This is a genomic window from Paenibacillus sp. FSL A5-0031, assembly GCF_001956295.1.
Lineage (GTDB): Bacteria > Bacillota > Bacilli > Paenibacillales > Paenibacillaceae > Pristimantibacillus.
Genome location: NZ_MRTD01000018.1, coordinates 57,672 through 115,342, shown reverse-complemented (window position 1 = coordinate 115,342; position 57,671 = coordinate 57,672). Strand labels below are relative to the sequence as shown.

Sequence of the window (57,671 nt, the reverse complement as noted above, 5' to 3'; positions counted from 1 at the left end):
ATGTAATCATTCGACACTTCACTTCGGATAGGAGACTCGCATGCGGAAACCGCCCAATTTTTCACCTAATCACACTTCATCCGACAAGCCATCTTACCCGAACATTTCTCCCCTTCTGGAAGAAAACTTGAACTCGCTCGAAGGTTTTTTTGCCAACTGCAAAGACTTGAAAATATATCGTTGGAGTTATGGACATGGCTTGGAGCAATCAGCCTTTACCGTCTATTTCGATACGCTAACTAAAACGACCGTTACGAATTTTGCAAAGGATACGCTGCAAAATCTGGTCCCGCATGAGCTCGGGCCTGCCGAGACGGTAACGATTAAAGACGTTATCCATTATTTTGAGAATCATGGCATAGCTTCCCCAAACGTTGAGCTTATGAGCGATATGGAGCAAGCCGTTAGAGGCATACTGGACGGCAAAGTCGTCATTTTTTTTGACGGATGGCCTAAGGCTATCGCCTATTTTGCCCTTGATGTCGAGCAGCGTCAAACTTCCGAGCCCATTACGGAGCCTACCGTTCAAGGCCCGCATGTCAGCTTCATTGAAAGCTTGGACCGCAATATCGGTGTCATTCGAAGCTTGCTGAAATCGCCCGAACTTAAATTTGAGTATTTTATATCCGGGGAGAAGGTTCACAGAAAAGTGTCCTACGGCTATTTGGAAGGCGTCGTAAAGCCGGAGACATTAGAAGCGTTTAAGCAAAAGATTGAGGGTATAGATCAAGAAGAAATGATAGATATTTCCTTTCTGGAAGAGTGGGTTAATGATTCCAACTACTCCCCATTTCCGCAAGTTCGGTATACGGAGCGCCCGGATACGACGGTTACTTCTTTGCTGGATGGCAAAATCATTGCATTAGTCGATGGAAGCCCTTCGGTTCTTATCTGTCCAGGGAAGTTCATTGAGTTTTTTACAAACAGCGAGGATTATTACTATCGGACGATTTTTTCTTCGTTAATTCGATTGATTCGACTGGCTGCGTTCCTCATAGCGCTCATGCTGCCCAGCACTTATATCGCGTTATCAACATTCCACTCCGAACTCATACCGACGGTTCTTCTGCTAGCCATTTTAGATACACGTGAAGGCATCCCCTTCCCGGCTATGATTGAGGCGTTGATTATGGAGTTTTTCTTTGAGCTGCTGCGGGAGGCCGGCATTCGTCTGCCTCGGCCTATCGGTTCGGCCGTCAGCATAGTTGGGGCGCTGGTTATCGGACAAGCAGCTATTCAATCACAGATTGCATCTCCGGTCATGGTCATTGTCGTGGCCTTGACGGGCATCGCTTCCTTTGCGCTCCCTCAATACAACATGGCCATCGCACTGCGGATTCTGCGCTTTCCGTTAATGTTTCTCGCAGCAACGTTTGGAGGGTTAGGCATCATGGTAGGCTTAATTCTCATTTACATTCATCTAGCAACTTTGCGATCCCTAGGTGAGCCCTATCTAGATTCGTTTGCTCCACTGGATTTGAAAAGGCTGCGAGATGCGATTTTCGTGCTGCCTAGACGATTGCTGGTTCATTCGCCTCGGAGTCGACATTTACATAAAAAATCTGCAGGAAGGAAGAAATCATAGTGAAGCCACTCCTCTCCTTTCTCGCTTCATTTCTTGTGCTTTGCTTGATTACTGGATGCTGGGATAATAATGAACTGGACGAGTATGGCTATGTGCAAGCGATATCGATTGATCGAGGCGAAGGTGATTTTGTTGATATTACAACCCATTTTTATAACCCTTCCAGCAAAATGCAATCCGATCCAGCAACGAGTATAGCAGCCAAAGGAATTAATATTCGTACAACGGGAGAAACCTTCTTTGAAGCGATGCGAGAGATCCCTGTAAAATTCGGACGTAAAGCCAAATGGGATCATATGCGTGTCATTATCATCGAAGAGAATTTAGCCAGGACGTTGAACATACGTGAAGTGCTTGATTTTTTCTCAAGAGACCATGAGCCACGGGGCACGATTCTTCCCATCATTGCTGAGAAATCGGCGGCAGCATTTCTCGATATTAAACCGTTTATCGAGCAGACCATTGGTCAACAGTATAGAAAGATGGAGACGACCGGAGCTCTCTATTCCGCGAAAACGTCTAACCTTCCGCTATATGATCTCGCTATTCAGCTAAGCAGTCCCTCCAAAACCTCTGCTATGCCTTACCTGCATAAAAAGAGCTTGGATAATAAAGCGTCAATATCCGGGGTCGCATTGATTCAAGACGGGAAAATGGTAGGGGTTCTTACGGAGAAAGATACCGAAACGCTGATGATGCTGACAGATAAATATAAGTATGGAGTATTTGAGTTTCCATGCATGAATCATGAAAAAAAGAAGCAGATCTACAACAAAGAATCGCTTGAAATAATCAACTTAAACAGTCAATTGGTTTCGAAAGTGACAGATGAGAACATAACCGTCGACATCCATATGACGATTGAAGGTACAACCGGAGAACTGCGATGCTCAGACCTTAAAACCAAGCAAGATATGGAGCGTTTTGAACAAACGATTAAGGAGCAAATCGAACATCAGATTCAACATGCAATCCGTACCTTTAAGGCAAAAAAAGTTGATGTGCTCGGAATCGGTAATCAAATTTATCGGAACAACCCGAAACTATGGAAACAATTAGAACCCATTTGGGATGATAAGCTTGCTCAAATGCAATTTCAAACCCACGTTCAAGTTCATGTGTTAAGTACGGGCATGAACGCAGGTACGATTTTTGGGAAAAAGGAGCACTAGCTGTGTTAGGAAAATTCATCTGCGTCCTGCTGTTAGCATCCGCTATGCTGATCCATGACATCCCGAAAGTGAAAACCGCAAGCAAACGAGATCGGCTTGTGTACATAGCGATGTTGGCGCCGCTCCTCTATCTTGCTGTTATCTTTTTAATAGCTAAGCCATGGCCTAACCTCGATATGATTTTTAATTTATTTACCGAACCGGCTAAACTTTTCATTCGTTGGCTCAATCCCTTGCATACGTGAGTTTTATAAAATTTGGAGGAGACCCCATGAAACAAAAAGAACGTATCAGTTCGATTCAAATGTCCATGCTGTTCCTTTTTTTCATGACAGGCTCCTCCATCGTCATTGTCCCTGCGCCCTTAACAAACATTGCAGGCAATGGAGCATGGATCTCTCTTCTCATCGCCTCGGCGATAGGCATGCTTTTGCTGGCTGCTATTCTTTATTTAAACCGGTTAGCCCCAGAGCTTTCGTTGGTTGAGCAAGGCCGCTCCGTACTGGGAAAGGGACTCACCTTCTTGGTATTGATCCCTTTCACCTTCGTATTACTTTGGAATATTTCGGGTGTTGTCATTGAAATCGGAATCTTCTTCAAGAATACGATGATGAAAGAAACCCCTACCTATGCTGTGAGCACATTGTTTTTCATTATGATCGGAGTAACAGCGATGGCAGGAATCGAGGTCATTGCTCGGATGGCAGCTGTATTAATGTTTCTGATGTTCGGCTGTATTGTTCTTATCTGGATTCTGGTCTCAAACCTGTATAACCCGCAATATCTGCTCCCTGTGATGCCAGATGGAATTGGACCAATCCTGAACGCCTCTTATGTAGTTTATGGTTTTCCCTACTCCGAGATGGTCGTGTTTTCGGTCATCTTATCGTTTGTACGCAAGGATGAGAACGCTCAGCTGCGCAAACATATGTACTTTGCGCTTGTAATCAATTCCTTGACGCTGATTGCCTCGGTCATAAGCAGCATTATGGTACTGGGACCACTGTCCGGTGACTTGAAATACTCTTTGTACCAACTAGCCCGGCTAATATCGTTTCAGGAGGTAATCGAGCGAATTGAATCCATCATCGGATTCTCGCTCATCATCGGCTTTTATTTCAAAGCTTCTATTCTCCTGCTCATCCTGATCAAAATGTTGAAAGAACTTCTAGGCTTGAAAAATGAACGCTTGGTCATATTTCCCGTAGCATTCATTTGCCTCATGCTGTCGTTAACCACCTATACGAAGGAATCTCAATTGGAGGAGTTCGTCAATGTGACATGGCCGCTGCTCAATAATCTTGCCTATACCTTACCCGTTCTTCTGATTTTAGTGCTCACAGTGATTAAGCATCATAGAAAACGGAGTAAGGAGCAATAGTTGTCATTAACTTGTTATTCGAGCTAGCAATTAATAAAAAAGAGGCCGTCCCATCGGTCACTTAAGACCTTCTGGGACAACCTCTAGAATTGATTTACCGCTTAATTATGACTGAATTTCGTTTACGATTTGACGGAGAGCCTCTTCGAGCGGCGTGACTGGACGACCAAGCAGCTTCTGAAAATCATTGCTTTCCACTTCCAATGCTCCATCGCGAATCGCACTTTGTATCTGAACCAGAATAGGAACAACCGGTTCAGGTACACCTGCACTGCTCATGATGCCGGCATAAGTAGCATCATCCACTTGTTGAACAGGAATTTCCCGTCCCAAGACAGCGGCAAGAATGGAAACCAGTTCTTCTTGCGTCGCAAGCTTGCCGGACAACTCATACACGGTATTCTCGTGGCCTTCGCCAGCGAGGACCGCCGCAGCTGCCACTGCATAATCGCGACGCGTTGCCCAGCCTACTTTGCCTGAACCCGCTGATGTCAGCCAAGGCGCACCTCCAAGGACCGCTTGAATGCTGCTGATCTCGTTCTCCAAATACCAGTTATTGCGCAGGAAAGAATAAGGTATTCCTGTGTTCTTAATAGCTTCTTCCGTAGCGCGATGTACTGGTGCAAGAAAAAGCGAGCTCTCGCTTGCATTTCCTACACTGGTATATGCAATAAAACCAACATTAGCGCGCTGAGCGGCTGCTATGGCATCCGCATGCTGACGAATTCTCGTTTCGTTATCGCCGTCAGTGGACACGATCAATAGACGGTCGATACCCGCGAACGCTTTGTCTAACGTTTGTGGCTGGTCAAAATCCCCATGACGTACATCCACGCCCCGCGCACGAAGGTGTTCGGCTTTCTCCGGATTGCGGACGCTGACAGCCAGATTCTCTGCCGGTATAGTCTCCAATAAAGTCTCTACAACAATTGCTCCAAATTTCCCTGTTACACCTGTCACCAAAATTTTCATCGTAATTCCTCCATTTAGTTTAATGTATTATTATTGCCCTTTAGTTATAACCACTTTGGTTACAACTTAGGTATAAAAAAAGCTCTATGAGCTTTTTTGTTACACAAAATGAGCTGCGAGCTGGCTTAAGTTTACTTGAGCTAGCCTTTGTTCCATCGCAGATTGAGCTTCCTTCATTTCCAAACGAAGAGCTGCTTCAATGTTTCGGCCAACCGGACACTTTGGATTCGGATTATCATGAAAATTAAACAGTTGACCATCCTCAATGACTTCCACAGCACGGTAAACGTCCAAAAGTGTGATCTGTTCCCGATCTCTCAGCAAGGAAGCGCCCCCGACTCCTGGTCGAATATCCACCAAGCCAGCCTTCTTGAGCATTCCCATAATTCTGCGGATAATGACAGGATTCGTATTCACGCTGCCTGCAATATAATCACCTGTACAATCATTGGAGCTGACGGCGATTAGAGAAAGGATGTGGACAGCAATGGAAAATCTGCTACTAATTTGTTTCACTTAGCATCACCACCGTTGTAACCATTGTAGTTACTACGAAGCGGATTGTCAATCCTTTAGAAGAAGTTAAGCTTATTATATTCAAAATAAGCTTTTTTAGCCTGCCAAAGCAATTTTCATTTGCATAAGAAAAAAATTTTTGATAATATAACTGACGAACGTTCGTTAATGTGAGGTGATCTTATTGAAAAGCCAAGAAATTAAAGACATTGCTTTAAAATTTTTCACAATTCATGGGTATGAGGGTGCATCTTTGTCTCAAATTGCCGACAATGTCGGAATGAAAAAACAGTCTCTCTATGCTCATTTCAAAGGAAAAGATGATCTGTTCCTACAAGTATTACAAGATGCTAAAGAAGCAGAGGTCTCATCGAAGCTAAACTATTTGAGTAAAGTGGGAACCCAAAATCCTAAAGAGGATTTATTTGGATACCTGCAATTAGTCATTGATTTGTTTCAACAGAGCGAGCAGTTGAAGTTTTGGCTGCGTATGTCTTTTTTTCCGCCTCTCCATTTGGCGCCAGCCATTAATGAGGAAGTATTCGATTCGGAAAATAAGATTCAAACCGTACTCGAAGGCAAATTTCATGATTGGATCGCGGCGAAAGCCATTAGGGAAGATATAGCCTCCATCCCTACGCTTGCTTTCTTAGGTGTAGTTGATTCCATGATGTTAGAGCTTGCTTATGGGAATAATGAAAAACGTCTACAGGATAAATTAAATGCCTCATGGACTGTATTTTGGAGAGGTATTTCACAGCTATGATTTTACAGAGAGAGGTATTACTTCATGAAGAAACCATTGAAAGAACAAAAAACCGTCTTATTTATTCTACTAAGTAATATATTCATTGTTTTTCTAGGCGTGGGACTAATTGTCCCGGTTATGCCATCCTTTATGAATATTATGCATTTATCAGGCCAATCGATGGGTTATCTAATGGCGGCCTTTGCGTTTGCGCAATTACTTATGTCTCCCCTTGCAGGACGGTGGATTGACACTTTCGGCAGGAAAAAAATGATCGTTATCGGCTTATTCCTCTTTAGCATATCAGAGGTAATCTTTGGACTTGGCACACATGTATCCGTTCTTTACTTTTCCAGAATTTTAGGAGGTATTAGCGGTGCATTTATTATGCCCGCCGTAACCGCTTTTGTTGCTGATATTACCTCTGTGGAGGAAAGGCCCAAAGCGATGGGTTATATTTCTGCCGCAATTAGTATCGGTTTTATTATTGGTCCTGGCATCGGAGGTTTTATTGCTGAGCTGGGCGTGCGTGCCCCATTTTACTTTGCAGCTGGCTTCGCATTAATTACCTGTATTTCATCCCTGTTTATTTTAAAAGAACCGCTATCCAAACAGGAGCTTCTGGAAATTAGTCAGCTCAAAAAAGGGACCAACTTTGTATCTGATTTGAAACGATCGCTTCAACCACAATACATTATCGCCTTTATCATTGTGTTTGTACTGGCCTTTGGCTTATCCGCGTATGAAACAGTATTCAGTCTTTTTTCTGATCATAAATTTGGTTTCACTCCTCAAGATATTGCAGCCGTTATTACAATTAGTGCAATCTTCGGCGTTGTCGTTCAGGTCTTTATGTTTGGTAAAATGGTAGATAAACTCGGTGAGAAAAAACTTATCCAAATATGCTTGATTACTGGCGTATTTTTTGCAGTAGTATCCACCATGATCTCCGGCTTTTTAGCTGTTTTGCTAGTCACGTCCTTTATCTTTCTCGCATTTGACCTGCTGCGGCCAGCATTAACGACCTATTTATCCAAAACAGCCGAGAAAGAACAAGGCTTTATCGCTGGAATGAACTCCACCTATACTAGCCTAGGCAATATCGTCGGACCTGCGCTTGGCGGAATATTATTTGATGTAAACATCAACTATCCGTATCTCTTTGCTGCTGTCATCATGTTGATTGGCCTTGTCATTACAATGATGTGGAAAGAAAAACAATCAGCTGGCAGCTTGGCAAAATAATGTATGGAACGCTAATTAAAAACGAACGCATCTTCCTTCTTCACAATACGCATTATAAAAAAAATCCGACGTCTTTTTGAAAGACATCGGATTTTTTTGCAAAATAATAGTTATCATTAATTAGCAATATTTATTCGGGTTGCGTCTTTTTTAAATAAGCCCGCCACGTAATGCACCATTGCTTCGGATCATCAAGGGATGATTCATCATTTCGGTGTACGGTGCTGTTATGCGGAGCAGATTTCACAATATCCGGCTGCGTATAAGCTTCGTTCGAGATATGCTCCAGCGCGTCAATATATTCGTCCAAATCTTCTTTGGAATAGGACTCTGTCGGCTCTAAGGTGAATGGCTGCTTCACGATATACGGATGATGGGAAGTCCAATAATGGAGTCCAAAATCGCACATGCGACGAGTAATATCCTCGGTTGTGACACCCGTTTCCTCGGTAAGCTGCTTCCAGCTGTAACGAACCTGCTCTAGGCGGCGACCTTTGATGTAGGGTGCACTTGCACCGCGAATTTGAAGTATTTTGTGATACAGATAGTTATTGTTAAGCACTGCAGTCTGTGCAACATCCTTTAGACCATCTGGACCTAAACTCATGATCCAAGCATAAGAACGAAGCACCGTTTGAGCAACACCATGGAAGCTGCGCACTTTGCCAATACTGCTTTCTGACTGATTCGCTAATACATACTGGCCATCAACATAATCAACGAGCGGCCCCGGCAAGAAAGGTTTAAGCGCTTCGCTCACGCCTAACGCACCTGTAGCTGGGCCGCCGCACATATGAGGAGCAGCAAAGGTTTTATGCAAGTTGAAGAAACACATATCAAAGCCAGCTTCCTTCGCTCGAGTAATGCCGAGCAAGCCATTAGCATTAGCTTGATCATAGAAGCAGATGCCGCCCGCTGCATGAACCAAATCAGTAAACTCGCGAATACGGTGATTGAAAATACCGGTATCTTCCGGATTTGCTACGACAAATCCAGCGGTCCTCTCCGATATCGCATTTCTCAGCTTCTCCAAATCAGGGAATCCGTCTTCGTCCGGATGAAGCGTAATGATTTTGTATCCTTTAACTGCAGCTGTCGCAGCTTGAGATGGGTGGGAGAAAATTGTTGTAATGATTTCATCCCGTTGATCTCCCTCCCCACGCGAATCATGGTAAGCACGAACGATGGAAGCCATCGCGAGCAAAGCTTGCGTCCCGCTGCTTGGCTGAAACGAGAAGGCATCCATTCCGCTAATTTCACGCATGGCCAGGTCCATTTTATAGAAAATTTCTAATATGCCTTGAACAGAACCTGCATCCTGCAACGGATGGAGCTCCGTCATATGCGGCGTGCGGATCAGCATTTCGTTAATACGCGGAATATATTTCATCGTACAAGTACCTTGACCGATCTCAACGTTCAAATCGGAGCCCAGTGTCTCTTGCGAGAGGCGCAAATAATGGCGAAGTACTTTTGCTTGACCAATCTCGGGAAGCCCTGGCGCACTGCTGCGACGCATGGATGCAGGTATGCGCTGGGTACCATCTCCTACCTCAGCTACAATCCCAGCCTCAGTTCCAGGCGGAATGACACCTCGCTCGCCCTGACGATGGAGTTCAAATATGATCGGCTCATCCCATTTGGCTTGATGGAAATTTCGGACTTTATGGTCCCTGCGAATTCGTTTCATGGCGCTTTCGTCCTTCCTCTGTATAAGTCAAACCTCATTTGCGAACGATCGTTTGAATCGTGTCTGCCAGGCGATCTAGATCAAGCTGCGAATGTATTTCCGTCACGCAGTACAGTGCAGTTTGTCCCCACTGCGGGAAGGCAGCCGACAAATCCTTGCCTCCAAAAATTCCTGCTTCCAAGAGCTGAGCGTTTATCTGAGCGACCGTTAAGCCAGTATGATTAAAATCAACAACAAACTCTTTAAAGAAGGCTGCTTCTCCGAATCGAAGAGTAACGCCTGGAATAGCTGAGAGCTTCTTCGCTGCATATTGCGACTTCTGCATGATCGTCTCTCCGACCTCTTGCATGCCGGTCGGTCCAAGCAAGGACAAGTAGACGCCAGCTGTTATTCCCCACAATGCAGTTTGGGTGCCAACTGATTCCTTCCCTTTCTCACGCAGCGCAAAGGAAGTTCGCTCATATGCCACATCGCCAAAGCCATACTCGCCTTCTACCTCCGTAGGCACAATGCCGAACAATCTTGATGGATACTCCATGACATACTTCTCTTCATCACGGGTTGCAATAAAACCGGCTTGCCCCCCGCCATAATTCATGTGCATTCCGAGAGGCTGCAAATCTCCGCATACGATATCAGCGCCGTACTGGCTCGGCGGCTGAAGAACACCAAGCGAGATCGGATCAACACCAACGATCGAAATCGCATCTACTGAATGCGCAAGCTCTGATATTTCATGCCCTTGATCTTCGATAATACCTAGATAACCAGGATTCTCGAAGTAAACCGCAGCGATATCGCTCGATAGCTTGCTGCGCAAATCATCTAAGCTCATTTTGCCCGTTGCCTCGTCGATTTCAACGAATCGAAGCTCCATCACAGGCGTGCAATAATTGTTGATGATCATCACTTTGTCAGGATCAACCGACCTTGGAAGCAAGGCAACTTTGCGCCCTGTCATGCGCCCTGCCATCCGAATCGAAGTAGATGCAGCTTGCGCCCAGTCAAAAGTAGGGACGTTTACGACATCCATATCAACTAGCTCAGCCATCAAACTTTGATACTCAAACAACGTTTGGAAGCGCCCATGATCTTCATAGGGTTCACCTGCATAAGCCGTTACAAATTCGGAACGCTGATTGATCTCATCACAGACAGCTGGAACAAAATGCTGCCAGCAGCCCGCACCTAAAAAATTCAGATATGCTGCACCATGCTTATTTTTTGCAAGCAGGCCATCGATATGACGGCGCAGCTCATATTCCGTCATCGCTGGAGGAAGGTTCATCTCATGATTCAGCTTTAAGCTCTCTGGTATGCCGTCGTGAAGCTGGTCCATCGAGGTGAGTCCAATTTCCTTCAGCATCGCTTCGCGAACTTCAGGTACAGTATTCGGTATATAAGGATGGGCATACGTTCTGTTCTTAGGCAAAATAAACGCCTCCATTCATCGTTGTCAGAATTAGTTGTATCCTTTAGCCGTTCTTAAGCAATACCGCCGCCATCCACAACGAGCACGCTTCCTGTTACCCAAGAAGACATATCGCTTGCTAAGAACAGAACTGCATTCGCAATATCACGCGGCGTTCCAAGCCTTTCAAGCGGACGACCGCTGGCAGAGGCGACAAGGAATGCTGCCTCGTCCTGCTGCAGCTGCTTTGCTTCATCGCGCAGGAGCGGAGTATCTGTATCCCCTGGTGAAACGCAGTTTACACGTATATTGGCGATTCCGTGATCGATAGCCATCGCCCTCGTCAAATTCACGACGCCAGCCTTGGCTGCGCAATAAGCTGCAGCCCGATCTCCGCCTTTTAGACCCCAGCCCGAACCCGAATTAATGATACTTCCTCCACCGCTGCGTTCCATGATAGGAATGATATATTTCGAGAGCAGATAGACACCCTTCAAGGAAACATCCAAAACGAGATCCCAGTCGCGTTCTTCCAGCTCTACGACAGTCTTGCGTCGAATAACGCCAGCATTGTTGAACAAGATATCTACTCGGCCATGAGCAGAATCAATTTCTGCTGCTGCACGCTGGCAATCTGCTGAAGAGGTCACATCACAGCGCTGAAAGCTCGCTTGGCCTCCCTTTTCCCTTATACCTTTAACCGCCTGCTCACCCATCGCCTCATTAATGTCAATAAGGATAGCAGCTGCACCGAAGCTGGCAAGAAGTTCAGCTGTCGCAAGTCCAATTCCAGAGGCGCCTCCGGTGATTACGGCTACTTTTCCCGATAGATTAAGCATGTCTTGTGTATGAAGCATCATTATTTCTCCTCCTGTTGTAGTAGATTCGCTTCCTGTCTCATGTGATGGCTGAGCCTCTCGGGAGCCGTATCTTCTGAAAGATAAGGCTTCAGCAGCAGTCTGAAACGGAATTCCTCTGCCGCAACTTTGTTTTCCATTGATTGAGAAGGTCCACAGCTATTGCTGCCAAGACCATTCTGGCGATAATCCAAATTAAGTGTAATAAAATCCCGCGGAACAAGATCACTCGCATGCTGCGCTGCTTCTAAGTCGCCATCCGTATAACGTCGAGCACTGAACTCAAGCGCCTTTACACCTGCCGCCAGCAGCCCAATTCCACTGCCGTCTGTAATAGATACAAAGCGAACATCCATACGATTCCCGTTCTCTTGTGGATAGATATATGGGGTAAATAGTTCATCAACTGACTTGGTATACACACCAAATCTTCCTGCTTCCTTGCTGTCGGAATAATTTTCTCCCGGACCACGGCCATACCATTTGACTGTATCCATTTCTGATGGCATTTCCAATTGAAATCCAATCTTAGGAAGCATAGCAGGCGGCTTGCCTTCAGGTACGCCATGCACATCAATAATGATTAAGCCTGTGCCTGTTACAGTGTAAGTCGTTTCACAGCGGAAGCCCCAATCATAGACAGGCGGAGCAATTCGGGAGGACCATCTGATCCGAATCGTCCCTTCATTTAATCGCTCCCAATGGCAATCATCGATTCGTTCCGTCAATTTATCGAGATGCGCCTTGCGCCAATCGGGCAGGACATACATATCGTTGTCAATCGGGGCTCGCCAGAAGTTGAGACGCGGCCCTTTATTTATTAACTCTTGTCCGTTTATTCGGAGTGAGCTGATCCCTGATTGCCGTGAATCGATTACCAAATTGAAATAATCGTTCCCAATGCTAATCTGTCGTCCGTCCTCCATGCACGATAAGCTAGGAATAGGTAGACTTACGGCTGCTGCCAAAGTCAATCCTTCATTAGCGTAATCCCCGTCAGCTCGGGTTGTTGAGCAGCTCCGCGCAGGTTCAATAGCAAGCTGAGCCCATGCGATCTCATGCCCTCGCTCTCCCCAAATACAAGATGCTGCAAGCGAGAAGCCGATATTCAGCCAGCGCTCCGCTCCTTCCACTGAGAGGGTCAACTGCGAATCATTTCGCATAGGAATACGAAGTTCTGCACTTTCACCGGGTGCTATCCTAGGCAGCGAAAGTACACCACTTTGGACAATCCGTCCTTCTACTGTCACATTCCAATCTGCATATAGATGATCCAGCGTTAGGAAGTCATACCGATTCGTAATTCGTATACGATCATTATTTATATACAAGACTCTGACAGGCTCGATAATCTTCTTATATTCAATGAGTCCGGGTGAAGGCGTTCGATCTGGTCGAACAAGTCCATCAATAACAAAATTGCTGTTGTTAGGAACATCGCCATAGTCTCCACCATAAGCATAATCAACTTTGCCATCGGCTGTTTTCCTGCGAATGCCGTGATCGACCCATTCCCACACGAAGCCGCCCTGCAATCTTCGATAAGCATCAAAGGTATCAAAATAGGGTTTGAGACCGCCTGGACCATTCCCCATCGCATGAGCGAATTCACATAGGATATGCGGCTTCGGATGATCAACCAGCTGTCCAAAACCTTCCATCTTCTCTACGGAGGAGTACATCGTGCTCACGATGTCGCACACTTCCGCTTCACGATCCTCTTCATAGTGAATAAGGCGGGTCGGATCGTTTTGTTTGCACCATTCCGACATTGCCCGGAAGTTGCAGCCAAAGCCAGATTCGTTGCCGAGCGACCAGAACAGAATGGAAGGATGATTCTTATCCCTCTCCACCATACGTCTCATCCGCTCCACATACGCTTCCTGCCATGCTGGGTCATCGCTTAGCTTAGCAATATTGCCCAAAAGCTCGAAGCCATGTGTCTCTAAGTCCGTTTCTTCCATAACATACAAACCGTATTCATCACAAATATCATAAAATCTCGGATCATTCGGATAATGTGCCGTTCTAACCGCATTAATGTTATGCTGTTTCATCATTTTCACATCTTGAACCATCGTCGATAGGGTGACTGTTCGTCCCGTATCAGGGTGATGGTCATGACGATTTACGCCTTTGAGCAAAATGGCTTTGCCATTCACCAGAAATTGGCCGTCCTTTACTTCTATCTTCCTGAAGCCCACCCGCTGAGCAACGGTCTCGATCATTTGTTCATTCTGATCCACAATACTAATTGTCAGATGATACAAAGCAGGAGCTTCCGCGCTCCAAAGGGCTGGCTTCACAATTGGCATGGCAAAACTTGCTACGAAAGTCTGACCATCAGCAGAAGCGATTGGATTCATCGCTGAACAAACAAATGCGCCTTCAGGGCCAAGCAGCTCCAGCCGAACTTCACCTTGCAGATCCTCTCCACTCAGTTCCACCTGTACCGATAACATCCCATCGCAATATTCACTATCCAAATCGGTAACTACTCGGTAGTCCACAATACGAACCGCTGATGGCTCCGAAATCAAATATACATCTCGAAAAATACCGCTCATATACCACATATCCTGATCTTCCAAGTAACTGCCGTCCGACCACTGGTATACACGAACAGCTAGACGGTTGATACCCGGCTTCGCATAAGGCGTCAAATCAAACTCCGATGTCAATCGGCTTCCTTGGCTGTATCCCACGAATATCCCGTTAACCCACAAATGAAAGGCACTATCTACGCCATCGAACTTGACGGCAAGCTTTCTTCCATCCCAATGTGCAGGCAGCACGAATTCTCTTATATAGCTGCCTGTTGGATTATCATTGGGTACATGAGGCGGATCGACAGGGAATGGATAATACAAGTCTGTATAATGCGGATTTCCATAACCTTTCAGTTGCCAATGACTTGGAACCTGAATATCATCCCAGCTGGATGTATCATAATGGTCTTCATAAAATCCATCCGGTGCCCACTCAGGCCCCTTCGCATAATGAAACTTCCAACTGCCATTTAATGAGCGGAACCAAGGGGAGCTCCCTCGGTCATAGCTCAAAGCTCCAGCACGATCGGAATACGGGATAAAATATGATCGGCTTTTCGCACGTCCACGTGCAAGTATGGCAAGGTTATCCCAATCGCGTTCTATTTTCTCGTTTCGCATCGATGCCGCTCCTCTCCTAAACCTATCTCTATCACTCTATCTATTCATGCTGCCTATCCCTTAATCCCCGTACCTGCTATTCCACCGACAATATAACGCTGTGCGAAAAAAAATACAGCGAGCGGAGGAATCGAGATGAGGCAAGTAATCGCCATAATCGACTGCATATCGACGCCGAACATGCCCTTGAACTGTGCTAATCCGAGCGTCAGTGTGTACTTTGACTGATCATTAAGGAAAATAAGCGGCCCCAGATAATCATTCCAGCAGCTCATAATTTGAAACACAGCGACTAAAATGAGCGAAGGTCCCATGAGCGGCACTATAATCCGCACAAGAATTCCAAATTTGCTCGCCCCATCTATAGTTGCCGCCTCATCAAGCTCACGCGGAATCGTAAGAATAAACTGCCTCAGCAAAAATATGAAGTAAGCTGAACCGAACCAAGAAGGTACGATAAGCGGTTTGAGCGTATTAATCCATCCCAAATAGTTGAACTCCATATACTGCGGAATCATTGTCACTTCCCAAGGAACCATCATCGTCGCTAGTACAACTAGGAAAAGGAGATTGCGACCCTTAAAATCAAATCTCGCGAACCCGTAAGCTACTAGAGTACAGGATATTAACTGGCCAATCGTAGACAACGAAGTTACGATAAGCGTATTTTTGAGAAATAAGTTAAAAGGTTGCGTTGTCCATGCTTCCGCAAAGTTGCTGAATTTCCAAACCGAAGGAATCCATTTTGGCGGAAAAAGATACAGCTCCGTCTGCGACTTAAGAGCGGTCGTTAACGCCCAAAATAACGGGGCAGCGAACATCAGCGAGCAGAAGATCAACAGCGAATAAACGATGATCCGCCTCATACGGATCTCCCCTTTCCACTGGACTTTGATTTCTTCTCCGGCAAACGTTTCATTTCACCTTCATAGAACACCCAAGCCTCTGACGACTTGAATACAAAAAAAGTCAATGTGAGCACAATGAGAAACATAAACCATGCATTTGCAGCAGAGTAGCCCATTTTGAAAAACTTGAACGCATTCTCATACATGTACATCGCATAGAAGTACGTAGATTTCATAGGGCCTCCGCCCGTGAGCAATAACGCGAGAGTGAGCTGTTGAAACGCCGCTATAATAGAAGTAATTAGGTTGAACAAAATCGTCGGCGTTAGCAGCGGAATCGTTACGCTGATGAACTGCCTAATCATACCCGCCCCATCAATCGATGCGGATTCATAAAGATCCTTTGGAATCCCTTTGAGCCCAGCGAGAAAGACGAGCATCATTGCGCCTTGTCCCCATAGGCTTGCGACAACCATGGCTACGAGAGACCACTGTGTTTCATTCAGCCAGTCCGGGCCTTGTACACCGACGAGTGACAGAAAATAATTCAATATGCCGTAATCACCGCTGTAAACCCAAGACCAGATCATTGCTAAAGCAACACCTGAAATAACAGAAGGCAAATAAAATGCTGTTCGAAAAATCGCACTGCCCCGTGTCTTCTGGTTAAGAAGAATCGCAAGTCCGAGCCCAACTGCAATATTGAGCGGAACAAATAGCACTGCAAACTTAATCGTGACGCCGAATGATTTCCAAAACAACGGATCATCTGTAAACATTTCTACATAATTGCCAAATCCAATAAATTGCACCTTGCCCACGATCGGCCAATCAAAAAAAGAAATAATAAGTGAAAACAACAACGGTCCCAAAGTAAAAACGAGGAATCCGAAGATCCATGGAAAAATGAAGAGGTAGGGCACAGCCCCACCCCATCTGCGTTTCAGGCTGGCTGAATGTTTTCCTGCTGTCTGTGGGTAGGTCTGAGCCATCTCCTAACCTTCTTTCTGCAGCTATAATGTTATTTCAAGTAACGCTCGCTATCTTTTACCGCCTGATTCAATGCTTCCTGCGCATTACTGCCATGCATAACTGCTTCTACTGCCGCGGAAAGCTGTCTATTCACTTCATTCCACTTTGCGTTAAGCAGGAAAGCCGGTGTATTATCAGAACGTTCAAGCATCGTATAGTACGGCTTGTACAGAGGATCTTGATCTTTTTTGAGCTCTTCCACGACGCTTAATCTTACTGGCAAATCAGCTACGCGCATCTTGATCGCTTCGTTCGATACATAATATTTGATAAATTCCCAAGCCAAATCCTTTTGCTTGGAATCCTTCGCAATGGACAGCGCAGATTCTGCGACAACGCCTTTAACCTGCTTGCCTGGAAATGCCGGCATCTCCACGGTGCCTACATCAATGCCAGCTTGCTTGAAAGATTCGAGCGGCCAAATTCCGCTCTCCCACATAGCGATTTTGCCAGCTTTAAAAATATCCTCGCCGCTTTGTTGACCTTTACCACCTGCAAGCACGGCAGAGCCGTTCTTTAACATGTCGCCAAACATTTGAATCACACCTGCTGTTTCGCTGCTGTTCATGTAACCGTCTATTGTTTTACCGTCATCCGATATATAGGAGCTGCCATTGCTCCATACAAACCCTTGCAGATCATAAGTGTCATTCTCAGCCCGAACTCCGAAGCCATATTGCTTCTTTGTTTTGTCCGTCAGTTGCTTCGAGATTTCTTGGAACTCATCCCATGTCCAGCCATCCTTCGGATAAGGAATCTTCGCATCATCAAACATTTTCTTGTTGTAGTACACAACACGTGTCGTGAAACCTGCCGGAATGCCATAAAGGTTGTTGTCAATTGTCGCGTAATTAAATAGGCCGCTGTAGAAGTCATCCTTTTTCAGGTCCGCATCACTGTCTGCATAGCTGTTAAGCGGCTCAAGCGACTGGTGATAGGTTGGAAAATCCCACATGTACATGACATCGGGAGGATTTGTAGCCCCGAAGCCTGCAGCCAGCTTTTGGTCAAATCCATCTGCGTAAGCCTCTACTTGAACCTTCGTGCCAGGATGATTGGCTTCGAACTTCTTAGCGATATCCTGCTCAATCTTGAGCGCATCCCCAGTATCCCATGTAGCGAATCGAAGCGTTTTCAAAGCTGTAGAACCTTTTTCATTATCAGGCTTCGCAGTCGTGCCATTTGTACTTTCGTTATTACCTGAACATGCAGCAAGCATTGTCACAGTCATAACCGTCGTAACAATAATAAGAGAAATTTTGTTCTTCATTCTGGCAGCTCCCCTATCCGTGTAGTACTTCGTAATTGAACTGCTTTCATCTTAATAAAAATGAAAGCGCTACAAAACCGTTAAACATTCGAATGTTGGTGTGGTTTTGTTCGATTTACTTGGGAAGGTGCACATCTGTTTGGAGCGTACTGCCTTTTTGTTGGGTACGGTAGTAGCTGGGCGTTTGCCCCGTGCAGCGCTTGAACCATTTACTGAAATATTTGCTATCGCCAAGCCCTGTACGCTCGGCTATGTCCTGCATCGTAAGCGTCGTTTCTTTCAATAACACATATGCCAATTTCAGCTTGCGTTTATACTGATAGGCGACAAAGCTGTCCCCTACTGCTTTTTTGAACAGGATCGAGAAATGGCTGCGGCTGAGGCCGACCTGTTTGGCCACGTCGCTGACTGACCAATCTGCCGCTGGGTTATCATGCAGCAAGTTAACTGCACGCCAAATTGCCTCCGGCCAATCCACTGCGGATACGCTGTGGGCTTTCTCCAGTTCTGCTTCTTTATGAAGCGCTGACCATGCTTGAAGTCGTTCATCCGCATGCATGAGCGGCCCTCTTTTGGCCCACTGCAGCTTCGTATTCTTGCTCTTTTGCTCCACTAGCAGCATGTCCAAGACATTTAATTTAGATTGCGGGACGATACAGTAGCAGCGTTCCTCCCCATAAGGAATAATCGTCCCTTCACAAATCCTTTGATCCTCGTATGTCACTTTCTTCAATAGGTCAAGCCAGGATGACTCGCAGCCTGAAGTCTTGACCAAATAGATATAGACAGGCTCGCCATGGAAAGACCACTCCTCGCAAGTACGTTTCTCCATCTCGCCAATAAATTTATTGTTATGTCCATTCAACCAAGCGTACAACAGGGTACTCAAGCGTTCTCCTTGATCAATGCCATTTTCTTCAGGCACCGCGGATTCCGAAGCCGCCCCCAGTTCAATCTGGAACTTCGCCAGCATTCCTTCCAGCTCTTCGTCCTCGAAGGCGGTTTTGAGCAGATAACCTGATGCACCCAGCTTCATGCCCTGCTGCGCGTATTCAAAATCCCGGTGGCAGCTGAGTAAAATTATTTTTGTATGAGGAGCCTTCTCCTTTACTTTCCGTGATAATTCGATGCCATCCATCTCGGGCATGACAATATCTGTTATGAGAACTTCAGGCTGATGTTCAAGAAAAGCATCCCAGGCTTTGCGGCCGTTTGGAGCGTCAGCGACCACTTCCATACCATATTTATCCCAAGGAACGGTTGAACGAAGTCCTTTGCGGACAATACTTTCGTCATCTGCGATTAACACCTTAATCATTTTGGTTGCTTCCATGCAGGTTATCCTCCTTTTTGGGCCATTCAATGATGATCGTAGTCCCTTCACCCTGAATCGATTGTACGGTTAACCCATACTGCAGGCCAAAATGCAGTTTGAATTTCTGATCGGCATTTTGCACTCCAAGTCCTCCTCGGCCCTTGCGATTCGTCATATTGGGCAATAGTAGAAGCTTTAGCTTATCTGGTGAAATGCCAGCTCCGTTATCAGATAAACTAAGCAATAAATGATTTCCTTTCTCCTGTACAGTCAAACGGATCACACCCATGCCATCCTCGAAGCCATGGAAAAAAATATTTTCGAACAATGGCTGCAGCGTCATTCGAGGAATCAGATAGCGTTTCAAATGCTCCTCGCATTCCAGCTCATACTCGAACGTGGAACCGTAGCGCACTTCTTGAATTTTCAAAAAATGATCAATCATCCGAAGCTCACGTTCCATAGAAATCAACTCTTGTGAGATATCCAAATTACCCTCAAGCACCATCGTAAGGTGATACAGCATCTGACGGATATCTTCTGCTCCTTGCAGCCTTGCTTTCCATTGAATCGAATTAAGCGTGTTAAACAGTAAATGTGGATTAATTTGATAATGGAAAGCCTTAAGCTCCGCCTCCTTCTTCAGTCGCTCGCTCCGTTCAACTTCGCCAATTAACGATTGTATCCCGCTGACCATATTATTAAAGCTTGTATCTAGGATGCCTAGCTCGTCATGGGATTCAACCTGAGTCCTTGTATGCAGCTTTCCGAAGCTTACCTTCTGCATCGCATCCTTAAGGCGGCGAATCCGTGCGGTAAACCGGGAAGAGAACAAGTATGCAAGTCCAAAGGCCAGCAGACAGGAGCCAAAAGCGACGATGACGGTATTCGAGCGTATAATGTCGGAAGAGCGATAAAAGGATGCAGCAGGCAATCTTGCCTCAATGCTCCACCCATTAACAGCAAGAGATTTAGTCCATAAGATGTCACTCTCTTTGGGCTCGAAGTCAGTTGCCGTCTCATAGATAATTCTTCCCTGTGGATCATCAATTTTGAGATGTGCCTTCGTATCATTCTCGAACAGCTTGAACATATGAAGCAGATCTTCGGCATTTTCTTCGATTAAAATTTTACTGCCTCGCAGCGCTCCGTAAGGACTATTAACCGGTACTGCCAAGCCAAGCAATGAGATCCCGTTCTCCATCGTTTCGCCCATAGCATGGTTCTGAGAGTAAAATCCTAACCAATACTTGCCGCCAATCGAATGGATCATGGCTTGCCATGCGGGAATAAGACTGAGCTTGGATACATCAAGATTATTTTCGCCATAATAATAGCCGGAACTGGTAATAATATAGATTCCAATCGTCCGATCGGATTTAAGCGCTTTCAAAAGTGCTTCGAAATCATTTTTATCCATGATATCTTTATACGTTGTCGGCACGCGATCACTTAGATCAACGCGCGCAGGATCAAGCAAATAGGAATAAATAGTTTCTGTTGTCTGATTCATTCGATTCAAATAAGAGCTCATCTGCTGTTCCAATTGAGCCACTGCATTATCTCCATATTTGCCAAACTGAGAATTAATGACCTTCGCGGATTGGTAATAAGACAAAGCTCCAAGCGAGAGCAGCGGAATAATGGTCACAATGAGAAAACAGAAGAGCAGCTTGGTTCGTATGCTCCGGTAAGAGCCAGACAAAAGAGGAGTTTTGAGTTTCTTAAGTATATGATTCATCATAATTACATCCTTCCTCCTCCACTCCATAATACTTGAAGTGTATCATGGACCTCTTTTACCAAACAATGAGAAGCAATTCCAGCAAATTTGCTGTGGACGACAACCCACCAATCACAAATGAGATCTTATTCCCATAAACGTCAAAAGCACCTCCCGTCAGCCTATTATTGGCTTATTGGAAGTGCAGTGATTCATTCGGTTGTATACTCATTACCCAAAATGAGGAACACGCTCGACGTCCATGTAAAAGCTCGATCACGTAAACCTTGACCCGTCATCGCATCAAAATTTTCGGCCATCCCGCTTCGGTCCAGCATGGCGCAGAACCGGCGTGAGACCATCTCAGCAAGCTCAAGATCTCCTGCAGCGGCAGCACCTTCAACCAGTATCATAGTCGAGGGCGCCCAGATTGGACCGCGCCAATAGCCGTCAGCACTATAGAAAGGACTATTCACACTCTCCGTCGCCCAGCCATTAGCAGTTAAGAATCTGTTCTCATCACGCAGCCCTTCTAGCAGTGCAGTACGGATATGCTCAGGTAGACGTTTGCCCAATATAATTGGAACGAACAATAATAGGCTGTCACCTTCTGATAGCTCATGCGTACCTGATCGGCAGGCTGTAAATTGACCATTTTTCCAAAAATGGCTGATCATTTTTTTCATTGTTCCCTCAGCAAGCTGTCTCCATTCGACTGCTTCTTCCACATGACCGAGCCGTTCAGCAATTTCAGCTAAAAGCTCTGCTTGAAGAATAAGAAAAGCTGCTAAATCAGGGCTCTCTACCGGAATGCCATTATTAAACGCCGTACTGTTATCCCAGCCAGAGTCGTTGCCATGATTGTATTGCGGAATGCCATCGCTATCGCCATCGCGGTAGTTGAACCACCATTTTGTCCATTTGGACAAAGGCCCATAAACCTCTTGAAGCTGCGCCTCCTTGATAAAGTCCGTTCGTGCCATCATCCAAGCAAGTGTCCATCCATGAATGGGCGGTTTGTTGCAATTCCACAGTTCATATTTATCGTTGATGAAATCCGGGATAAGCCCGCTCTCATCCTGCCGGTCAAAGAAAATCATAAACTGATCCCATGCTAGCTTCGGATCATGGCGAACAAGCGCCATCGCATTAAAACAGTGATCCCAGCTCCAAATATTCGTCATCCAGTTCTTTGACATATACATCGCTGGCCGAGTGAGACAGCCTTCTGCCGGAACAAGGCAGGACCACGTAATATAAGCGGCAAGTACTCGGCTTTCTTCCCAGCGTTGTGGCAGCGTTAAGCTATTATTCAACCACAAATTAAACTCTTCCTTCACTTGCTTAACGACATCATCAAAAGGTTCCCAAGCCATCCGCGGCTCCAAAATGGTCCTAAACTCTTCAATAGCAAATTCTATTTTACCCGTTTTATTGTCCGGCAAGAAGTTTGCGATAACATATGAGCTTTTGATTTTGTCCCATGGAACTTCCATCCGCAGCTCGCCAACAAGCGCAGAAAGCATGAACCTGCATTCATGGGTGAAGCTGTTTACTTCCCAGCTGCTAGGTGACGCTTGATAGGCATAATCGTAAGCGGCCGTACGGAAGGTCAAGCGAATTCCGCAGCCGTTCGCGCGAACTCGGAATGTCCGGCTGTCAGATATACAAATTTCTGCCGTTAAGCCGCGTTCCGAGATCAACTGAATCCGCTCTGGGGAAGCTTTGGACAGGAAAGATACAGATTGGCCGCTTTCATCAAGCATATCGATATGGAAAGCTTCGCCGAATTTATCATCGCCACCGCGCACGGTGCGCATATATAGGCCTTGTTGTCTATCTTTGGCTTCAGGCAAAATGGAGATCGCTAGGAACGATTCTCTTCGACTGAAAGGTACTATACTTAAGTCAAAGTTCATATCTAATCTCCTTTACGGAATAGTATACGCTTTCATTGTATCGAAAGGAGTCTTCGGAAAAAACGGACAGTTGTTTCTGATGGGTGGGAAATTTGTTTCGTTAGAGGCTTTGTTTATCACGACGGGGGAGTTTTGTTCGATGAATGTTGTACTTTTGTTCGAATTGGTATTCAAAATAGTTCTTAAATTTGATCGTATACTTGAATGATTATTTTGATGGAGCCTTGTCCCCTTTTTTAAAATAGAATAAGTAAGAGGGTGTCCTCATGCCATGAGATTGGCAAAGGCACCCTCTTTTTTCCAGATTAAACCTTATCATTTACAACTGTATACTCTAATCTCCACAATTTCCGCTCGCGGGCTGCCATTCGTACTTTCGACAACCAATCTTAGCTTATTGGTTTGTACTCCATTTATGGAATGAACTCTTTTTCTGGTTCGATTGTTTATTTCTCTATGCAAAACAGCCCACCCGTTGTTTGCCCAAGCTTCAATTCGGTAGTCTTTGACGAGCTCCGGAATAACTAAAAAAGGTGTTTCGTGATGATGGAGATTAATTAAATCCTCGTTTACGTCGTCGTTGAAGGTCACATGGATCTCGGACACATTCGTCGCTTCAATTAAATCAACCTCAATCCATTCGTCAACACCGGCTTTCAGCGGTTCCGATACCCAAATATGCGGTCCGCCGAACGGTCTTGCGTAACCATCGTTTGCCTTGCTCGCCGCATAGGCTCCCGTTGCTGCCGAGAAACAAAATGGCTCGCGAACCAACCGCTTCATGCTCCATTCGGTGACTGGCGTATACCGCTCGTCATCATTGCGACTAGAGTGTTCTGTATGCATGCTCTCAAAAGCGAGTACGCCTGTTAACGGAACAGCCGACTTGAACAAGCTGACTCGGTCGTTTGCGCGGACGATAAGAAATGCATTTTTCGCCGCTTCATCGCTACCTTGCACGAGCGGAATCTCGACCCATTGCCGCTCACCCGTGCTTACTTTCACCTTCACACTATGACGCAACGTTGCCGGAATGTAGTTTTCCGCACGTCCGGTATCCCACAGCTCAACAGTAAGCTCACTTTCCCCGCTTGCTGACAGCAGCAGCTCGAACCTTCCGATCTCACCTTCAATTGGAAATAGCAAACCGACGTCCTTTGCAAGGGGGTACGCCTCCGATGGCTGATCCAAGCAAATTCGCGTTAAAGTACTCGAAGCGCTCATGGTTCCTCGCCTAGCCAAGTCCAATTCATCCATGTTCCGTAATCCGATAATCGAAGCGTCACTCTTAAGCAAGATCTGCTGAAGTTCGGCAATATGGTACTCACGCAGCTCGCGCGGGGTTACGCCTTTCATGACGGACAACGCGGCTCCTGCCCCCGCAGCTTCTCCGATTACCGCGCAAGTTGCCATTACCCTCGTCGTGCCAAAAGCAACGTGCGTCGCGCTGATGTTCCGTCCGGCAAATAACAGATTGCTCACGTTTCTTGAATACAAAGAGCCGAACGGAATGTGGTAGATTCCATCCGCATGCAGATGCTTAGATCCACTCTCAGACGCATACATGCCTTGAGGGGGATGCAAGTCGATCGACCATCCACCGAAGGCGATGCTGTCGTCGAATGGACGCTGTGCCAAAATGTCGTTTTGATTCAATACCGTGTCGCCAATAAAGCGGCGGTACTCCCGCTTGCCTGGGATCGAGCCCACCCATTCGAGCGTCATCGTCTCCGCATCGAATTGACCCGAATTTTTGATATAGTCCCAAATCCCATAAATGACTGACCACAGCTCATCGCGGATTCGCTCGTTCTCATGAACGGTATCCAGCTCTCCACCCCATTCGATCCACCAATAGTGGCAGCCCGAATCGCCGCTGCGTATGACTCGTTTGATTGGAATGGATGTCGTCAAAATATCTTTAGCAAATGACGGAGCGACAAACCGAACCGGCTTGCCGGTATCCTTCGTGTAAAACAGCAGGGTGCTGCCTAACGTAATGTCGTCCGCGACCTTTGGCGCCCAATCCTCCTCGTATTCGTGCTGCGCTTCACGCCCTAGACGATAGGCGGCTCCCGCCAGGAAACCGACCAACCCATCTCCCGTGCAATCGAGGAACACTTCGCTCTCGAAGCGAATAAGCCGCTCCGAGCCCATCATCCATCCGGTAACGGCGCGGATAACTCGCTCTTCAAGCTCTCCATCCGCTTCGACTTCCCGGACGTCTGTGTTCAAGTACAAGCTGATGTTCGGTTCCGCGCGAACGGCTTCCAGCAGCGTCAAATCCCACAAATAAGGATTCCCCTCGGGATTGCGGTACTGGTTTTGGATGAACAACTCGCCCATGATCCCCGTCTCACGGGCATAACGATTTACTCCATGACCGGTTGCACCGCATACCCACACTCTCACCTCCGAGCTGGAATTGCCCCCCAGCACTGGACGGTTATGAACAAGCGCCACTTTCAAGCCCAATCTTGCTGCGGCGATAGCCGCGCAAACGCCTGCCAACCCGGCTCCAACTACGGTAATATCCGTTTTCACTAACTCATTTCTCATGGCAATCTCCCCCTGAATATAAGTTGTGTGTATCTTCAATTTCAAATATATTGCTATTCAAAGTATAATAAAATGCACTATAATGACTTCAAGGATATACTTTATTTCGAGGAGTTTATGAGAATGGAACATCCCGCGCTATGGTCGCACACACCGACTGTAATATCCTATAACTATTGGCAAAATATCGATCGATTCCAGCTTTCCATGGACACTTACGCCAACTGGGTTATGTTCATACCTGAAAGCGGCCGTTTTTCATTCCAGATTGAAAGCCAAGAGGGGGAATCCAGCTTCGGCAGCATCGTCATATGCCCTCCTCATATTGCATTCCATAGAGAAACGCTTGAGAAGTTAACTTTTCACTTCATTTTGTTTCATTTAGCCGAAACGAACGCCAACATTCACACAACGACAGAAAGCTATCCACATGGCCAAGTGATTATCAGGGACCCGGATCGCTTAAGATCAAATCTTCGCATGCTTCGTAGGCTATCGGGGCATGCGAATCAACAAGCGCAGCTTTGGAAGAACACGATTATTCACGACATCCTCCTGCTTGCCAGTGATCAATTCAATCCATTTCAGGAATCCATGCCAAGCGCGGAAGATCCTATGCTTGAAGCCATACTCGAGCGTTTGCAAACGCTCGCCTATACACCTTTCAACATCAATAGAGTGGCCGCTGAATTTGGTTTAAGCGCTGTGCAGTTGACGAGAAAGTTTAAACAAACCTTCTCTATCAATCCTAGTGAGTACATCACATCCTTACGAATCAATCGAATAAAATCTCTTTTGATGGAAAGCGATTATACTTTGCAGGAAATTGCTGTACAGTGCGGTTATGACAACGGATATTATCTCAGCCGTATCTTCTCGTCACGTGTCGGAGTAAGTCCTTCTGACTATCGGAAAAATAACAAAGTATAACGATATGAAAAGCTCAATCTGACTGACGTGTTCTCCGGAAAGTGCCTACCTAGTAGATAGCATGCAGAGTATGGTTCCAAAACAGAAGCCCAGTCCGAATGGACTGGGCTTCTATTAGAATAATAAAATTGTTGAAAGTTTCCGCGAGATTCGGGTCTAACCTGTATACCACAAAAAAGGAGATTACTCAAAAGTGGTAAGCTCGCAACCAAGATCATTCGCTTTCTTCTAAATCAGTTTCCGAGATAGTATCCAAAATTGAGAGGATCGCCTTTACTGCCTCTGCACGGGTAGTGAATTCGTTTCCTTTAAACCAATTATTGCCTCTACCTTGCAACAATCCTGCATTGACAGCAGCTGCAATAGACGGTTCGGCCCAGCCCATCATTTCTTGCGAATCGTTAAACGCAGTGCGGGGAACATCATTTGTATCCAGTTTTAATGTTCTAGCCATGATTACCGCTAATTCGCTGCGTGTAATGTCTCTAGCTGGCCGGAAGGTTTTGTCAGGAAATCCGGTTATAATCCCCTTTTCTACCAACGCCAACACACTCGTATTTGCCCAAGCTTGAATAACTTGCTGATCTTTGAATATAGTTTTGTTTTCTTCGGGATATAGTTCCATCGCTTTAGCTAGCATTGCAGCAAACTCTTCCCGTGTGATTGATCGGTCTGGGCGAAAGGTAAGATCCGGGTAACCAACCACAAATCCTAATTCCAACGCGCGTAAAACATTTTTCTCCGCCCAATGTCCGGCTATATCCTTTAATTGAATTTGAATCTGCGGTTTCAATCTAAAATCAATTTTTTTGCTCACATCGATAGTACTAGCATCCAGATCCCTCGTCATCAATTTCACTTTTGATAGTTCAGCTGTGATCGTTATCTCTACCTTTTTCTTGCTAATTACATCAAATTGAATTTTCGCTAGATCGAGATTCCCGTTATCTCCTTGCTGGTTCCCTGTTTTCGCACCAAATATAAGTAATTTCCCCGGTTCCTTGTCAAAAAGCTTGTGAAAAGATGCCGGACTGAATGCACTGACTAACTTTTTAAAGCGCAAATGCTCCGCAGGATATTGGATGGTTAGTTCGTAACCATAGACAAGTTTAGCATCTTTTGCAGAAACAGATAGCTCGATTGTATCTCCAGGCTTCACCTCATCGGTCCGACTAGTAAATTCAAATGTGGCATCGCTTGCTGCTGCTTGTACATTGTTTGATGGTTGCAGGATTGAGGCTGCGATGAAGCTAATGAGTAAAATAATTCTCATTGCAAAACGCGAATATTTCATCCTATGCTGTCCCTTCTTTGCCATAACTTAACGAAAGGGGGAATCCGAAATCCCCCTTTCGTTATCCGAACATGGTACGTCATCTCTTAGTTTAACTAGATGTGCATTCGCCTAGCTCTAACACTATTTATTCAGAATTAATCTAGCAACGAGTACAACATCTTCAAGACCAATTTCTCCATCATTATTGAAGTCCAGATGTTTCACTTGATTCCATTCAGGATCATGTTCCGTTATTCCATATGCCTCAACTAGCTTCACTAAGTCTCCAATAGTGAACTTGCCGTCTTCGTTCACATCGCCTGGTTTTGCAACATGAACCGCTTTGCTGTAGGTATTCAGTGCTTGCTTTAATGCTGTAATTGCAGCTTCCAACTCAGCTTTTGTTAATTTCACATTATCCGCGGCGGCTTGTGCTTGTTGTAATGCTTGTTGCAGTGCTGCTTTTGCTTCTGCTGGATATTGGCCTGGCAAGCTTCCCACTTGGGCATTCTCTAAGACTTGTTCCACTTCTGCAATTAATTTGTTCAGATCTGACTTATCAACTTCCTTCACGCCTTGAATCGTTACTTTATATTCTGTGCCGACACCGTAGATTTCCTCATCCGGCGCATTGGCAAGCTGCAATTCCGTTACTTTAATCGATGTAGCAGCATTTTCTGCCGTTGGCGCAATCGCTTTAAAATGAAGCTTCACAAGTTTTTTGTTGGATGATCCAGCATCCTTCGATACATCTACGGCGATAAATGTTAGTTCTCCCTCGTCAAGCTTATAATCAACAATGATGAATCCTTCTTTCTCGCTCGGTTCAACGAAGCTTTCAAATTGTACTTGGGCAGGATCGAATTGTAACGTTGCCTCCTGGGCTTGATATAACTTTGTCCCTTCAGATAGACCATAGGTAACCTCAAAACTTTCTCCAATTTGAACTTGTTCGGGACCTGCCAATACAGCTTGATCGCTCGGCTCCTCTTTGATCTCAGCTGCCTTGAATTTAGCGATTGCCGCATTCAACTGCACCACCTCGGCATCTACCGTTACCTGTGAGACTCCCGGATCGGCCTCAACTGCTTCTGCCGACTCAATAGCCGCTAGAAATTCGTTCTTCGCCGCAGCAGGGTATTGACCGGCTTGATCGCCGACCACGGCCGTATCATGCAGATGTCTTGCCCCGTTAATTGCGCCTGTCAGCTCGCTTTTGTCAGCTTCTTGCACGGTTTCCCCCATAAACTGCATCGGACGCAGCTCCTTATGATCTTTCGAAGAGCCGATTCCGCCGCCCCATTCGAAGAAATCTCTCCGGCCCGCTCCGTCGTTCTCATTGAACAACAAGCTGAAGCTCAACATTCCCTTATCTGGATGAACCGGAGCAAGTTCGCTCCACGGCAAAGCAATATAGTAATACGTATATTTCGTATCTTCATCGCGTATCACTTTCGCCTCCGCATTTGTCACGTCTCCCGCTTCGACCCCCTGCGGAGCGACCCAGCGGTGGACGACACTCTGCCCGTTCGGACAAAGCGCAAATCCGTACTCGTACTTATCAGGTATTTCCTTGCCCGCTACACCTGAGAAGATTGCGAACTGGATCCCGTCGCCGGTCCAGGATGAGGAACCGCATTGATCCTGATAATGAATGTCGTCTTTTATCTTAGCTGTCAAATAGAGATGCTCCTCATCCCAATTCAACCAGAAGTCGCCGCTTAAATCATCTGGTCCCTTCCAGCCTTTTACACGATTGTTGCCCGATTTAATTAAATTCAGGGCATAATCGGGAATCTCAGTTTCCTGCAAATTCTCGCCGGAAGCCGTTTTCTTGATAATCGGATTAAACTCGGTGAAGCCATCCAATGCTACGGTCGCAGTTTCTTTAAAATTCAGCTTCACTTGATAAGCGTAAGGTTTTCCGTATGCAGGAATCGGAATATCTACACTTCCTCGCCATGTGGAAGCAGGTGGAATCGCTTCATTATATGGTTGTGATCCAGAAAGCTCGCCCAGCTTCCAATCTAAGCTCGTTAGCGTATAAGCGGATACGGCTGAATTGTTCGTGTAAGAGATTTTCAACTGGCCCGTCTGTTCGTCCATGGATACGATATACGGCTCGACTGCCATGCCAAACGGTTCCTCGATTTGCGCGTTCACAAGCAAGTGAGCACGCAACTGGCCATCTACTTTCACATTGGCAATATAAGTCCGACTTCCAATCTCCGGAACCGCAGGCAGAGAGACAGGTACGTCAAGCTGCCCATTCGCCGGAACGGATACAGTCTGCGTGACGCCAGCCATTTCAACCTCGGCATCCATTGCTGTAGCGCTGCCCGTATTATCGAGTTTTACACGTACGCGAACATGATCGTTCACAGCTGCAACAACGTCATCCGCAGAGAATAAGCCACCAGCCTGAATGTCGGTAATGTTGCCTTTTACATAAAACACCTGATTGCCAAGCTTTAAATAGACTTTGTTATTCAAAGGCACAAGCGTCTGCTCTTCTCCGGTGAAATCCGTTACGATAACAGGACTATCCGTCGTCAAGACAACCTTTTGCGGAGTAAGAGACCATAGAACGCGTAGATCTTCGCCATTCTTGCGGAACAGATAGCTCCTTACGTTGCCGTACACCTGCTCCTGCTCAACATATTCCCCACCGGTCAGCTGCCTCGTCTGAACCGCATAAGTTGCAAAAGCAGGCTTGGCCGTATAAGCGCCCCGCTCATCTTCCTCGTTTACAATGATGCCGAAGTTATGCTCCCGGTTCTCAGGCTCTGTACCGTCATTTTTCAAATCGTACCAGGTGATATTTTCCACGCCTTCAGAGATCGCCAGCACATTATAACGGGCAAGATATTCCGCTTGTTTATCCTCCGAGACGCCATCTCCGCCAAGCTTCGTATGCCAGCCCGCTTCCGTCAGCCAAAGCGGTATGTCCTTGCCGCTGGTATTATACTTTGCAACCAGCTTGTTCAGCTTGTCTAAATCCAGATCGCCGCCTTCAGGGATTTGTGGAAAACGGTACGGGTGAACGGAAACGCCGTCCAAATAGTTCAGACCGCCAAGCGCAAACAGTTCTTCAATCCAGGCATAAGGAATGGTCACTCCGGCAGGGCCGATCACGCGTACATCCTCGCGAAGCTCCTTTACAGCATCGTACGTCTCTTTCACCAGCGGAAAATAATCCGATGCAGAAGCTCCGCCGCCAAAAGCGTTATATTCGTTCCATACTTCAACCTCTTTGATCTGTTCTCCGTAATGATTCAATACGGCGCGCGCGTAATTCGCAAAACCTGCTACCCCTGCAGGATCTTTAATATGAAAGCCGCCGGGATATAGATTATTGTTGTAACTCAGCACGATAAGCGGTGATATTTGTTGCTGCTTTAAGGCCGCCATATACGAATCGTATTGCTCTGGGAATTGATAAACGCCCTTTTGCGTCTCAATCGCCCCCCAATAAAGCTCGTCTCGTACCATGCTGACACCCAGTCTGGAAATAAGAGGAATCAATGTTTGATCCCAGCCTTGACCGAAATGTGTAGCCAGACTAAATGGCGATGATTGGCCAATCGTATCCGCGTTCGAAGAGAGCACCGTAATTGGAGTTGTCGTTCCTTTCACAATTCGTTCACCGTCTACAGCCGTTACATGGAGTTTATAGTACCCTTTGCTAAGTGTCGGCATGGACAAGGTTAGGTTACCGTTTTCTCCGACCACGGCCGAACCTTCGCCGAAGGGGGTACCCCAATAATTTTCCAGTTTCCAATTGACCCGTTTTGCAACCGTTTTTAGATCAAGGCTGATTGGTTCCCCCACAAGAAATACATTTCCCGTTGTCGTCGGAATAATCTTCATATCCCGCGTCTCTGGCACGTATTTGTTCACGGTGACCGCCGAGATCACGACATCCTGAGCCGTATCTACGGATGCTTTGGTATAATAAATACGATAATCCGTGCCGTTGGCACGATTGGAAAACTTGGCGTGAGGCAGAGTGACGATAAACGTCTTCCATATCCCTGAATCCGTCAATTGAATCGGGTTTGCTTTCGTAAATCCGCCCTTTATGGCATCATACTCAGTCACAATCGTGCCTTTGCCAACATCGAGGTAAGTCACCACAACTTCGATCGGCAAATCCACATCGTAAACATACGTATCGTCTACATTGAAATACAAGTACTTCGCGCCATTAGCCGTGTCCGTCGTCCAGCCTTCCTGCTCTGATCTTACAACGATCGGCGCCTTATTTTTGGCATTGTCTCCCGGGAACACATTAATTCCCTCGTACTTCCAGTCGCTATTTAACTGAGCTTTCACTGACTGCACGTCGCTGTAGTTATCCAAAGGCCGGATTGAAACCTCTCTGAAATAAACGTCCGTCTCGCTGGTACCCATTTCGCCTGACCAAACGCCCAGACGCATGACTCGCTTCAAGTCCGCCTGCAGAACAATAAACCGCTCCTTTTTCCAACTGTTCGTACCCGTCAGTCGGATATGCTTCATATCACGCCAGCCGGTGTCATTCAGGTAGGACAAGGCGAACTTCCCAACAGGTCCGTCAAAATATTCGACCGTCACTTCGACGCGATGATCACCTCTAGAGACAAATTCCTCATCGGTCACTTCCATATAAAGAAAGCTGCGGGAATTGCTTTTATCCGTGCGCCAGCTGTCCTTGCCTCCAATAACTTCGGCCTTCCCGCTCTGATCCCGCAATTGCGGATCTCCTGGAAACATATGCAAGCCGCTGAATACGGGATTCGCACCTAATGTCGCCGTAACAACCTCATGACCTTGCTCCGGATCGTCAGCTTTCGAAATTTTAATGGAGCCGATGACGACATCTTCCCCGATCCCTGCCAATCGAATTGTCGTATAGTCGGCGTCCACTGGCTGAAAAACGTGTGTTTTCCACTCATTTGTCCCCGTCAATTGCACCGTATCCGAATCAGTACTGCTATTTGCTGCGGTGAAACGCAAATTAAATTTGCCTGTGCCGCGATCGAAATAGTCGACTGCCACTTTTTGATTTTTCCCGCTTCCATATGAACTATCGAGATCAAAGTACATGTAGGCGTAATTATTGCTGATTTGCGTAGACCACCCCTCCCTGGAAGCATAGGAGACTATCGGCTCAGCGTACTTTTCATTACCGCCCAGCCGCACTTTAATGCCCTCATAGGTCCTGTTGCTTTTCAAAACTGCCTGCACCGAGTTTGCTGTACTGTAATCCGGCAGTTTGGATACAGTTACCGATTTAAAGAAGACATCCTCTTGGCTGCTCCCCATCTTGGGTCCGTACAGGCCCAGACGCATTTTTGTAATCAGAACGCCATCAGAAACGTAAAATCGATGCGTCTTCCAAGCGTTGCTTCCGGTAAGCTGAACATATTTCTCTTCCTGCCACCCGCCTTGCTTTAAATACATCAGATTAAATTTGCCGGTTCCGCCGTCGTAATAATCGACCGAAACCTCAACCCGGCTCTGCCCTTCGACGAAATAGCCAGGAGCCGCATTCAAATACATAAACTGAACTCCTCCGCTTTTGTTCGTCCCCCAACTTTGCTTACCGCCTTTTACCGCCGCTTGCGGGGACGTAGAATTATCCCCGGGCAGCACCGTCAATCCGTTAAAAATTGGATCGTTTCCTAATTGCGCATATATCACATCCGGCGTATTTGCGGACGCCGATATCCCGCCTGGTGGAATAAGTCCTCCAGATACCAATAATACGGATAGCATGACGAACCATATACGAATTATCTTTCTGCTTATATTCATTACGCACCTCCTAGAATGAATGATTGTGTTACATCAAACAGATCAGTCACAGCTCTTGGTAAAGCGCTTTCATTTTCTGGTTTTGAACTAATCTCATCACCTGTTGCTCCGGCATGAACATTTGTATTGCCGGAGCAAATCACCATCAGAACACTGACTACAATCATCATTGCTCGTTTCACACATAACTTTTTGCTTGCTATAATAATCGTTTATCCTTTGACCGCAGAACTGGAGAACCCTTGAATAATATACTTCTGGCCAATAAAGAAGACGATAAGCAGCGGTACGACTCCTGCTGTGGCGGCAGCCATCATCATGTTATAGTCCACTCCCGCTTCCAGCATGAAATTCTGCATACCAAGCGGCACCGTAAACAATCTTTTGTCCAGCAAAAAAATCAAAGCGTTTTCATAATCGTTCCACGTCCATGTAAAATCAATGATAGCGAAGGTTGCCAGAACCGGTTTGGAAAGCGGTAGAAACAATTGAAAGAAAATCCGGAAATGGCCGGCTCCATCAATGAAAGCCGCTTCAGATATTTCATGGGGAATGCTCATAAAAAATTGCCTAATCATGAAGACGCCGAATACAGTAAACAAGCCCGGAAGAATGAGCGCCCAATGAGTGTTATAAATATTCATCCAATCAAACATGATAAATTTCGGGACAAACAGTACTTGCTGCGGAATCATCATCAAACAAAGATAAAGCATAAAGATGGCATCCCTTCCCTTGAAGGGAATGCGGCTGAAGCCATAAGCGGCAAATGCAGCGAGCAATGGAGCTCCAATCATTAAAATGATCGATATTTTCAAAGAGTTTAAATAAAATAGAGCAAATCCATCGCCAGTCATCCACACTTTAAAGTGGTTGGTCCATACAGGATCAAGTGGAATCCACTGAATTGGAAAAGTGAAAACGTCCTTCGGCATCTTGAATGAGGTGCTGATCATCCAGATCATTGGCGACAACAACAGTAGACTCGCTAGTGCCATGAAGATCGTATTAAAGCTCTTGATTATTCGTTTTCTGATTATTCTGTTATTTCTAATTTCCATTGTGCGTCTTCCCCTCCGTTAGTAATGAACCCACTTTTTCTGGCCCGCCCACTGAATAAGCGAGATGCAAAGGATGATCAGGAACATGGTCCACGAGACGGCTGACGCGTACCCCATTTCATAAAAGCTGAACGCTTTCTTATAGGCGAAAATAGAGAAAACCGTCGTACTATTGGCAGGGCCTCCCTGTGTGATGGCATAAATCATGCCAAAGCCCTTGATGGAGCCGATGAAGCCGGTAATCATCAGAAAAAAGGTGGTAGGACTAACCAAAGGAAATATAATCAGACGCAGCAGCTGCCCAAACGTCGCTCCGTCCATCCTTGCCGCTTCCAGCTGCTCGGAGGACAATTCCTGCAGCGCGGCCAAATAAATAATCATGTTGTACCCAATTCCGCCTGCGGTCACCATGATCAGCACCGCATACATCGCTGTATCTGGAGAAGCAAACCATAGGGGAGGCTCCGAAATGCCAATTGATCGCAGGAATGCGTTAATCGGACCGTTGGAAGGCTGAAATAGCACCATCCATACAAAGGCAATGGCGATGCCGCTAGTGAAATACGGAGCGAAAAAGAACGCACGCAGCGTTTTCTGGAAATATGTCCGGTTGTTGAGTATGACAGCAATTAGAAATCCGAGCATAATCGAAATCGGTACAGGGACCAACAACAGCAAGGTATTTCTGACCGATACAGCAAATAAATCATCTCTCACCATCATTCTAAAATTATCCAATCCGATAAAACGCGGGGTTTGCCCGCTAGCGAATACCCAATCCGTAAACATTAAATAAAAGGAGAACAGAGCCGGAACGAGCATAAATACCATCATTCCGATTAGATTGGGAGCAATGAATACATAACCAATCAGCCTCTGTCGCTTCATCCAACTCACGATCGGTCACCGCCTTTCTCTTTTTATAATGTAGCTTGCAGTATCCAGCAGCTTGCGGCTAAGGGGATGCGGCGTCAAAGGTTCGCTTCCCCTTAGCCTGACGACTTTATTTAGATGTTGTTTGCAAATTCCCGTTATGCACCCGCGCTAATTCCTTCGCGCCTTCCTCAGGAGTCAGCTTTCGGGAAAACACGTTGTCATAAATTGCCTGCTGCTCGCTGCCTGTCTTCCGGTCCAGACGGCTCAGACCGAGTGGAAGGCTTCCGAACATGACCCGCTTAATTGAATCAAGGTCATAGGTATCCTCCACACCTTTGAACATAAGGGCAACAGCCTCATCGACTGGAAAATCCTTGGATGAAGGCACTCTTCCGCCTGCCGCCATCGGCAGCATTCCACCGTCTGCGTACCACTTGATAAATTTCCAGGCAGCTTCCGGATGCTTGGTGCGGGGATTGATAGCAACCACGTCTCCTAAGCCGCCAGCGTTAATGTAATCGGCCTGATCCATGTTAACCTTGGGAGCCGGCGCCGCCGCCACCTTGAACGACCGTGGGAACTCTGCCACATTGTTAGTCGTACGGAAAATCTGGTTCGTGGAAAATAGCATTGCGCTTTCTCCCTTCACAAACATCTGGTCCAAAGCGGGCTTCGAAGTAATCTGCTCCGTATGAGGCATCAAGCTTTTATCCGTAAACATCATGTCCGAATAAACCTGAAGCGCTTTGACCGTCAACGGATTGTCGAAAGCTGAAGTACCGTCCGGATTCGTCAGCTGCAAGCTTTGCTTCAGCATGGAACCGTTGATAGGCACATTGAAGTAATAATCGCTTTGCGCCAATCCCCAAACCTTATCATCCTTCAGCTTGGCGGCATAATCCCTGAACTCGTCCAGTCCCCATTCCGTAGGAACAGGCAGTCCCTTGGCATCGAGCATGTCCTTGTTCAACCAGACAAAGGATAAGCCTTTCTGGGTTGGAACGCCATAATACTTATCGTCCACCTTCCAAAAGGCGGCACCTTCACCCATTTTTTCGTTCACATCATAGTCAGTAAAACTGCTTATATCAAGCGCGTTTCCTGCTTTTATACGCTTCTCGTAAAGGCTGTAATCATAGTTTACGTACATGTCTACGGGCTGGCCGGACATGAGAGCCGTATCCAGCTTCAGATTGCCAGCTTCATCATTGACGAACCGTACATACTCCACCTGAATATCCGAATTTTCTTTGTTCCAGTTGTCGACAACCTCTTGGGGTCCGTTCTCGGCCGGCACAGCTCCCCACATAGTCAGTTTGACCGGATCTGCGCTTGCAGTTGCAGTGGGCTCGGCGCTTGCGGATGTCGTTGGTCCATCCACTCCCCCATTGCTGTTACCGTTTCCGCCACAGCCAGCAAGCATCAGAGACACCGCCACAATCGAAGTCAAACCTGCAACCAATCTCTTTCTGTTTCTCATCTTTCTTGTAACCTCCCTAATCGGATGTTTAATACATTCCAACTATATCAACTCGCTCTTGGGTCTATAAGAGACGAAACTTGCGGATTGGCTGTATAAAACTTATATATTGTTCTCCTTCCTAAAGGAGCTGGGTGTTTGTCCAACCAAGCGCTTGAACACTTTGATGAAGTACGCATCGTCAGTGAAGCCCGTCTGACTCGCAATCTCTTCTACACTGAGCTTGGAATGCAGCAGCAGACGTTTGGATTGTTCAATACGAATGTTTCGCAAATAGGCGATTGGCGTCAATCCCGTTTTTTTGCCGAATACGGTGCTCAAATAGTCTACATTGATCGCTACCAGACTAGCCAAATCCGTAACTTTAATATTCTCCCTGTAATGCTCCAGCATATATTGAATCACCCGGTTCACCTCTGGATGGTCTGTATAGCTTATATGCTCCACTTGCTTCTGCCGAATAAGCTCCCGTATTGCTTGCAGCATAAGTGCAAGCAGTGATTCATGGCTTACGGCAGAGTAGATGTCTGTCCGATCCTCCGATTTTCGTCCTGCCAGCATCGTCACAACATGAAGCAGATGAGTTGCTCGTTTTTTCACTTCCACATGAGAAAATGACGAGTCTTTCATGCACGACCAAATCAGCGTTGCTGCCTCCGTGCATTTTGGTTCATTCCTCTCTTCAAAGCAGCGAATCAAATCAGCCTCCAGCTCCTCGATTGGCACCTTCTCGTGTTTCTCCCCTATCGGATCAGTATCACGACCGTACCAATCGCCGTTTAATTGATTCAGCGCATGCAGCCAATCATCGGACAAACGGGACAAGTTGCTAATAGGCGTTGTTTCAATCATCCGCTGGGACCGGATCTGGCTGACCGACTCTGACTTCTTCTGAAAGCTCCAGCAAAAGAAAGTGGTCTGACCCGCATCATGGAAGGTTTGGACAAGCAGATATTTTTCCGGCCGGATTCCAACTTGATCCATGCGAGCAGGTGCGGCACCGCTAAGAGTGACTACAATCTCTAATCTCAGACTGCTGAATTTCTCCACCGCCAAGACAAGCTCCGCTGCATCTGCCTGAGCCGATACTCCTGCTCCCAAAATAACCGCCCACGTGCGGTGATAATAAGGAAAAAGCGCCTCTCCAGCCCCTTTAAGCTCTGCAAGCAAATCCTGCTTGATTCGTGCCAAACTTTCCAGCAAAACATCATCATTTAAGGATAGTTTCAGCAAATAGTTGGAAGCTCCGTATTGAAGCGCATCCCGTGCATAATCGAACTGGTTCATAGCCGTCAGCATAATAAAGCGGCTGCGTATTCCGGCTTTCCGTGTTTGCTTCAGCAATTCAATTCCGTCCATGCCAGGCATAACAATATCGGCGATGACGACATCTGGCTTCAAATCCACAATAGCCGAAAGCGCCTCATTGCCGTTCCCCGCTTCGCCGACAACACAAAAACCATGGCTTTCCCAGTCCAAAATTTCTCTGATGGCTTCTCGAACAAATACTTCATCTTCCACCAATAAAATCGTCCACATGTCCGTCATCTCCTTTCTGTGAATAAGGCGCTGCAATCAATAATGGCATACGTATTCGAACGAGGGTCCCTTCCGCGCCCGATATAAGTTCAATCACTCCCTCACGCTTAAAGAGCAGCTCCAGCCTTTCTCTTAAATTGCTTAGTCCAATCCCGTGTCCGCTGCGTCTCCCCTTATTGCGGGCTGCCTCTTCCATGCCAATTCCGTTATCTTCCACTTCCAGAACAAGCTCGCTGCCCTCCGCTCGCGCCCTGACCCATATAGTGCCACGACCTTCAGTCATGTTAAAGCCGTGGGCGATAGAGTTTTCTGTCAGAGGCTGCAAACTAAATTTGGGAACAAGCGCATACTGTACCGATTCCTCTGTTTCATATTCGATTGTAAATTGTTCTCTAAATCGAAACGCCTGTATGGATTCATAGGATCGCAGCAATGTGATCTCTTCTTTAAGTGGAATCAGCTCAATATCGGAATTCAGACTAGCCTCCAATATTAAGCCTAATGAAGTACAAATACCCGCAATGGCGTCCTGTTTCTCTTTTCTTGCAATCCATTTGACAGTGTTCAACGTATTCAAGAGAAAATGCGGGTTCATTTGGTAGAGCAGCATTTGAAAACGGACTACCTGCTTTTGCCGCTCTTCCTGTTTCAGCTTAGCAATTAGCAGCACAACATCATCAATCATTCGGTTAAAGCTATCGCTTAGCGAACGAATTTCATCTGTTGCACCTTGGTTGATCGATATTTTAACATTCAGCTTCTTGTCCGACGCCTCTTCCATGCTTCGTTTCAAAACATACAACGGCTTCGTTATTCGAGACGCCAAAAAGAAGGTTACCGTGATGAAAACGATTACCAGAATAATGAGAAACATATAGATCATCAGTCTTAATTGCTTCACTTCACGCTGAAGTTCACTTAAGGGCATTTGACTAACGACATACCAATCCAGCTCCTCCACATAACTGTAATTGACTAGTGACAAAGCGCGTTCATCTTTGTAATGTCCATTTTTTGCATGTGAAGAAATGATCCTTTTCATGCTGTCCACACCGAAAGCGGATTCCTTATTTTGCAAAATGATTTCTTCTTGCCCGGTAAAAATGGTTAGATCCTGATTAACCGGATTATCTTTTAGCGTATTGTTGAACCATTCCTGAATGTTGATGCTGATACGTGCTAATCCGTAATTTCCCCGCAGCTCGTCGTCCAGCATCGTATACAGACTTAGCAGCTTATTTCCTTGACTTCCTCTTACATCATTCCAGTCGTTCGCTACCCACCGGTAAGGACGCAAGCCGGTTTGCAGCTTTTTTTGCCACTCCTGCAATTCTTTCCGCTCGTTTGTCAACTGGTCATTGGGAGCATAGGAGGTGTATACATTGCCGTTACGGTCGATAAAACGAAAATACAGCTCCGTCTGATGGAAGAAAAAGCTGTTGTTGATCCCAAACATTTTGCTTTCTATTATTTTCTTTCGTACAAAAGGATCATACTTATCAGGGGCGTGCATAATCTGGATCAGGCTTTCATCCTGACTCAGCATGGTATTTGCTTTATAGGAAAATGCCATCATATCCGTCAAGGATATATAAACCTGCTGCATACGCTCGGACATGCGGTCTATCATGTCATTCTGCCGAATCGTTTCGAAATGCTGAAAAAGATAATAAATTGCGATGCACAAAGGAAGCATCAGTAATGTGATATACGCGATAAACAGTCTATATTTCAACGTATTTGGGAGCCATTTTCTCCTAGATTGCATCATTTGTGTATCATTCACTCCTCATATCGTTTTTGAGCCTATCAAACGCACCTTTCATTTTATCACACTCAAAAACTGAACCATCAGATTAAAAACTTGTATTTTTATATAACAATTCTTAGAAATTGAGCACTAAGGAGTTCATTTCGTCTAACTGACTTATCCAGCTTGAGTTGGGCATTCCAACATATAAAAAAATCACGCCCAATGGACGTGATTTTTTTATTTTGGTGCAGTCTAAAAGTGAATCAACACAAACCTCACCACATTAAATTACATACATTTCATCTGGATAGTTCTATAAATTACATTGAACTTATCCTTTCACAATTTTGAAAGAAATCCTAAGAACTTATTTTCATAATAAGAATGGAAGCATTTGAATTGATTTGAGTTCCCCCGGCATTGGTTTGTAAAGTAACGCTAGAGGCGCTGGAATGATTTCTTAAAGTTAGTACATCACTAGCGGCAGCAGTAATAATAATCATGCCTGGATTAGATTGAGTACCAGCACCCGAGCCATACACGCTTCCACCAACAGGGGCACCATTCTGATATAAGGTAAATTGATTACTTTCTACTGCAGTTACAATATAATAAACGGCATAGTCTCCAGCGTTATTTATCATAATTTGTGATGTATTCGGTGTATGGGTGATGTTATTTAGATTACCATTGCTATCGAAAATAATATCCGTTTCTACCGCCACTGACTGACTACCTGTATTGAATACATAACCGTAAGCTGACAACCCTTCACCTGTCGCTCCTGTTGCACCCGTTACTCCTGTTGCTCCTGTTGCTCCTGTTTCACCTGTCGCTCCCGTTACTCCTGTCACTCCTGTTGACCCCGTTGCTCCTATCTCACCTGTCACTCCTGTAGACCCCGTTGCTCCTGTCTCACCTGTCGCTCCTGTTGACCCCGTTGCTCCTGTTTCACCTGTCGCTCCTGTTGACCCCGTTGCTCCTGACTCACCTGTCGCTCCTGTTGACCCCGTTGCTCCTGTTTCACCTGTCGCTCCTGTTACTCCTGTTACTCCTGTGACTCCTGTTTCACCTGTTGCTCCTGTTGCTCCTGTTGCTCCTGTTTCACCTGTTAGTCCTGTCGCTCCTGTTGACCCCGTTGCCCCTGTTGCCCCTGTTGCTCCCGTCGCTCCTGATAATCCTGTTGTCCCTGTCTCACCTGTCGCTCCCGTTGCTCCTGTTGTACCTGTTGTCCCTGTTTCACCTGTCGCTCCACCTGGATTTCCTGTTGGACCAGTTACTCCTGTAACCCCAGTTGGACCTGTTGCTCCTGTTGCTCCTGTAACCCCAGTTGCCCCTATTGATCCTGTCACACCTGGATCACCTGTTACTCCTGTTGTTCCAATTGGACCTATTACTCCTGTCGCTCCTGTTGTTCCCGCTCCCCCCGTTGCTCCTGTTGTTCCTGTTGTTCCCGCTCCCCCCGTTGCTCCTGTTGCTCCTGTTGCACCTTTAACACTCGCTGCTCTATGCTTTTCTTTGACATTTACTATAACTTCCTGTCTAATACCACACTTACAATTCCTTTCCTTACACTTATGGCATCGTTTTTTTCTAAATTGAAAATGCCTGTGATTGTAACGAGCAAAACGTTTTTTTACTGTTATCTTCTTCAGTGATCTCATCTCCTTAGCTGCACCATATGAATCAAAATAATGTTAGAACGCCATTATACAAAGCCTTCCTAAACAGCGATAACCAAGGCAATATCATATTAGACTGAACCTTGGTCCCATCCCTGACTACGACCATTTTCCCTCTAGAACTGGTTTCACTTCTACACTATTTATAAATAAGGACGAGTCAGCGCCGCTGGCTTGTCTCGCCCATTTGAGAATAAAAGATTTGATTAACTTATCGATGTTTTGAATCTTCACTGACTAATCCACGCCAAATAAACAAGTAAATTAGGCTGGTGTAATTTTAAGCAGCTTCGGATTGCTTGAGCCATGAGCTGTTACACTCCGCACACTTTAAAAACAACTCACCCGGTAAGCTCCGTTTTTACTTTTAATAATCACATCACTCATTGAGCAATTGCTTATTCTGTCATTCAACATAAGGCACTGTATATCGTATGAATGACATTCGTGTAGGGCATGGGCCAATGTTCTAAAATGAATTTTATTACATGATGGTTTGTTCCTTGGAGGTCTTTTCACTCCCCCCTCGGTGCCAATTCGACTCGATTAGCCCTTAATCGACAAAAGTATACCAAACTACGATAAACAAGAAATAAACAAACTCATCCATAAATTTCTTGTTATTGACATGTGAATGACTTCAATGATATATTGTGCATGCACAACATACACAATCTGAAAAGGAGTTGATTATATGCTTGCGTTAGAAATTAAAAATTTAAATAAAAAATATGAGCATTTTCATTTAAAAGACGTATCTTTTCAACTGGAAAAGGGTTATATTATGGGATTTATCGGAGCTAACGGCGCAGGAAAAACAACGACAATAAAAGCCATTTTGAATTTGATTCATAAGGATAGTGGCGAGATTAGTATTTTGGGCAAGGAGATGACCAAACACGAGCTCGAATTAAAACAAGAAATTGGCTCTGCCTTTGGTGACATCAATTTCTATACTCGAAACAAAGTCAAAACATTAACTAATGTAATCAAAAAGTTCTATCATAATTGGAATGATGAAGCCTATTACAATTATCTCAAGAGATTTAATTTAAATGAAAACAAAAAAATAGCTGAATTATCAACAGGGATGAAAGTGAAATACAGCTTAGCCATCGCTTTATCACACGGCGCAAAGCTGCTTATTCTTGATGAACCAACAAGCGGGCTTGATCCGGTTGCAAGGGACAATTTATTGGATATTTTTCAGGAACTAGTAGAAGATGGTGAAATCAGCATCCTGTTTTCCACTCATATCACAACTGATTTGGAAAAATGTGCCGATTATATTACTTTTATCGATAACGGTCATATTATCAACAGCTCTGAGAAAGAAGAATTTATTGATACCTACCGCTTGGTGAATGGGAAAGAAGAACAATTGGATTTGATAAAAGACCAGTTAATCGCCTACAAAAAGAATTCATTCGGCTTTACAGCCTTGATTCATACTAAAGATTTTGATCCCTCTTGGAATATTAAATCAACTTTGCCTAGTCTTGAGGAGATTATGATCTATTTCGCGAAAAAGGAGATTATGCATGTATAATTTACTAATGAAAGAATTAAAGCTAGGCGTAAGCCCATTCTTTTATATCATGCCTTTTTTGACGGGTGCTTTAATGCTAATTCCATCATGGTTATATTTCCTTGTCATCCTCTACTTCTGTTTCCTCACGATTCCGAATATGTTTGCTGGGTATAAATCTCAGAATGATTTGATATTTACCAACATGCTGCCTGTAACCAAAAAAGACATTGTAAAAGCAAAGGTATACGTTATTGTTATTCTGGAATTAATGCACATCATTGTTGCCATGATATATGGTTTGATTACTATTCGCTTATATCCAAATCTGACCTATTTTTTCTTCAAACCATCCTTTGGTTTTTGGGGACTATGCTTCGTTATGATTGCGATCTTCAACATTATCCTTATATCGATGTATTATAAAACAGCCTATAAATACGGCGCAGCAACGATTGTGTCCATTACAGCTGCGATACTGTTTGCAGGAGGCGCAGAATGGCTCGGAATACAGAATTCATTTGTGTATGATCTTTTCAAAGGAAATGGTACTGATCATTTGGGAATTCATCTATCCATCTTGTTCTCGGGCATCGTCATATTTGCGATATTTACGATAATCGCTTATCATATTGCAATCAAACGTTTTCAGAAAGTGGAAATTTAATGAACATAGCTATTTCGAACTCATCTGATAAACCGATCTATCAGCAGCTTTTTGAACAAATTAGCGCACAAATTCTAAAAGGTGAACTAGAAAATGGTTACAGCTTACCTCCCATACGACAAGCGGCCACAGAGCTTCGTGTTAGTATCATTACCGTAAAAAAAGCGTGGGAAGAACTTGAACGGCTTGGCTTGATTTATACCGTAACCGGCAAAGGCTGTTTTGTAGCCGAGCTCTCCCCTGATGAGATGCTGCAAAAACGTAACGAAATGATTATGAAGCAAATGGTTCTTGACACCTCCTATTACAAAACATTCGGCCTTTCTTTAGAGGAAGTTTTCGAGCTTTTGAAGGAAATCTATTGAATAGGTTTAAAACAAATCAACCACGTCCTATGGGCGTGGTTGATTTGTTTTATTGGTGAATTCCACTATCCTTACCCAAATAGATTGGACAGTTCATCTGCATATAATAGCACTACTGCAGCAGCTATCAAAAGATTTAATATGGCAGGGAATATTTTTCCGATTGGATGTTTGACTCTGAAATGCGTGAGGCACGCCAATAGCATCATGACGCCTACCAATAATGCGGTCCATGCCGCAATCCCCGCATACCAATAGCCGACAATGAGTCCTATGCAGGCAACAATTTGAACGTAGCCCGTAATGACGCGAAACCATTGAGGAAGTTTAATCGAATCAAACAGTTCAACCTGATGCTTTGCTCCAACAATCTTGCTTCCTCCAAAAAAAGCCATGGAAAAAAGCAGCCAACTTTGAAGAATAATGGCTAGTATATGCATTTAAAATACTCATCCTTTCTATTTTTTTAATCAGACACCATTCGGTGTCCTATTTCATAATAGTACACCCACATATGTCTTGTAAAGCATTTATTACGATGTAATTTATGAAAATTTTATCCATTTAACGGTTTGGATTCTTAATACTCCGCATGCCAGCTCATCATAAAACATGACGCTTTTATTTTGGCAATATTTTAATGGTGCATCTCCCCATAGGCTAATGAGCAAAAAACCACGTCCGATGGACGTGGTTGATTTATTTATTATGGTGGAGCTTAGAGGATCCCTGATTTCTGCCAGCTAAACGCTCTCCTCCTATGGTTAGTTTCCACTGATCCGATCAACTTCCAAAGAAGCCTTTCTGCCCTAGAATATCACATGTATCATTCCATAATTTACTTTGCATCTCCTTCATTCCCCCAGGATGCACGGGTACTATGGGATCGCCGGCTCCAACATTATAATATCCGCCTGATTTTCCCTGATAGTTAGGATCAGTCATTAGACGAATAATGATATCGGCTCCTCTTCGCGGATCCCCAATACGAAAGAAATGGAGCAGACGCTCCAGCATCGAGGCAAACCATAGTTCTCTTCCAAGACCCGTAACATTAAATCCCGGATTCAGTGCATGAATACTGATTCCTGTTCCATCCCATTGACGTGCAAGTTCAGCAGTAAACATAATATTTAAAAGTTTGGTTTTCCCGTATACCGAGGATGAGCCTCTAGAAGTAAAAGGTGCTGTATCGAGTAAATCCGCCGGTATCTTAAGCTCCCCATGACGGCGAGAAGCCTCAGAAGCAACATTAACAACAGTTGCACTTCCTGCTTTTTTCAAGGAATGATGCAAGAGATGGGTCAATAACCATGGCGCAAAATAGTTCACAGCCATCATTTCTGCTAATCCGTCTGACGTAATTCTCTGTTCAAATGCATGTAGGCCAGCGTTATTTAATAACACGTCAATCTTGGGAACTGCGTCTGATATTTCTTGACCCAAACGATAGACATCCTTCAGTGATGACAAATCACCATAGAAAAAGTTAATTTCAGCTGTTGGCGTCCGCTCCTTGATCATTTTTTCAGTTGCTTCTGCACGGCTCTTACTCCTCGCGGTTAGAACAAGATGAGCGCCTCGCTTAGCCATTTCGATTGCAACAAGCTGCCCCAAGCCACTTGTAGCGCCAGTAATTACAATTATCGGATTTGCTGTCATCTTCATTCTCCTTTATATGGATTGCATGTTTTTCACGGTCATTTTGACATCTTATTGCCGAAAATATATAATTGATATATGTCCACTATATATAAGTGATTGATATATGTCAATTAAATATAGAATGTGCTATCTTTGAAAAATCTAGGTTAGGTGGTACCAATAATGAATGAAGAACGTAAAGACACGCTGAGAGGACAATTAGAGCTGAAGCTCGGCGAACAAATTAACGCCCTCATCAGCGCCTCGCATGCGCTGAATGTCAGAACTTCTGCTTATTTCGATTCCTCAATACAACCAGCGGCTTTCCATATTGTGAGATGGCTGTACTCCCATGGTCCAACAAGCGCCTCTATTTTGGCAGATTCAACTGCTATGGACCGAAGCTCGGTCAGCCGTCTCGTCAAACAACTAGAGATTTTGGGTTATGTAAAAAGGGAAGGTTCTCCGGATGATCGCCGAGCGATACTTTTTACTCTCACAGAACTTGGACGCAAAAAAACGTTTGATGCTCTGCGGGAAAAGGAAAACGTTTTTTATGAACGCATATCCCAATGGGATAATCAACAACTTGATACATTTATCGAAATGCTTAAGTCCATTAATGGATTTGAGCAAAATAATGAGATCCTTTGAATTGGCCAAGGCTAAAAAATGTACGACATGATCCTAAAAAATCGCCTAATTGGGCTTGCTCGATCATTGGATCCCCTTGCAAGGCCCCGCCAAACAACAAATAAACCACTTCAGATGAAGTAGTTTATTTGTTGTTTGTGAAGTTTATTTGGAGCCTAACCTCTGACCTCATCGCGCAGCAAGCTTTCCAAATGGTTTACTCGAAGATTGATATGACTGGGCTTATTCATATTTATTTATCTCCTTTCATCATTTACGGGATCACTTGTCTTAAGTCTAATGGCCATCAATACATCTTCCCAATAAAGCTTCATTTGTTCACGCGTATTCGGATGATCCAGATTCTCTTGATGGAAACTGATCGTTGTTTTGTCAGGGTTATCGGATAGCAGCCGGATTTGCAGCGTCGATGGTTTCTCCCATTCGTTCTTCTCCCACTTTAACCGAAGCTGCTGAAACGGTTTTACAACCCTGAATTCACCAGAAATACCTTCAGGAGTCGTAAAAGTCTCTCCCTTGTGCAAGTTTAAGAAAGATAGGCTGCCGAGCCATAATTTCAGCCCTTCGGTAGAGGTAAGAAACGCCCATGCCTCTTCTCGCGAAATCGGAAACGTTCTCCGAACACCAACTTGATAACCCACCGATGCCGTTTGACCAACTATTTTTCCTGATACGGCATATTGTTTATTGCTCATTACAACACCTCCCAAATGGTTGTAGGTACTCACTAACTAATGCTTAAAAACTACGGAGTCAGAGCTCTAACAAACAATTCAATGCTCGATTGCATAAAATTTTGTTGGGTCACCTTAGTGATGGATGACGCACCAAATAGCTGTGTTATGAAAGCTCCATAATTCATCCACATGAAGGTAATCGCCTGTGTTTCCGCATCGGTTGCAATCAGTTTGTTCTTTTCCTGCATGTCTGCAAAATAATTCGTCAATAGCTCCAATAGTTTCCGCGGATGCTTCTGCGCCTTCTCACGAATCTCGGCGAGCTCGTTGTCGCTCAAAACAATAAGAAACAGTTTACGGTTTCGATCCATGATCTCATGATACATTTGGCTTATCATGAGCAAATCCGCTCTCAAATCCCAAATTACTTTTTCATGAAAAATCTTAGTCATTTCAATCGAATAATGATAATGATCGACTGCTTTGTCCAATAGATTTTGCTTGCTTCCAAAATTGCGGAACAAGGTCATCTCGCTGACGCCCGCCGCTGCAGCTATCTCTTTCGTTGATACGCCTTTGTAGCCTTTCTCAGCCATTAAATCGATTGCTGCCAGCATCAGCTTGCTTTTATTGTCGGTGGTCATCCTGTTCTCCAAATCCTCATTTATTTTAGTAGATCCTAGATGTTTATAGTTAGTACTCACTAACATAATTTCTTTTAGAATATCGTTAACTTTTAGAAATGTCAACAGGCTCGTTGAATCTTGATTTAATCGCTGATGAAGCCAACTCGGCGAAAAGTTATTGCGATAGATTCAGACGCATTGTTCCTCCGAGTGGCAATGCTATAGAAATTTCCAAACCACCAAATAATTATGGATTGCTCGATAAACGCATTTTTGGATCTACTTACTCACTCCAATAACTGATATGCTAGCGAAAATAAATCAGTATTGAAGGAGTGGTTGAGAATGGATATGGTTCGTTACAAGATTAGAGAGGTGCTCGATAGCAACAAAATTGAAGCTTTCCTGAGCAAAGCGCGAATTGGCCATCTAGGCATGGTTGATGGTCTGCTGCCCTATGTTGTTCCGCTCAACTTTGTTTGGGCAAATGAGAAGCTTTATTTTCATGGTGCCGCAGGCGGGAGACGCAATCAGGTCATGAGTGTAAACCCTGAGGTTTGTTTTACGGTTTGTGAAGAATATGGAACCATTACTGATCCAGTACCGGCTAAGACGGACACAGCTTATATGAGTGTCATGATTTTCGGCAAGGCCGAGCTCATCGTTGATCTGGATGAAGCTACATATATGTTGCAGGAAATGCTCAACAAATATGTGCCTGGTTATTATAACCGCCCATTGTCCAAACAGCATGTAGATAAATACAGGTCTGCTGTTTTCAATACATCTGTTCAGGTGTACCGAATTGATCCTCATCAAATAACAGCAAAAGAAAATCCGATTGAAGCAGAAAAAATGTACAAGTAAAAAAGTCTAATGGATGACTATACAGAAAAAACATTGCGCATAGTCTGTGCGTTTCCAGAAAGAAGGCTGAACGAACATGGTCCATTTCATTGAACAAAATCTAAGATCCGTAAGGGATCAGATGGAATTGGCTTGCCAGTACTCAGGACGCAAGAAAGATGAAGTGAAGCTTTTGTTAGCGACAAAAACGGTTCAGCTTGAAAAGTTGCGCATTGCCATACAAGCGGGTGAGGTATTTTTTGGCGAAAATAAAGCTCAAGAACTTCGCGAGAAATTCCCGCTAATGCAGCAGTACAACCAAGTAGAATGGCATTTTATCGGACATCTGCAAACGAATAAAGTGAAGGATGTTGTTAAGTATGTCACCCTTATTCATTCTGTGGATCGTTTGAAGCTCGGAAAAGCCTTGCATCAGCAGCTCCTTAAAGAAAACAAAACTTTGGATATCTTGGTACAAGTCAATACATCATTTGAAGAAAGCAAATTCGGTGTTTTACCGGAATCTGCACTGGAGTTGGTTCAACAATTGTCTCATTTTGAAACCTTAAATGTTAAAGGCTTGATGACTATTGGAAAACTGAATGCTACAAATGACGAGACAAGGCGTTGCTTCCGCTTATTAAAACAAATTCAATCACAGATTATAGAGAAGGAGCTGCCTAGGGTAACAATGGATATTCTCTCGATGGGCATGTCTGGGGATTTCAAGGTTGCTATTGAAGAAGGGGCAACCATTATAAGAGTAGGGACAAGCGTATTTGGCAAGCGATATTTACCGGATGAGTATTACTGGGATGAAACCGCACAAAACATTTAGAATGAGTAGAATAGAACAAGCTCAGCAGAAATAGTAGGAAACATGATCATAAATACAGAGACAGATCGACTCACCCAAGAGACGGAGATGTTCGAATTATAGCAGCATCTCCGCAAGACGATAAATCCCTTCTTTTATTGCTGACTCATCTACTTTAGCAAAACCAAGCACCCACCCTTTTCGATTACTTTCCAAACAATAATGGCTAAGCGGATAAACACGTACTCCCTTTTCTAGCGCTTGGTTCGTAAAGGCTTGTTCGTTAAACGAGTCTTCCGCTTCTAAAAACATGTGTAATCCCGTTTCTACGCCGCTTAGCTTGAAACGTTCTCCTAAGCCAGATGAGCTAATGGCTTTCGACATCGCTTCATGTCTGCGCCGATATACATTTCTGACCCTTCTCATATGACGCATGAAATACCCATGTTCAATAAAGTGTGTAAGCGTTAATTGCTCCATAATCGGAAGGTGACGATAGGTTAGCTCTTGGACTTGTGCTAGCTGGCGAATGGCTTTTTGGGGTCCAATGATTGCGGATATTCGTATACCAGGAGCAATCATTTTTGAAAAACTCATCATATACAATGTGTTCTGAGATTGCTGGCTAAACAACGTAGGCAACGGGTCGCCACGATACCGAAACTCGCTGTCATAGTCGTCTTCCACAATCCAAAATTGCTGCTGTGCAGCCATATGTAGCAATTGTTGCCTGCGGGGCTCCGACAGGATTACCCCAACTGCACACTGATGTGAAGGCGTAACATAAACAAGCTTTGATTGTGGATGAATGTGGTCTACCTGTAATCCGTAATCATCAACAGGGACAGGAACAACCTTCATCCGCCGATATTTCATGGCCATCCATGCGGCGGGGAACCCGGGATCTTCTACGGAAACCGTTTCTCCTTCATTTAAAAGTGCTTGAGCGATCAAATCAAGGCTATGTTGTGCGCCCGAAGTTAAAATAATTTGATCGATATGCACGTGAATACCTCGCTCGAGTGACAGATAACGCCCAATCTGCTCGCGTAGTGGAGCGAAACCATAAGCGTTGCCATATGTCCAACTGTCCAGGTCCGTTTCTTTCGAGGCTTGCAAAAATGATTGTCTCCAGTTTTTCTGAAAATGTTGATCCAAATACGGCTCATGCGGGCTGAAATCGATCTCAACATTTTGATATTCTTTCCCTCTAAACCAGCTCTGCAAATGACTGACTGCCTCGTTTAATAAAGGTAACTCTGGGGTGATAGGCCCTTGAGGTTTCACATCCTCTGTAAAACTTGTTCTGCTGGTCCAGTCGCTCACCCTTGTTCCGCCGCGCCTTGAAGTAACCGTGTAGCCGCGACTAAATAATTCCTCATAAACAATCTGTATCGTTGATCGAGAAACACCCACTAATAGTGCGAGTTCACGGGAAGGCAGCAGCAACTCGCCTGGCGGCCATTTGCCGGTTGTGATATTATGGATTGCTTGATCAAGCAGTTGTTGCCATATTGGGCGCTTGTCCTCACGGTTAATTTTCAGCATCCCGTTCACCTCTAGTTGTATTCGGATTAATTTATGGATTGCTTAAATTTATTCTAGTAACCATTTAGTAACATTCCATTACTTGAAATACTATCATGCTTCTAGTTGCCCCAGCAATGCAGTTATAAAAAATCCGCTAAGTCAGGAATAGCTGACTCAGCGGACAAGTACGCTCTATTTTAAACTCCGTTTACCCTGCTTATACATCAAATACACAAAAAATGGAGCACCCAATACAGCCGTAAATATCCCCGCCGGTATATCCTTTGGAACAAAGACGGTTCTGCCGATAAGATCAGCCAGCAATAACAACAATGCGCCGATTAACGCCGAAGCAACCAAGACCACATTATTATTATTGCCTACAATTTTACGAGCCAAATGGGGCGCCATTAACCCTATAAAACTAATTCCCCCTGCAATTCCAACAGCTGCACTAGCTAGAATGACACTTAATGCGATGAACAGGAATCTCTTCTTCTCCACCCTCACTCCTACGCCAGTTGCAATCTGATCGCCAACCTCTAATATGTTTAGCGTTCTCGATTGAAAAAAAGCGATAAGGCCGCAAATGATTACCCATGGCGCCAACACGATAACATGATTCCAAGACGTTCCATATACCGTTCCCGCCATCCAGCCTAATGCCTGAGCTACCAAATAGATAGGGCCTGCAATTGTAAAATAAACCGTTAATGCCGCAAACGCGGAGGAAATCGATACGCCAATCATCGCCATTCTGAATGGTGAGCTTCCATTCTTCCAAGCAAGCAAATACGTTAAAGCTGAAGCAACGCAGCCTCCTACCAATCCAGCGAGTGGCAGCCATGCAACACTTATTTGTCCATTCATTATCGTAATGCATGCGACTACCGCCGCCGTAGCTCCAGAAGTTGTCCCCATTAAATCAGGCGAAGCCAGCGGGTTTCTTACCAACGCTTGTAATATCGCACCGGAAATAGCCATGGCTGCACCTACTAAAATAGCAGCAGTTATGCGTGGCAAACGCAATTCAAATAGAATAAACTGATACTTCTGCTCACCCATGCCTAACATCGCTTTTATAACATCCAATATTGAGACATGTAAACTCCCGATCCCGATGCTAAATATAAGCGCAACAACCAAAAGGAGAGCCAGCGCAACAATTTTTAAAGAAACGAATCGTTTGCTAGATTTAGCCAATTGTCTTCCTCCTTACGAGCATAACTACAAAAAAGACACCTAGTATTGCCGTGGTAACACCTACAGGCACTTCTTTGGAATCAAGCAAAAATCGGGATAACAAATCAGCCAGCAATAAAAAAGCAGCACCTAACACTGCACTGTAAGGTAAAACCCACCGATGGTCATTTCCAATTAACCAGCGCGAAATATGTGGAATCATAATGCCAACGAAGCTAATAGGACCAGCCAGAGCGACGCTTCCTCCCGCCAGTATGACCACTATCACTATCGTTATCACTCTAATCCATGCCATACGTTGTCCAAGCCCTGTTGCCACCTCATCCCCCATCGCCATAATATTGAGGGAGCGACACATAAATAGAGCGATCACCCATGCAATAATAAAATAGGGCAACATTTGAACCGTGTGGTTTATATTGCTATTGGAGAGGGAGCCTGTTAGCCAAAACAGCGCGCCTTCCAGTGTTTGATTGCTAATCAGCATTAATAATGAATTCATGGAAGAAGCAAAAGACGCCAAAGCTGATCCTGTTAATATCAGCTTTAATGGCGTCATGCCCTCATTACCTAACATGGCTATTATAAATATGAGACATGCTGTTATTCCCGCACCGATAAAACCAAACCACATCAACTCCGAGAAGGAAAACACGGCACCGTACCAATACAGCATCGCTACTATAGCCAGAGCAGCACCTGCGTTAACTCCTAGTATAGAAGGAGAGGCTAACGGATTTCTTGTCATCGCTTGCAGCAAGACTCCGCTTATTGCAAGGCTGCAGCCTATGACAGCAGCAGTCAATGCACGAGGCACTCTCGATGTTCGTATGATAAGCTGCTCATCGCTGCCAGTAAATGATGAATACGCTCCAATCACTGTGGCAAAATCAAAGCTTTTTAGTCCAAAAAGGACACTTACAGCAGCAGATACGATAAGCAAAAGCAGTGCTGCAACAAGTCCTAGTGCTTTGCTTTTGTCACTGGACAAAAGAGAGTTCATTGCCTTCCTCCCCCTCTTTTATTAAGAAATAATTATTGCTAAGGTTTAATTGTTTCAAAATATTTTTCAATATCTGCAACTAATAGTTTAGCAGCAATAATTCCGCCGGATGAATTCCAGATCGCCTCATCTACTTGATAGCTCTGTCCGTTTTTGTTGACTTTCATATTTTGTGCAATCGGATCAGCAAGCCATTCTTTTGCCGTATCAGAAGCCGTTGTTTCACCACTGCGATCCGACGCGAAATAGAACAATACATCGCCATCTAGAACACTAATTTGTTCTTTTGTAATTTCTTCAGCAAATTCTTCTTTATTTTGTGCTTCCGTTCTCGCAAATCCCAACTGATCTAGCACGACACCTGCAAAGTTTTGCTTATAGTACGTTCTAGCTTTACCCGCTTGGAAACGCGCAAGTGAAACTTCTAGCTTTGTTTTGTCTCCAAGTCTAGCGGAAGCCTCTTCTATCAATTTATTGTAATCAGCAAGAACCTGTTGACCTTTTTCTTCTACATTCAATGCTTTAGCATACAATTCAAAATTTTCGATCATGCTATCACCAAGATTTTCAGTCAAAACGGTAGGTGCGATTGCATTTAATTGATCGTAAATCGCCTCTTGTCTAACCTTCGTACCTAAAATCAAATCAGGCTGCAAATTAGCGATCAACTCGAGATTTGGTTGTGTTTCATCGCCAATAACTTCAATGCCTTCCATTTGATCTTTAATATGATCATACCAAGGATCACCAATCCAGGATTGAACAGCTCCAACCGGTTTGATTCCTAACGCTAGCAATGTCTCCGTACCTTGTGTTGTTAATACAACAATTTTTGCAGGTGTGCCTTTAACTACGGTTTCTCCCATGGCATGGGTAATCGTTCTTGACTCCTCAACCGCCGTTGGTGCTGGTGTTTGAGAATTTGCAGTTTTATCTGAATTAGCTCCATTGCTTCCACAAGCCGATATTATGGTTAGGACGATAATCATAAACGCCGAAACAAGCATTTTATGCGATGATTTAAACAACTTTTCCACAATCTCACTCCTAATTTCAATAATGAATATCATTATCAATTTCTGATGAAAAAAATGCATTTATCACTTGCCCGATGCGCATACGGTTCTGCAAATGTTACAATGGTAACAATAATATACTTGTACCCCCATAGCAATAGATCACTTACGGAAATGGACATAATGAAGGAAGTGTCACAGATAGACAATTTCATCGTAGGACAACAGCAATCCAAAGAATGGATCACCCTGTCTCTGCTTTATCTTATGGAAACTAAAACTTACTCTGATATTAAAATGACCGAGATTTCCAAAAAATCCGGTTTCGCCAGACAAACGATATATCGCAATTACCCAGGCAAGGATGATATTTTGTATGAATATTTATGTCATCAATTTAATCTCTTTGATAAGAGGATCAGCGAGGAGGAGTTGACTGGCGAAGCCGTATTAATTTCATTTTTTCAAATGTGGAAAGAATACATGACCTACCCGCTATTTCTAAATATTCACCAGTCTGATCGCAAAATTAGACAGATCATTTACCGAAGCCTGGAGTACTTTGTTCAAACTATATATGTGAAGTATTTTATGTCATCCGTGCCGTCAACTCATGAACATTATATTTATGTTTTTCGCTCCTTAGCTTCGATCTTGCATGGCTTATTAATGGAATGGACTCTTCAACGCTATAAGCAATCTCCTGAAGAGTTCGGTATGCTTACCTATCAACTAACCGATTCCACACGACAATACTGCATTCAAATTTCTGCCCGTAATGAATAATTTGAAGTGGTTGAATTCAATTTAACAATAGAATTTAGATATAAAGCCTTTCGGAGTTTATTCCGAAAGGCTTATTTATTATTTTTTAATGAAATATCATACACACAAAGATCAAAACAAAAAAACGGCATCGCTGCCGTTTCTGTAGTGAAACTATCTAGGTATTACGTTTCATCCCTAATCACGCATTGTTTGCTACCAAACTTTTATCTTCGAAAGCCGTCGAGAGAACAATTAGCGTCGTTGAAAATCCGAATGGGCTGCACCTATCTAGAAAGTTTGTCATTGATTCTGTTGTTTCGGATAACACCTTCATTAAAAAGTTATACTCTCCGCTTATTCTGTAAAGATCGATAATCTCAGAGGATGATTCGCTGAATGTAATAAAATCATTGCAACAATTCGTTTTAAACAGTACAAAGGCAGTTGTATATAAGCCTAATTTGTGAGGATTAAGCTTCGCACGATAGGCAGTTATCATGCCTTGCTCTTCCAACTTTCGAAGCCTTTCCGTTACAGCTGGCTGCGACATCGCAATCATTCTGCTCATTTCAGAAATCGGAATCCGAGCATTTTCGAACATTAAAGATAAAATTTTGGAGTCGATTTGATCCATTAACGAAATCACCTCATTTTTAAAGGTTGTGAGCTTAGAAGAACTACATAATTTAGGTTTTGGATGCAATCTTCCTTAAGAATACTATGTAAATCATAGTTTTTATGCAATAAAATGTAAACACACATTTGAAAAGGAGAATACGCTATGGCATTTACATTAAATGATCCCCTGCCTCTGAGAGGGTTAACATTAAGAAACCGATTAATTATGGCACCTATGCAGCAGTACATGGGTACTTCCGAAGCTTTTGCCGGAGCTCATCACATTGAGCATTACAGCCAGAGGGCAAAACATGTCGGGCTCGTGATCTTGGAATCCACTGCAATCTCTTCAAATGGGAGGTTGTGGGGAAATGATATCGGAATTTTTACGGATCAGCATGTGGAACCTTTAAAAAAAATTACGGACGCTATCCACACAAACCAAACTCCCGTCTTTATTCAGTTATCGCATGGCGGACGAAAATCTTCACCCGAAGTGACGAAAACATTAGTTGCACCTAGTGCGGTTGCATACGACGATCATTATGGCACACCCGAGTCTTTGACTGTTGCAGGCATTGAGCAAATCGTTGAGGAATATCGTCTTGCGGCCAAACGAAGTATAGCAGCAGGGTTTGACGGCATTGAGATTCATGCAGCACATGGGTTTTTACTCCACCAGTTTTTATCACCACTATCGAATACAAGGCTGGATGCATATGGTGGTACTTCCGAAAACAGAACAAGGTTTCTGAGGGAGGTTCTCTTTGCAATTAGAAGAGAAGTTGGCAATAATTATCCGATTATCATTCGAATTTCTGCAACCGACTATTATGAAGGGGGGCTGACTCCCATAGAGTGGGCACGAATGTTAAAACCGCTCGAATCTGAATTGGATGCAATCCATATCTCTACAGGCGGGAATATCCCCGTGCAGCCTAGTGACGTATACAATGCTTATCAGCTGCCGCATGCGGCTGCGATCAAACAGCATTTCAACATCCCCATTATTGCAGTTGGAAAGATATATACCCGCAGTCTTGCCAATCGTATACTCGAGGATCAACTAGCGGATGGAATCGCGATCGGTCGTCCTCTCTTGGATAATCCAGATTATGCCGAACATTTATTAATACGTCCATGAATGGATCGTCATAATAACCAGTACTGGTATGTCATAAAAAAGGCTGGAAACTGCTCCAAAAAGGAGCTGCGCCCAGCCTTCTTATTACTCCTCCATATAGAGGCTTACTTTGTTTTGAATCGTGTTGGCAACCGTTTCAGCCGATTTTTGCCCGCTAAAGAATGGTACCGTTTCATCGATTAAAATTTTCTTAATTTTTGGATCGAGTCCACTATAACGCTTCAGCTGCGGAAGAAGTTCCTTTGCCGCTTCAATAAATTCAGGGGTCATTTTCATATCTTTGTTTGCTGCCGAAGCATCAATTTGAGCTTGGCTTGCTTTTTTATTCACAGGCAGTCCTTCCAGCTCCGGCGAGGATTGCATCTCCTCCGAAATTAAAAATTGCAGGAACGACCAAGCCTCTGTTTTATTCTCCGACTTATTATTAATAGAAAGCAGCTTGTTCGACTCAAACGACTTTCCATCTTTTGGTTCGCTTGTAGGAGCTTGATAAAGCAGCGGTTTGTCAAAAAACATCGATGCGAAGCTTAGACTTGAATAGGTCATGATTTCAGACAGAGAAAGTGCATCCTTGAGTCCCATCGATTCTCCCATTCTTATCGCCACGCCTTGACCCGTAGGCTGCTCTGGCTCGTTAATGATTTTCTGATCGTAAAAAGACTTCGCTTGGTTAAGCATATCGATAAAGGCTTGATCTTGAAACTTGGCTTTCTTCTCGTTGACATCCAAATATTTGTCCAAATCCTCGCTGACCAT

47 protein-coding genes (1 of these 47 only partly in view) are annotated in these 57,671 nt (G+C 44.6%); 15 read left to right on the top strand and 32 right to left on the bottom strand.

The genetic code is table 11. The annotated features are described in order from the left end of the window. Positions 1-40: 40 nt before the first annotated feature. Genes BK120_RS26430 through BK120_RS26415 form a run of 4 tightly spaced genes read left to right on the top strand, consistent with a single transcriptional unit; the run spans position 41 to position 4,138 of the window. The gene (locus BK120_RS26430) at positions 41-1,585 is read left to right on the top strand and encodes a spore germination protein (protein WP_083682490.1); all 1,545 of its coding nucleotides are present in this window, start codon (positions 41-43) and stop codon (positions 1,583-1,585) included. Then, positions 1,585-2,757: a Ger(x)C family spore germination protein gene (locus tag BK120_RS26425; protein WP_076270497.1), complete on the top strand. Its 1,173-nt coding sequence runs from the start codon at positions 1,585-1,587 to the stop codon at positions 2,755-2,757. Before BK120_RS26430 ends, BK120_RS26425 begins: the two co-directional genes overlap by 1 nt. A gap of 2 nt (positions 2,758-2,759) precedes the next feature. Then, a complete protein-coding gene (locus tag BK120_RS26420; protein WP_076270496.1) occupies positions 2,760-3,002 on the top strand; it encodes a hypothetical protein in 243 nt (80 codons plus the stop codon). 26 nt (positions 3,003-3,028) lie between these two features. Then, the gene (locus BK120_RS26415; RefSeq protein WP_076270495.1) at positions 3,029-4,138 is read left to right on the top strand and encodes a GerAB/ArcD/ProY family transporter; all 1,110 of its coding nucleotides are present in this window, start codon (positions 3,029-3,031) and stop codon (positions 4,136-4,138) included. Positions 4,139-4,243: 105 nt separating this feature from the next. On the opposite strand, the gene BK120_RS26410 is transcribed toward BK120_RS26415, so the two are convergent. Together BK120_RS26410 and BK120_RS26405 are read right to left on the bottom strand one after the other, a co-directional pair. Continuing rightward, the gene (locus tag BK120_RS26410; protein ID WP_076270494.1) at positions 4,244-5,110 is read right to left on the bottom strand and encodes an SDR family oxidoreductase; all 867 of its coding nucleotides are present in this window, start codon (positions 5,108-5,110) and stop codon (positions 4,244-4,246) included. A 99-nt stretch (positions 5,111-5,209) separates the two neighbouring features. Then, positions 5,210-5,626 carry an Rrf2 family transcriptional regulator gene (locus BK120_RS26405; protein WP_076270493.1) on the bottom strand — a complete coding sequence of 139 codons (417 nt, stop codon included), beginning with the start codon at positions 5,624-5,626 and terminating at the stop codon, positions 5,210-5,212. Between the two features lie 184 nt (positions 5,627-5,810). On the opposite strand from BK120_RS26405, the gene BK120_RS26400 reads away from it, so the two are divergent. Beyond that, entirely contained in the window at positions 5,811-6,392 is a 582-nt protein-coding gene (locus BK120_RS26400) for a TetR/AcrR family transcriptional regulator (protein ID WP_076270492.1), read from the top strand. 24 nt (positions 6,393-6,416) lie between these two features. After that, complete coding sequence (locus BK120_RS26395; RefSeq protein ID WP_076270491.1) at positions 6,417-7,619, top strand: MFS transporter; 1,203 nt, start codon at positions 6,417-6,419, stop codon at positions 7,617-7,619. Between the two features lie 130 nt (positions 7,620-7,749). Here the strand turns inward: BK120_RS26395 and gcvPB are convergent, their stop codons facing one another. The 11 genes from gcvPB to BK120_RS26340 form a co-directional block, all read right to left on the bottom strand. Beyond that, positions 7,750-9,309, bottom strand: coding sequence for an aminomethyl-transferring glycine dehydrogenase subunit GcvPB (gene gcvPB, locus BK120_RS26390; protein WP_076270490.1), 1,560 nt, complete (start codon positions 9,307-9,309; stop codon positions 7,750-7,752). A 34-nt stretch (positions 9,310-9,343) separates the two neighbouring features. Then, positions 9,344-10,756 carry an aminomethyl-transferring glycine dehydrogenase subunit GcvPA gene (gene gcvPA / locus BK120_RS26385; RefSeq protein WP_076270489.1) on the bottom strand — a complete coding sequence of 471 codons (1,413 nt, stop codon included), beginning with the start codon at positions 10,754-10,756 and terminating at the stop codon, positions 9,344-9,346. A 38-nt stretch (positions 10,757-10,794) separates the two neighbouring features. After that, positions 10,795-11,577, bottom strand: coding sequence for an SDR family NAD(P)-dependent oxidoreductase (locus BK120_RS26380; RefSeq protein WP_076270534.1), 783 nt, complete (start codon positions 11,575-11,577; stop codon positions 10,795-10,797). Between the two features lie 2 nt (positions 11,578-11,579). Beyond that, on the bottom strand, positions 11,580-14,747 hold the full coding sequence (locus BK120_RS26375) for a glycoside hydrolase family 2 TIM barrel-domain containing protein (RefSeq protein WP_076270488.1): 3,168 nt from the start codon (positions 14,745-14,747) through the stop codon (positions 11,580-11,582). A 53-nt stretch (positions 14,748-14,800) separates the two neighbouring features. Beyond that, positions 14,801-15,613, bottom strand: coding sequence for a carbohydrate ABC transporter permease (locus BK120_RS26370; RefSeq protein ID WP_076270487.1), 813 nt, complete (start codon positions 15,611-15,613; stop codon positions 14,801-14,803). Continuing rightward, positions 15,610-16,587 carry a carbohydrate ABC transporter permease gene (locus BK120_RS26365; protein WP_083682486.1) on the bottom strand — a complete coding sequence of 326 codons (978 nt, stop codon included), beginning with the start codon at positions 16,585-16,587 and terminating at the stop codon, positions 15,610-15,612. The genes BK120_RS26370 and BK120_RS26365 overlap by 4 nt, the downstream gene beginning before the upstream one ends. A 29-nt stretch (positions 16,588-16,616) precedes the next feature. Then, complete coding sequence (locus tag BK120_RS26360; protein ID WP_076270486.1) at positions 16,617-17,897, bottom strand: ABC transporter substrate-binding protein; 1,281 nt, start codon at positions 17,895-17,897, stop codon at positions 16,617-16,619. Positions 17,898-18,012: 115 nt separating this feature from the next. Next, positions 18,013-19,230: a response regulator transcription factor gene (locus BK120_RS26355; protein WP_076270485.1), complete on the bottom strand. Its 1,218-nt coding sequence runs from the start codon at positions 19,228-19,230 to the stop codon at positions 18,013-18,015. After that, a complete protein-coding gene (locus BK120_RS26350; RefSeq protein WP_305953907.1) occupies positions 19,208-20,956 on the bottom strand; it encodes a sensor histidine kinase in 1,749 nt (582 codons plus the stop codon). Before BK120_RS26350 ends, BK120_RS26355 begins: the two co-directional genes overlap by 23 nt. A gap of 191 nt (positions 20,957-21,147) precedes the next feature. Next, complete coding sequence (locus BK120_RS26345; RefSeq protein WP_076270484.1) at positions 21,148-22,854, bottom strand: amylo-alpha-1,6-glucosidase; 1,707 nt, start codon at positions 22,852-22,854, stop codon at positions 21,148-21,150. 315 nt (positions 22,855-23,169) lie between these two features. Then, positions 23,170-25,413: an FAD-dependent oxidoreductase gene (locus BK120_RS26340; RefSeq protein ID WP_076270483.1), complete on the bottom strand. Its 2,244-nt coding sequence runs from the start codon at positions 25,411-25,413 to the stop codon at positions 23,170-23,172. 123 nt (positions 25,414-25,536) lie between these two features. Here BK120_RS26340 and BK120_RS26335 point away from each other — a divergent pair, with 123 nt between their 5' ends. Next, positions 25,537-26,343 carry an AraC family transcriptional regulator gene (locus BK120_RS26335; protein ID WP_076270482.1) on the top strand — a complete coding sequence of 269 codons (807 nt, stop codon included), beginning with the start codon at positions 25,537-25,539 and terminating at the stop codon, positions 26,341-26,343. A gap of 214 nt (positions 26,344-26,557) precedes the next feature. Here BK120_RS26335 and BK120_RS26330 read toward each other — a convergent pair whose 3' ends face one another. The 9 genes from BK120_RS26330 to BK120_RS26295 form a co-directional block, all read right to left on the bottom strand. After that, a complete protein-coding gene (locus tag BK120_RS26330; protein ID WP_076270481.1) occupies positions 26,558-27,637 on the bottom strand; it encodes an S-layer homology domain-containing protein in 1,080 nt (359 codons plus the stop codon). A gap of 123 nt (positions 27,638-27,760) precedes the next feature. Continuing rightward, the gene (locus BK120_RS26325) at positions 27,761-33,418 is read right to left on the bottom strand and encodes a cohesin domain-containing protein (protein WP_076270480.1); all 5,658 of its coding nucleotides are present in this window, start codon (positions 33,416-33,418) and stop codon (positions 27,761-27,763) included. Further along, positions 33,418-33,588, bottom strand: coding sequence for a hypothetical protein (locus tag BK120_RS35545; RefSeq protein WP_179089900.1), 171 nt, complete (start codon positions 33,586-33,588; stop codon positions 33,418-33,420). The genes BK120_RS26325 and BK120_RS35545 overlap by 1 nt, the downstream gene beginning before the upstream one ends. A gap of 42 nt (positions 33,589-33,630) precedes the next feature. Further along, entirely contained in the window at positions 33,631-34,479 is an 849-nt protein-coding gene (locus BK120_RS26320; protein WP_076270479.1) for a carbohydrate ABC transporter permease, read from the bottom strand. Positions 34,480-34,497: 18 nt separating this feature from the next. After that, on the bottom strand, positions 34,498-35,367 hold the full coding sequence (locus BK120_RS26315) for a carbohydrate ABC transporter permease (RefSeq protein ID WP_076270531.1): 870 nt from the start codon (positions 35,365-35,367) through the stop codon (positions 34,498-34,500). A 115-nt stretch (positions 35,368-35,482) separates the two neighbouring features. Further along, complete coding sequence (locus BK120_RS26310) at positions 35,483-36,835, bottom strand: ABC transporter substrate-binding protein (protein WP_076270478.1); 1,353 nt, start codon at positions 36,833-36,835, stop codon at positions 35,483-35,485. 102 nt (positions 36,836-36,937) lie between these two features. Further along, positions 36,938-38,374 (bottom strand): response regulator transcription factor, encoded by a 1,437-nt coding sequence (locus BK120_RS35540; protein WP_076270477.1) that lies wholly within the window; start codon positions 38,372-38,374, stop codon positions 36,938-36,940. Further along, complete coding sequence (locus tag BK120_RS26300) at positions 38,346-40,145, bottom strand: cache domain-containing sensor histidine kinase (RefSeq protein ID WP_076270476.1); 1,800 nt, start codon at positions 40,143-40,145, stop codon at positions 38,346-38,348. Before BK120_RS26300 ends, BK120_RS35540 begins: the two co-directional genes overlap by 29 nt. A gap of 341 nt (positions 40,146-40,486) precedes the next feature. Then, entirely contained in the window at positions 40,487-41,791 is a 1,305-nt protein-coding gene (locus BK120_RS26295; protein WP_083682480.1) for a BclA C-terminal domain-containing protein, read from the bottom strand. A 712-nt stretch (positions 41,792-42,503) separates the two neighbouring features. Here BK120_RS26295 and BK120_RS26290 point away from each other — a divergent pair. The 3 genes from BK120_RS26290 to BK120_RS26280 are packed head-to-tail and all read left to right on the top strand — an operon-like array spanning position 42,504 to position 44,369. After that, positions 42,504-43,358: an ABC transporter ATP-binding protein gene (locus tag BK120_RS26290; RefSeq protein ID WP_076270474.1), complete on the top strand. Its 855-nt coding sequence runs from the start codon at positions 42,504-42,506 to the stop codon at positions 43,356-43,358. Further along, entirely contained in the window at positions 43,351-44,004 is a 654-nt protein-coding gene (locus tag BK120_RS26285) for an ABC-2 transporter permease (RefSeq protein WP_076270473.1), read from the top strand. Before BK120_RS26290 ends, BK120_RS26285 begins: the two co-directional genes overlap by 8 nt. Then, entirely contained in the window at positions 44,004-44,369 is a 366-nt protein-coding gene (locus tag BK120_RS26280) for a GntR family transcriptional regulator (RefSeq protein WP_076270472.1), read from the top strand. Before BK120_RS26285 ends, BK120_RS26280 begins: the two co-directional genes overlap by 1 nt. 71 nt (positions 44,370-44,440) lie before the next feature. Here the strand turns inward: BK120_RS26280 and BK120_RS26275 are convergent, their stop codons facing one another. Continuing rightward, the gene (locus tag BK120_RS26275; protein ID WP_076270471.1) at positions 44,441-44,809 is read right to left on the bottom strand and encodes a DoxX family protein; all 369 of its coding nucleotides are present in this window, start codon (positions 44,807-44,809) and stop codon (positions 44,441-44,443) included. Positions 44,810-45,152: 343 nt separating this feature from the next. Then, positions 45,153-46,031 (bottom strand): SDR family NAD(P)-dependent oxidoreductase, encoded by an 879-nt coding sequence (locus BK120_RS26270; RefSeq protein WP_076270470.1) that lies wholly within the window; start codon positions 46,029-46,031, stop codon positions 45,153-45,155. Positions 46,032-46,196: 165 nt separating this feature from the next. Between BK120_RS26270 and BK120_RS26265 the strand changes: the two genes are divergently transcribed. Then, entirely contained in the window at positions 46,197-46,667 is a 471-nt protein-coding gene (locus BK120_RS26265; protein WP_076270469.1) for a MarR family winged helix-turn-helix transcriptional regulator, read from the top strand. A gap of 236 nt (positions 46,668-46,903) precedes the next feature. Here the strand turns inward: BK120_RS26265 and BK120_RS26260 are convergent, their stop codons facing one another. Together BK120_RS26260 and BK120_RS26255 are read right to left on the bottom strand one after the other, a co-directional pair. Continuing rightward, a complete protein-coding gene (locus BK120_RS26260; RefSeq protein ID WP_076270468.1) occupies positions 46,904-47,362 on the bottom strand; it encodes an SRPBCC family protein in 459 nt (152 codons plus the stop codon). Between the two features lie 50 nt (positions 47,363-47,412). Next, positions 47,413-47,988, bottom strand: a complete 576-nt coding sequence (locus tag BK120_RS26255) for a TetR/AcrR family transcriptional regulator (protein ID WP_256711031.1) — start codon at positions 47,986-47,988, stop codon at positions 47,413-47,415. Between the two features lie 327 nt (positions 47,989-48,315). On the opposite strand from BK120_RS26255, the gene BK120_RS26250 reads away from it, so the two are divergent. Further along, on the top strand, positions 48,316-48,837 hold the full coding sequence (locus BK120_RS26250; RefSeq protein ID WP_076270466.1) for a pyridoxamine 5'-phosphate oxidase family protein: 522 nt from the start codon (positions 48,316-48,318) through the stop codon (positions 48,835-48,837). A gap of 76 nt (positions 48,838-48,913) precedes the next feature. Beyond that, positions 48,914-49,654, top strand: coding sequence for a YggS family pyridoxal phosphate-dependent enzyme (locus tag BK120_RS26245; RefSeq protein WP_076270465.1), 741 nt, complete (start codon positions 48,914-48,916; stop codon positions 49,652-49,654). A gap of 96 nt (positions 49,655-49,750) precedes the next feature. On the opposite strand, the gene pdxR is transcribed toward BK120_RS26245, so the two are convergent. The 4 genes from pdxR to BK120_RS26225 all read right to left on the bottom strand — a co-directional run bounded on the left by pdxR (position 49,751) and on the right by BK120_RS26225 (position 54,376). Continuing rightward, the gene (gene pdxR, locus BK120_RS26240) at positions 49,751-51,181 is read right to left on the bottom strand and encodes a MocR-like pyridoxine biosynthesis transcription factor PdxR (RefSeq protein ID WP_076270464.1); all 1,431 of its coding nucleotides are present in this window, start codon (positions 51,179-51,181) and stop codon (positions 49,751-49,753) included. Between the two features lie 174 nt (positions 51,182-51,355). Continuing rightward, the gene (locus BK120_RS26235) at positions 51,356-52,366 is read right to left on the bottom strand and encodes a FecCD family ABC transporter permease (RefSeq protein WP_076270463.1); all 1,011 of its coding nucleotides are present in this window, start codon (positions 52,364-52,366) and stop codon (positions 51,356-51,358) included. Then, entirely contained in the window at positions 52,359-53,369 is a 1,011-nt protein-coding gene (locus BK120_RS26230) for a FecCD family ABC transporter permease (RefSeq protein ID WP_076270462.1), read from the bottom strand. The genes BK120_RS26235 and BK120_RS26230 overlap by 8 nt, the downstream gene beginning before the upstream one ends. 38 nt (positions 53,370-53,407) lie before the next feature. After that, entirely contained in the window at positions 53,408-54,376 is a 969-nt protein-coding gene (locus BK120_RS26225) for an ABC transporter substrate-binding protein (protein ID WP_144376868.1), read from the bottom strand. 192 nt (positions 54,377-54,568) lie between these two features. On the opposite strand from BK120_RS26225, the gene BK120_RS26220 reads away from it, so the two are divergent. Continuing rightward, positions 54,569-55,171, top strand: a complete 603-nt coding sequence (locus BK120_RS26220; RefSeq protein ID WP_076270461.1) for a TetR/AcrR family transcriptional regulator — start codon at positions 54,569-54,571, stop codon at positions 55,169-55,171. Between the two features lie 181 nt (positions 55,172-55,352). Here BK120_RS26220 and BK120_RS26215 read toward each other — a convergent pair whose 3' ends face one another. Continuing rightward, on the bottom strand, positions 55,353-55,787 hold the full coding sequence (locus tag BK120_RS26215; RefSeq protein WP_076270460.1) for an Lrp/AsnC family transcriptional regulator: 435 nt from the start codon (positions 55,785-55,787) through the stop codon (positions 55,353-55,355). Positions 55,788-55,934: 147 nt separating this feature from the next. Between BK120_RS26215 and BK120_RS26210 the strand changes: the two genes are divergently transcribed. Then, positions 55,935-56,915, top strand: coding sequence for an oxidoreductase (locus BK120_RS26210; RefSeq protein ID WP_076270459.1), 981 nt, complete (start codon positions 55,935-55,937; stop codon positions 56,913-56,915). A gap of 84 nt (positions 56,916-56,999) precedes the next feature. Here BK120_RS26210 and BK120_RS26205 read toward each other — a convergent pair whose 3' ends face one another. Then, positions 57,000-57,671, bottom strand: partial view of an ABC transporter substrate-binding protein gene (locus BK120_RS26205; RefSeq protein ID WP_076270458.1) — the end only. Its footprint extends 699 nt past the window's final position; only the last 672 of its 1,371 coding nucleotides appear in the window; its start codon lies beyond the right edge, outside the window; it ends in the stop codon at positions 57,000-57,002.

Coding starts and splice junctions, on each gene's coding strand:
- BK120_RS26255 (WP_256711031.1), bottom strand. CDS start 47,988: ATGACCACCGACAATAAAAGCAAGCTGATGCTGGCAGCAATCGATTTA.
- BK120_RS26380 (WP_076270534.1), bottom strand. CDS start 11,577: ATGCTTCATACACAAGACATGCTTAATCTATCGGGAAAAGTAGCCGTA.
- BK120_RS26355 (WP_076270485.1), bottom strand. CDS start 19,230: ATGGAAGCAACCAAAATGATTAAGGTGTTAATCGCAGATGACGAAAGT.
- BK120_RS26350 (WP_305953907.1), bottom strand. CDS start 20,956: ATGATGAATCATATACTTAAGAAACTCAAAACTCCTCTTTTGTCTGGC.
- gcvPA (WP_076270489.1), bottom strand. CDS start 10,756: ATGGAGGCGTTTATTTTGCCTAAGAACAGAACGTATGCCCATCCTTAT.
- BK120_RS26315 (WP_076270531.1), bottom strand. CDS start 35,367: ATGAAGCGACAGAGGCTGATTGGTTATGTATTCATTGCTCCCAATCTA.
- BK120_RS26370 (WP_076270487.1), bottom strand. CDS start 15,613: ATGAGGCGGATCATCGTTTATTCGCTGTTGATCTTCTGCTCGCTGATG.
- BK120_RS26345 (WP_076270484.1), bottom strand. CDS start 22,854: ATGAACTTTGACTTAAGTATAGTACCTTTCAGTCGAAGAGAATCGTTC.
- BK120_RS26225 (WP_144376868.1), bottom strand. CDS start 54,376: ATGCTTGTTTCGGCGTTTATGATTATCGTCCTAACCATAATATCGGCT.
- BK120_RS26340 (WP_076270483.1), bottom strand. CDS start 25,413: ATGAGAAATGAGTTAGTGAAAACGGATATTACCGTAGTTGGAGCCGGG.
- BK120_RS26280 (WP_076270472.1), top strand. CDS start 44,004: ATGAACATAGCTATTTCGAACTCATCTGATAAACCGATCTATCAGCAG.
- BK120_RS26290 (WP_076270474.1), top strand. CDS start 42,504: ATGCTTGCGTTAGAAATTAAAAATTTAAATAAAAAATATGAGCATTTT.
- BK120_RS26210 (WP_076270459.1), top strand. CDS start 55,935: ATGGCATTTACATTAAATGATCCCCTGCCTCTGAGAGGGTTAACATTA.
- BK120_RS26265 (WP_076270469.1), top strand. CDS start 46,197: ATGAATGAAGAACGTAAAGACACGCTGAGAGGACAATTAGAGCTGAAG.
- BK120_RS35540 (WP_076270477.1), bottom strand. CDS start 38,374: ATGTGGACGATTTTATTGGTGGAAGATGAAGTATTTGTTCGAGAAGCC.
- BK120_RS26410 (WP_076270494.1), bottom strand. CDS start 5,110: ATGAAAATTTTGGTGACAGGTGTAACAGGGAAATTTGGAGCAATTGTT.
- BK120_RS26270 (WP_076270470.1), bottom strand. CDS start 46,031: ATGACAGCAAATCCGATAATTGTAATTACTGGCGCTACAAGTGGCTTG.
- BK120_RS26430 (WP_083682490.1), top strand. CDS start 41: ATGCGGAAACCGCCCAATTTTTCACCTAATCACACTTCATCCGACAAG.
- BK120_RS26245 (WP_076270465.1), top strand. CDS start 48,914: ATGGTCCATTTCATTGAACAAAATCTAAGATCCGTAAGGGATCAGATG.
- gcvPB (WP_076270490.1), bottom strand. CDS start 9,309: ATGAAACGAATTCGCAGGGACCATAAAGTCCGAAATTTCCATCAAGCC.
- BK120_RS26215 (WP_076270460.1), bottom strand. CDS start 55,787: ATGGATCAAATCGACTCCAAAATTTTATCTTTAATGTTCGAAAATGCT.
- BK120_RS26375 (WP_076270488.1), bottom strand. CDS start 14,747: ATGCGAAACGAGAAAATAGAACGCGATTGGGATAACCTTGCCATACTT.
- BK120_RS26415 (WP_076270495.1), top strand. CDS start 3,029: ATGAAACAAAAAGAACGTATCAGTTCGATTCAAATGTCCATGCTGTTC.
- BK120_RS26325 (WP_076270480.1), bottom strand. CDS start 33,418: ATGAATATAAGCAGAAAGATAATTCGTATATGGTTCGTCATGCTATCC.
- BK120_RS26360 (WP_076270486.1), bottom strand. CDS start 17,897: ATGAAGAACAAAATTTCTCTTATTATTGTTACGACGGTTATGACTGTG.
- BK120_RS26330 (WP_076270481.1), bottom strand. CDS start 27,637: ATGAAATATTCGCGTTTTGCAATGAGAATTATTTTACTCATTAGCTTC.
- BK120_RS35545 (WP_179089900.1), bottom strand. CDS start 33,588: ATGATGATTGTAGTCAGTGTTCTGATGGTGATTTGCTCCGGCAATACA.
- BK120_RS26335 (WP_076270482.1), top strand. CDS start 25,537: ATGGAACATCCCGCGCTATGGTCGCACACACCGACTGTAATATCCTAT.
- BK120_RS26310 (WP_076270478.1), bottom strand. CDS start 36,835: ATGAGAAACAGAAAGAGATTGGTTGCAGGTTTGACTTCGATTGTGGCG.
- BK120_RS26230 (WP_076270462.1), bottom strand. CDS start 53,369: ATGAACTCTCTTTTGTCCAGTGACAAAAGCAAAGCACTAGGACTTGTT.
- BK120_RS26220 (WP_076270461.1), top strand. CDS start 54,569: ATGAAGGAAGTGTCACAGATAGACAATTTCATCGTAGGACAACAGCAA.
- BK120_RS26285 (WP_076270473.1), top strand. CDS start 43,351: ATGTATAATTTACTAATGAAAGAATTAAAGCTAGGCGTAAGCCCATTC.
- BK120_RS26320 (WP_076270479.1), bottom strand. CDS start 34,479: ATGGAAATTAGAAATAACAGAATAATCAGAAAACGAATAATCAAGAGC.
- BK120_RS26260 (WP_076270468.1), bottom strand. CDS start 47,362: ATGAGCAATAAACAATATGCCGTATCAGGAAAAATAGTTGGTCAAACG.
- BK120_RS26395 (WP_076270491.1), top strand. CDS start 6,417: ATGAAGAAACCATTGAAAGAACAAAAAACCGTCTTATTTATTCTACTA.
- BK120_RS26275 (WP_076270471.1), bottom strand. CDS start 44,809: ATGCATATACTAGCCATTATTCTTCAAAGTTGGCTGCTTTTTTCCATG.
- BK120_RS26250 (WP_076270466.1), top strand. CDS start 48,316: ATGGATATGGTTCGTTACAAGATTAGAGAGGTGCTCGATAGCAACAAA.
- BK120_RS26365 (WP_083682486.1), bottom strand. CDS start 16,587: ATGGCTCAGACCTACCCACAGACAGCAGGAAAACATTCAGCCAGCCTG.
- BK120_RS26300 (WP_076270476.1), bottom strand. CDS start 40,145: ATGATGCAATCTAGGAGAAAATGGCTCCCAAATACGTTGAAATATAGA.
- BK120_RS26295 (WP_083682480.1), bottom strand. CDS start 41,791: ATGAGATCACTGAAGAAGATAACAGTAAAAAAACGTTTTGCTCGTTAC.
- pdxR (WP_076270464.1), bottom strand. CDS start 51,181: ATGCTGAAAATTAACCGTGAGGACAAGCGCCCAATATGGCAACAACTG.